Origin of the sequence: Dyella sp. (assembly GCF_036384435.1) — a bacterium.
Classification (GTDB): Bacteria; Pseudomonadota; Gammaproteobacteria; order Xanthomonadales; family Rhodanobacteraceae; genus GSA-30.
Map to the genome: position 1 here is coordinate 57,672 of NZ_DASVMI010000094.1, position 46,129 is coordinate 103,800.

The 46,129-nt window shown below is 62.8% G+C and carries 35 protein-coding genes (1 of these 35 running past the window's edge); 13 read left to right on the top strand and 22 right to left on the bottom strand.

What is annotated here, in order from left to right:
* The 5 genes from VF436_RS09370 to VF436_RS09390 all read right to left on the bottom strand — a co-directional run.
* A protein-coding gene (locus tag VF436_RS09370; protein WP_330903746.1) for a M13 family metallopeptidase crosses the window boundary here: on the bottom strand, positions 1-1,937 show its 5' portion. Its footprint begins 142 nt before the window's first position; 1,937 of the gene's 2,079 nt are visible here — the first part of the coding sequence; the start codon lies at positions 1,935-1,937; its stop codon lies off the left edge, out of view.
* Positions 1,938-2,119: 182 nt separating this feature from the next.
* Positions 2,120-5,884: a translocation/assembly module TamB domain-containing protein gene (locus VF436_RS09375; RefSeq protein ID WP_330903747.1), complete on the bottom strand. Its 3,765-nt coding sequence runs from the start codon at positions 5,882-5,884 to the stop codon at positions 2,120-2,122.
* 159 nt (positions 5,885-6,043) lie between these two features.
* A complete protein-coding gene (locus tag VF436_RS09380; RefSeq protein ID WP_330903748.1) occupies positions 6,044-7,810 on the bottom strand; it encodes an autotransporter assembly complex family protein in 1,767 nt (588 codons plus the stop codon).
* A 156-nt stretch (positions 7,811-7,966) separates the two neighbouring features.
* On the bottom strand, positions 7,967-10,600 hold the full coding sequence (locus VF436_RS09385; protein ID WP_330903749.1) for a glycosyltransferase: 2,634 nt from the start codon (positions 10,598-10,600) through the stop codon (positions 7,967-7,969).
* Between the two features lie 271 nt (positions 10,601-10,871).
* A complete protein-coding gene (locus VF436_RS09390) occupies positions 10,872-11,339 on the bottom strand; it encodes a Dps family protein (RefSeq protein ID WP_330903750.1) in 468 nt (155 codons plus the stop codon).
* A gap of 112 nt (positions 11,340-11,451) precedes the next feature.
* Between VF436_RS09390 and hrpA the strand changes: the two genes are divergently transcribed.
* The 9 genes from hrpA to tsaB all read left to right on the top strand — a co-directional run bounded on the left by hrpA (position 11,452) and on the right by tsaB (position 27,887).
* Positions 11,452-15,519 carry an ATP-dependent RNA helicase HrpA gene (gene hrpA, locus VF436_RS09395; protein ID WP_330903751.1) on the top strand — a complete coding sequence of 1,356 codons (4,068 nt, stop codon included), beginning with the start codon at positions 11,452-11,454 and terminating at the stop codon, positions 15,517-15,519.
* 138 nt (positions 15,520-15,657) lie between these two features.
* The gene (locus VF436_RS09400) at positions 15,658-17,793 is read left to right on the top strand and encodes a bifunctional (p)ppGpp synthetase/guanosine-3',5'-bis(diphosphate) 3'-pyrophosphohydrolase (RefSeq protein WP_330903752.1); all 2,136 of its coding nucleotides are present in this window, start codon (positions 15,658-15,660) and stop codon (positions 17,791-17,793) included.
* Between the two features lie 232 nt (positions 17,794-18,025).
* Positions 18,026-19,753 carry a hypothetical protein gene (locus tag VF436_RS09405; protein ID WP_330903753.1) on the top strand — a complete coding sequence of 576 codons (1,728 nt, stop codon included), beginning with the start codon at positions 18,026-18,028 and terminating at the stop codon, positions 19,751-19,753.
* A 6-nt stretch (positions 19,754-19,759) separates the two neighbouring features.
* Positions 19,760-20,608: an NAD-dependent epimerase/dehydratase family protein gene (locus tag VF436_RS09410; RefSeq protein ID WP_330903754.1), complete on the top strand. Its 849-nt coding sequence runs from the start codon at positions 19,760-19,762 to the stop codon at positions 20,606-20,608.
* Positions 20,609-20,733: 125 nt separating this feature from the next.
* Complete coding sequence (gene mrcB, locus VF436_RS09415; protein WP_330903782.1) at positions 20,734-23,061, top strand: penicillin-binding protein 1B; 2,328 nt, start codon at positions 20,734-20,736, stop codon at positions 23,059-23,061.
* A 5-nt stretch (positions 23,062-23,066) separates the two neighbouring features.
* Complete coding sequence (locus VF436_RS09420; RefSeq protein ID WP_330903755.1) at positions 23,067-23,591, top strand: tetratricopeptide repeat protein; 525 nt, start codon at positions 23,067-23,069, stop codon at positions 23,589-23,591.
* 207 nt (positions 23,592-23,798) lie between these two features.
* Entirely contained in the window at positions 23,799-25,748 is a 1,950-nt protein-coding gene (locus tag VF436_RS09425) for an ATP-dependent DNA helicase (RefSeq protein ID WP_330903756.1), read from the top strand.
* 100 nt (positions 25,749-25,848) lie between these two features.
* Positions 25,849-27,201: a cell envelope integrity protein CreD gene (gene creD / locus VF436_RS09430; RefSeq protein ID WP_330903757.1), complete on the top strand. Its 1,353-nt coding sequence runs from the start codon at positions 25,849-25,851 to the stop codon at positions 27,199-27,201.
* Positions 27,198-27,887, top strand: coding sequence for a tRNA (adenosine(37)-N6)-threonylcarbamoyltransferase complex dimerization subunit type 1 TsaB (tsaB, locus tag VF436_RS09435; protein ID WP_330903758.1), 690 nt, complete (start codon positions 27,198-27,200; stop codon positions 27,885-27,887). Before creD ends, tsaB begins: the two co-directional genes overlap by 4 nt.
* A 59-nt stretch (positions 27,888-27,946) precedes the next feature.
* On the opposite strand, the gene VF436_RS09440 is transcribed toward tsaB, so the two are convergent.
* Complete coding sequence (locus tag VF436_RS09440) at positions 27,947-28,969, bottom strand: YeiH family protein (RefSeq protein ID WP_330903759.1); 1,023 nt, start codon at positions 28,967-28,969, stop codon at positions 27,947-27,949.
* A gap of 88 nt (positions 28,970-29,057) precedes the next feature.
* Between VF436_RS09440 and VF436_RS09445 the strand changes: the two genes are divergently transcribed.
* Entirely contained in the window at positions 29,058-29,960 is a 903-nt protein-coding gene (locus tag VF436_RS09445; protein WP_330903760.1) for a LysR family transcriptional regulator, read from the top strand.
* 93 nt (positions 29,961-30,053) lie between these two features.
* On the opposite strand, the gene VF436_RS09450 is transcribed toward VF436_RS09445, so the two are convergent.
* Complete coding sequence (locus VF436_RS09450) at positions 30,054-30,521, bottom strand: nuclear transport factor 2 family protein (protein WP_330903761.1); 468 nt, start codon at positions 30,519-30,521, stop codon at positions 30,054-30,056.
* A gap of 80 nt (positions 30,522-30,601) precedes the next feature.
* Between VF436_RS09450 and VF436_RS09455 the strand changes: the two genes are divergently transcribed.
* Positions 30,602-31,165 (top strand): TetR/AcrR family transcriptional regulator, encoded by a 564-nt coding sequence (locus VF436_RS09455; RefSeq protein ID WP_330903762.1) that lies wholly within the window; start codon positions 30,602-30,604, stop codon positions 31,163-31,165.
* A 110-nt stretch (positions 31,166-31,275) separates the two neighbouring features.
* Here VF436_RS09455 and ptsP read toward each other — a convergent pair whose 3' ends face one another.
* The 12 genes from ptsP to VF436_RS09515 form a co-directional block, all read right to left on the bottom strand.
* Positions 31,276-33,051, bottom strand: coding sequence for a phosphoenolpyruvate--protein phosphotransferase (gene ptsP / locus VF436_RS09460; protein ID WP_330903763.1), 1,776 nt, complete (start codon positions 33,049-33,051; stop codon positions 31,276-31,278).
* Positions 33,052-33,172: 121 nt separating this feature from the next.
* Positions 33,173-33,442, bottom strand: a complete 270-nt coding sequence (locus tag VF436_RS09465; RefSeq protein ID WP_330903764.1) for an HPr family phosphocarrier protein — start codon at positions 33,440-33,442, stop codon at positions 33,173-33,175.
* Positions 33,435-33,827, bottom strand: a complete 393-nt coding sequence (locus VF436_RS09470) for a PTS fructose IIA subunit family protein (RefSeq protein ID WP_330903765.1) — start codon at positions 33,825-33,827, stop codon at positions 33,435-33,437. The genes VF436_RS09465 and VF436_RS09470 overlap by 8 nt, the downstream gene beginning before the upstream one ends.
* A gap of 46 nt (positions 33,828-33,873) precedes the next feature.
* Positions 33,874-34,776 (bottom strand): RNase adapter RapZ, encoded by a 903-nt coding sequence (gene rapZ / locus VF436_RS09475; RefSeq protein WP_330903766.1) that lies wholly within the window; start codon positions 34,774-34,776, stop codon positions 33,874-33,876.
* Positions 34,777-34,793: 17 nt separating this feature from the next.
* Positions 34,794-35,744, bottom strand: a complete 951-nt coding sequence (hprK, locus tag VF436_RS09480; RefSeq protein ID WP_330903767.1) for an HPr(Ser) kinase/phosphatase — start codon at positions 35,742-35,744, stop codon at positions 34,794-34,796.
* A gap of 439 nt (positions 35,745-36,183) precedes the next feature.
* The gene (gene hpf, locus VF436_RS09485; protein ID WP_330903768.1) at positions 36,184-36,507 is read right to left on the bottom strand and encodes a ribosome hibernation-promoting factor, HPF/YfiA family; all 324 of its coding nucleotides are present in this window, start codon (positions 36,505-36,507) and stop codon (positions 36,184-36,186) included.
* A gap of 133 nt (positions 36,508-36,640) precedes the next feature.
* A complete protein-coding gene (locus VF436_RS09490) occupies positions 36,641-38,122 on the bottom strand; it encodes an RNA polymerase factor sigma-54 (RefSeq protein ID WP_330903769.1) in 1,482 nt (493 codons plus the stop codon).
* A gap of 159 nt (positions 38,123-38,281) precedes the next feature.
* Positions 38,282-39,001, bottom strand: a complete 720-nt coding sequence (lptB, locus tag VF436_RS09495; RefSeq protein WP_330903770.1) for an LPS export ABC transporter ATP-binding protein — start codon at positions 38,999-39,001, stop codon at positions 38,282-38,284.
* A 3-nt stretch (positions 39,002-39,004) separates the two neighbouring features.
* Positions 39,005-39,634 (bottom strand): lipopolysaccharide transport periplasmic protein LptA, encoded by a 630-nt coding sequence (gene lptA / locus VF436_RS09500; RefSeq protein WP_330903771.1) that lies wholly within the window; start codon positions 39,632-39,634, stop codon positions 39,005-39,007.
* Positions 39,531-40,193 (bottom strand): LPS export ABC transporter periplasmic protein LptC, encoded by a 663-nt coding sequence (gene lptC, locus VF436_RS09505; protein WP_330903772.1) that lies wholly within the window; start codon positions 40,191-40,193, stop codon positions 39,531-39,533. Before lptC ends, lptA begins: the two co-directional genes overlap by 104 nt.
* On the bottom strand, positions 40,190-40,738 hold the full coding sequence (locus VF436_RS09510) for an HAD-IIIA family hydrolase (protein WP_330903773.1): 549 nt from the start codon (positions 40,736-40,738) through the stop codon (positions 40,190-40,192). Before VF436_RS09510 ends, lptC begins: the two co-directional genes overlap by 4 nt.
* Before the next feature lie 114 nt (positions 40,739-40,852).
* On the bottom strand, positions 40,853-41,872 hold the full coding sequence (locus VF436_RS09515) for a KpsF/GutQ family sugar-phosphate isomerase (RefSeq protein WP_330903774.1): 1,020 nt from the start codon (positions 41,870-41,872) through the stop codon (positions 40,853-40,855).
* A 236-nt stretch (positions 41,873-42,108) separates the two neighbouring features.
* Here VF436_RS09515 and VF436_RS09520 point away from each other — a divergent pair, with 236 nt between their 5' ends.
* Both VF436_RS09520 and murA read left to right on the top strand, forming a co-directional pair.
* Complete coding sequence (locus VF436_RS09520) at positions 42,109-42,348, top strand: BolA family protein (RefSeq protein ID WP_330903775.1); 240 nt, start codon at positions 42,109-42,111, stop codon at positions 42,346-42,348.
* A gap of 37 nt (positions 42,349-42,385) precedes the next feature.
* Entirely contained in the window at positions 42,386-43,645 is a 1,260-nt protein-coding gene (murA, locus tag VF436_RS09525; RefSeq protein WP_330903776.1) for a UDP-N-acetylglucosamine 1-carboxyvinyltransferase, read from the top strand.
* Positions 43,646-43,812: 167 nt separating this feature from the next.
* Here the strand turns inward: murA and VF436_RS09530 are convergent, their stop codons facing one another.
* The 3 genes from VF436_RS09530 to purM all read right to left on the bottom strand — a co-directional run.
* Complete coding sequence (locus VF436_RS09530; protein ID WP_330903777.1) at positions 43,813-44,520, bottom strand: DUF3108 domain-containing protein; 708 nt, start codon at positions 44,518-44,520, stop codon at positions 43,813-43,815.
* 137 nt (positions 44,521-44,657) lie between these two features.
* A complete protein-coding gene (gene purN / locus VF436_RS09535; protein ID WP_330903778.1) occupies positions 44,658-45,338 on the bottom strand; it encodes a phosphoribosylglycinamide formyltransferase in 681 nt (226 codons plus the stop codon).
* Between the two features lie 47 nt (positions 45,339-45,385).
* A partial coding sequence (gene purM / locus VF436_RS09540; RefSeq protein ID WP_330903779.1) for a phosphoribosylformylglycinamidine cyclo-ligase occupies positions 45,386-46,129 on the bottom strand: 744 nt, incomplete at its 5' end.

Consider the following 46,129-nt stretch of genomic DNA (forward strand, 5'->3'; position numbering starts at 1 on the left):
TGGCGCAACGCTGCGTCACGGGTCTTTTCGCGCCAGGACTGGGCGAAGGCGAGGAAGAAACGCTGGTCGCCGGTCAAGCCGTCGATCACCGGTGCCGGTTTGCCGCCGAGCGATTTGTGGTAGGCGGCGAAGGCAATGGCCAACCCCGAGACGTCGGCGATGTTTTCGCCCAGGGTCTGCTGGCCGTTGATATGTACGCCAGGCAGCGGCTCGTATGCGTTGTATTGCTCGACCAGCTTCTGGCCGGCGGCCTTGAAATGAGCCTGGTCCTCGGGCGTCCACCAGTTGGCCAGGCGCCCCTGCTCGTCGAATTCGGCGCCCGTGTTGTCGAAACTGTGGCTGATTTCATGGCCGATGACCGCACCGATCGAGCCATAGTTGGCGGCCGGGTCGGCCTTGGGATCGAAGAAGGGCGCCTCAAGGATGGCCGCGGGAAAATTCAACGCGTTTTGCAGCGGTAGATTCACCGCGTTGACCGTTTGTGGAGTCATCCACCATTCGCCCCGATCCACCGGCTGGCCAAGCTTGGCCAGTTGATGCTGGTACTCGTACTCTTCCGCGCGCAGGTGATTGCCCAGCGCATCGTCGGCACGGATCTCCAGCGAGCTATAGTTGCGCCAGGTTTCCGGGTAGCCGACGCCGACACGCAAGGTCTCGATCTTTGCTTTGGCTTTGCGCTTGGTGGCTGCTGTCATCCAATCCAAAGTGTCAACGTGGTCGTTGAAGGCGGCAAGGATGTTGGTGACCATTTCCTGCACCTGCTTCTTCGACGATGCCGGGAAATAGCGCTTGACGTATTCCTGACCGACCGCATCACCGAGTGCGCCATTCGTGGCGCTAATGGCCCGCTTCCAGCGATCACGCTGCTTGGGCGTGCCTTGCAGCGTATGTCCGTAGAATTCGAACGAGAGCTGGTCGAAGGCCGCCGGCAGTACGCCTGCGCTGTGGTTGATCGCATGGAACGTGAGGTAATCCTTCCAGGTCTGCAAAGGCTCACTTGCGACCAAAGAAGACAGCTTGGTGATGGCGTCGGGTTGCCAGGCATCAATGAGCTTCTGCTGTGACAGGCCGGCTGCGTCGAAATACGCTTTCCAGTCGATGCCCGGTGCACGCTTGGCATAGTCACCCGGAGCCCACGGATTGTTCGCCTTGTGCACGTCCTCGCTGGTCACCAGGTCGGTCTGGCCCTGCGCGATCTTCGTTTCCAGCGCGAAGATGCGTTTGGCTTTGTCGTCGGCATCGGCCACGCCGGCCCGCTTGAGCACCGCAGCGATGTAGGTCTGGTACTTGCCGCGCGCAGCAACCATGTCCTTGTCGTTGCCCAGATAGTAATCGCGGCTAGGCATGCCCAGGCCGCCCTGGAGCAAATACGCGACGTTGTGCGAGGAATCTTCCAGGCCCTGGGTCACGAACAGGCCGAAGAGGTTTTCGGTTTCGAAGTTGGTGGCATTGATCGGATCGACGTCGGCGCGCAGGCCTTTACCGAGCACGCGCGATAGATCCGTGATGTTGCTGATGGCATCGATCTGTTCAAAGCTGGACTTGAGCGGTGTGATCCCGGCTTTCTCGATCCTGGCCGTATCCATGAAGGCGGCATAGTAGTCGGCGATCTTGCGCGCATTGCTTCCGGCGGATGGCTGGCTGCGGGCCATATCCTTGATCAGGTCGGCGTTGCGTTTCTCCGCCTTTTCGAAAACTTGCAGGAAGATACCGGTGCTGGAGCGGTCCGCTGGAATCTGTGCCGTCTTGCGCCAGTTCTGGTTGGCGTAGCCATCGAAGTCGTCTCCCGGCTTGATGGCGTGGTCGATACCCGCCAGATCTACCCCGGAGGGGCTCGTCTTGACGGCTTTGGCGGGAGCATCGGCGGCATTGACGCCACAGAAGGCGGCGGTGCCACTTACGACAGCGGCGGCGAAGATCCAGCGAAGCTTTTGCACGGCGGGTGACCTCAGGCGACGGGGACCGTCACCATAAGCCCGTCGCGGGAGGTTTGGGGCATGACTTATGGGCTATGAAGGCCGGAGTCAGGGGACAGAAGCGAGTAGTGAGAGTGTGGCCGGCAACAACGTCGCGCGCTTTGTCTTACTCCTCGCTTCTCTAAACTCGCATCCGGATCTCACTATTTCTCAATCCGATAATTCAAGCTCGCGCGACTGAAGTCAGTCGCGTTCTGGGCTTCGAAGTTCCAGCGATGGCTGAGTTTGTAACGCAGGGTGATGACCTGGCCGGGCTCGAACAGGCCGACGCCGTAGCTCAGGTACAGGCGTGGGGAGAGGAATTTGCCGACGGTGAACGCCGAGGTGCCACCGAGTGCCTCGTTGCTGGATACGCCGATGTCGTCGACGCCGATCTTGCTGCCGATGCTCTTGGCCAGCAGGTCGCCCGCGGCCGATCCCAGCGCCTGTGCGGCGGCGCCGACCATGCTGCCTTCGCCGCCTTTGACCTGCGACAGCGGCTTGCCGGTGATGAGGTAGGAAAGTGCGTCGGACTGCTCCATCACCGGATTGGAGAACACGGTCAGTACGGGCCGCTGCGCGGTGCCGGAGACATAGAGGCCGACTTTCTGGCCTTCATCGATGGTGGCGTTGGGGTTGAGTTTGCGGGCGGCGCGGATGTCCAGGCCAGGGTTGTCGATGGGCGTGCTGGCAAACAGCAGTCGACCCTGCTCGATCTGCAGGTTCTGGCCATAGGCCTTGTAGATACCGTCCACGGTGATCTGGCCCTGGCCGGTAGTGGCGCGCCCTGGACGCTCGCTGACATTGAGCACGCCACTGAGTCGGCCATCCAGACCCATGCCGACTAAATGTGTCTTGCGGCCGAGATCAACCTTGATCTGCGCGGTGATCGGCAGCTTGGTGGCTTCTTCCTGCTGCTTTTTGTCGTCAACCACGACGACATCCGGTGATGCCTGGGTAGCACCCGCGCCGGGTAGCTTGGAGACATCGATATCGGCGCTGTCGAGCGTCAGGCCTCCGCCGAGGTCGATGCCCTTGGCATCCTGCTTGAGCACCAGATCGGGCGAGATGATCACCTTGGCGGCAGGGATGTCAGCGGCAGTGAACTGGCTGCCCTTGAGCGTGATGGCCGTTTGCGCGTTCTGGCCGATGTCGGCATAGCCGTCGATCGTCATCGAGCCCTTGCCCGATTGCACGCCACCCTGGATATCAAAGCGTCGTGCATCGTCGGTGCTGACGGTGACGTGACCCTGGGTAAGCTTCAGGCCGGCGACGGGGATTTCCGCAGCGAAGTCGGCGATATCGGCGCGGCCAGTGACCGCGGGCCGCCTGACCGTTCCGGCCAGATGGAACTGGCCCTGCACTTGGCCCTTCACGCTAGCCACTTCATGGGTGAAGAGCTCGATCAGGCCTAGGTCGTTGAAACGCAGATTGATCTGCCCCGACAGGTTCTGCTGAGCGCCGTCGATGCCGAGCTGACCGTCCAGGCGTCCACCGTCGTTGAGATTCATGCTCAGCGTGCCGTGCTGGCTGGTCGGACTGAGCTGCGCGTTGATGGCCAGGTCGGTGTAGCTGAGCACGGGGCGATCGGCGTGCTCGACGTAGGTGATGCTTCCGTGCGGCGATTGAATATTGGCGTTGCCACTGAGCGCACCGGCTGCGTTGCGGCGAATGGCACCGTTGCCGTCAAGCGCACCGTCGGCGCGCATGGGCATGTCAGGCGTGCCGGCAATACTGGTGAGCAAGGCCAGCGGCAACTCGCGCAGGCGATAGCTTGCATCGAGGTTGCCTGCCTTGTCCTGTTTGGCGGCAACACAAAGTTGTGGTGTGCCGGCCGTCAGGCATAGTTCGGACAGATTCACCGCGCCGCCGTTGTACGACAGGCTGGTCGGCTGTGCCAGACGCCAGCGCGGGATGCCCTGCGGCTCCAGGTCCAGGCGCGACAGCATGCCGCTCCAGTTGCCGCCCTTGAGCGCCCCGCCCACGGTGACGCCCGCACTCAGTTGTGTGCCTCGCGCGTCCAGCGTCAGGCTGTGCTGGGCAGCGGTGCCGCTGCCGCGTAGGTCGATTTCGTGGAAGGCGATACCCCCGGCGGTGACATTGTGCGTGGTCAACGCCAGCTTGCCTCCGGGGTTGCTGATGTCTGGAATATCCGCGCTCAGTTGCAGCTTTTCGATCTGCTGTCCGTCGTAGGCAACACCGCTGCCATCGAGCTCGCCGTTGACGGCAAGCTTGGGCAGTTTGCCGCGCACGGTGAACTTGCCATTGAGCTTACCGGCCGCATCGGGCAACCAGTCGGCAAGCGAGGCGATGCCCAGGTCCAGCTCGACGTCATTGGCCGTGCCCGGCCGCGCGACGATGGCCACGGTACTGCCGCCGGAGGCGAGATCGAGCTTGCCGTCGATCACCTGCGCCGGTGCGACGTGCAGCTTGCCACTGCCCTTGATCGCACGGTCGCGCAGCTTGCCTTCGAGCTTGCGGATATCCACGACGGCATCGGGCTGATTCTTCGGCAGCGTACCCTGGGTGACGATGTCCATATCGAGCGAACCATTCCAGCCCGCGAGCAACTGGCCGGGATCGAGATGATCTGACGTCAACTCCATCTGCCAGCCCAACACGGGCTGTAGGTCCACGCTGCCCTTGGCGAGCAGATGACCGCGTGGCTGCTTCAGTTCGAGCGTGTGCAGTTCAAGGCGTTTCTGCGTGCCATCGACGTTCAACGCCAGCTTGGCCAGGTTGCCGGGCGGACCGACGTCGACGTCGCCCTCGGCATGGAATTGCTCGGCACCGCCCTTGAAGCGCAGCTCGCCGCGGCTGGCCAGATCCTGGCCGACAAGATTGGCCGGTAGCAGCACATCTTTCCAGTGCAACACCAGATCGGCGGTGAGCGGTTGTGTGCCGAGCTGCACGGTGCCGCTGGCACCGACTTCACCCTTCACCTGTGGCGAGCCCAGGTTCAATTCGTCCAGGGTCAGCCGCTTGAAGTCGTCGCTGAAGTGCGCACGCAGCGGTTTGAGCTGCATCTGGTAATCGTTGATGCCGAGGTTGCCGCTGATCTGGCCGCCATGCCGGTTGCCACTGCCCTGGATGTCCACGGCGAGTGTCTTGAGTGCGCTGTCGCCGAGCAGGGGCTTGGGATCGAAGGCGGGCAGGGCCACCTTGGCGGTCCACGAGTAATCGTCGTTTTGCGAGAGATCCAGATCGACCTGGGCCGCCATCGGCTGGGTCAGCTTGAGCGTCGCCTTGGCCTGCTTGCCATCGCTGTGCCCCTCGATGGCTCCGGCATAGTCGACGCCGGCGACTTTCCAGGCAAATCCGAGCGCACCGTCGCCTTGTTGATCGACGCTGATCGCCAAGTCGCCGTGGAGTTCGGCATGGCCGTCCGGCGCATCGAGCTGAAGCGTATGCAACTGCACGCCCTTGTCGGTCCACTGACCGGCCAGGTCCAGCCGATCGGAAGCGAATACAGGCTGCGGCTTGCCATCCTGTGGCTGCGTCACTAGCACCTTGCCCACGTGCACGCGATCGAGCACCAGGGCGATCGGCGGCTTGAGCGAGAAGCTACCCTGGCTCGGCGGCTCGTCCGGCTTGGACGGTGACAGTGCGACCTCGACGCCGTCGACGTCAAGATCCAGCACATGAGCACGCTTGCGCAGCAGCGGCCAAAGTCGCAGGTCCACATGCACGCGAGCCACCTTGGCATCCAGCCCGCTGCCATCGGCGTATCGCACGCCCGAGAGCGTCATGGGCCCGGCCAGCCGTCCATCGGCCTGCTGCACGCTCAGCGCACCATCGGTCAGGCGCTGTGCCTGGGACAGCGCAAAACGCAGGCCGCTGCTGCTACCGAGCAGCCACCATGTCGCCGCCGCCATGACCAGCAGCCATGCGCCGAGCACCCATGCGATGCGTTTGAGCCATTTCCTCATGCTTGTTCTTCTCTACTGCTGAAGTGAAGCCGGCCACACGTGGCCTGTAAAGCCTCTCGCTGGCGTTCGCTGTAAATGGTCAACGGAGAGGGCAGGGTTTCCAGCATCGTGCTCTTCCTGATGATCATTCACTGTCTACACGCCGTATGGCGGCCGGCTTTACAAGTCCGGTCCAATCACCAGGTGCAGTTCCACGCCGTGGCGCTGAGCATCGTTGATAGGGGTGCCCAGGTCCACGCGGATCATGCCTACCGGCGAGAGCCAGCGTACGCCCAGGCCTGCGCCGATGCGCGGGTTATAATCGGTGCCATTGAAGGCATTACCGGCATCCACGAACGCGGCCATGCCCCAATTGCGCGTAAAGTAGTGTTCCACTTCGGTGCTGGCGACCAACAGATTCTTGCCGCCGATGACACGGTCGTAGTCGTTCTTGGGGCCGATGGTCTGGTAACCGTAACCTCGGACCGAGCGATCGCCGCCCGCGAAGAAGCGAAGCTGTGGCGGCAAGGCATTGAAGTCGCCGGTGACCGTATAGCCAACCGCGCCACGCAGGATCAAGCGGTCGCGACGCGTGAAGGCACGTATCCACTTGGCATCGGCGGCGATCTGGCTGAAGCGCGTATCGGATGCCAGCGTGCCGACGGTGCTGCGCGCGTAGATGTTCACGCCCCAGCCCTTGCGCACGAAGGTGGGATTGTCCGCTTGCTTGCGCGACAGCGAGACTTCCGGATACAGCAGGGTACTGCGCCCGTGCTCGATACCGGCCTCGTTTTCGTTCTCGTTGGCCTGCTGGCCGACGGTGAAGGTGCCCGACAACGCATGCAGGCCAACGGTACGCGTCCAACCGTGCCACAGGCGCGTCTCGTTGGCGACCAGTTCGAGCGTGCGTGACTTGGATGTATCGGTGTTGGCGTCACGGAAATTCGCGCCGTAGTTGAAGCTGCGCTGGTCCTGTCCCGGCATCGGCACGGTATAGAGCGTGGACAGCGTCTTGAGGCGCTGCGCCACCACCAGTTCATTCTTCCACTTGTGCCCACGGTCGTTGACCCAGCGCCGTTCCATGCCGCCACGCAGGCCTACGCCGGTGTCGGTGCCAATGAATGGTCCGCCGGTATAGATGGTGCGCTTGGCGGGCGCCAGTTCCACTTTGACATCGACGCGGCCATTGGCTTTTTCGTCGACCTCCGGTAGCACGTTGACCACGGAAAAATAATCGGCACCGTTCAAAGCCTGCTGCAATTGAAGCAGTTGGTCCTGGTCGAAATAGTCGCCGGACTTGAAGGGTACATAGCGGTCGAGAAAACCTTCGCGGAACTGCGAGCCTTCGAAATGCACTGTGCCATAGCGGTAGCGCTGTCCGGCGGTCCAGGCCAGCTTGATCGATGCGCTGTGTTCGCTACGATTGACCTCGACGCGATGCGTGACCAGTCGCGCATCAAGGAACCCATTGGCGGTGAGCGCGCCGCTCACCGCGTCACGGGCGCCATCGTAGGCGCCATCATTGAGTATCTGGCCCTTGAGGCGTTCGACGGCACGCTGTGCCCGGCGGATGACTGGGATGCTGGCGGCTGTCTTGTCCAGTTTCACATCCACCGAGGTCACCTTGACCGGTTCGCCCGGGGTGACGTGCAGCGTTACCTGCCAGTTCTTGCCTTGTTGCTTGATGTCGCCGTCGACGCTGGGCTCGTAGTAGCCGTATGGCTGTAACGCCAGCTTCACTTGGTCGCCCGCGCGCTGATAAAGGCGACGCGCCTGCGCCTCGGTCACGTCGCGATTGGCGTACTGCGCCAGTTCGACGGTGGAGACGATCGCACCCTTGAGGTTGTCGTCCACACCATCGACCACCAATTGCACGCCGGCATGGGCCAGTGGCGTGCACAGCAGCAGTGATAGCAGGAAGTTGCCTTGGCGGCGGTTCCAACGCATGCGTAGGTTCCATCTACGGGCCGGTGACGGCTCCCCTATGGAACGCGTCGCAAAGCAAAGCTTACCTGCCCGAAAATTGACCGCGAATGTACCGCGTCGCGGAAATAGCTAGAACTGCTAAGAAAAATAACAGATTGCGATGACAGGAAGCGGGCCTCAGCCCGCCTTGTCACCTGATTTATGTGCGATCCATGCGCCACAGACGGCCGAAACATAAGGAATGGACTGCGCAGCCAGGATGATCATCCATAGTTTGCCCTCGATGTAACCCGAACCGAAGCTCATGCCCATGCCAATCACGCATAGCATCAGCACGAAGGCCATCATCAGTTCTTCACGTACGGGTGTGAACGCCGCGAAGCTTGATTCGCCCAGGCGTCGGCTCTTGGCGGTCACAATGAAGGCGGTCTTCTTGCGCGTCAATCCATGCAGGATGCCGCGTGCGATGGCATGCGACAGGCCCATGCTGGCCAGGGAGGCCATCAGGGTGTCGTACCAGCTACAGGGCACGCGGGCACGGTAAAGCACGATGCCGAAGATTGCCTTGGCGAAGAAGAAGCCGATCACTGGAATCAGGAACAACTGCATCGGCAGATTGAAGACCGTCGGCAGGCCAATCATGCCCGCGGTCCAGAAGATCGCCATCAGCGTAAAGATCAGGTGCAGCGCATCGGCGAACCAGCTGAACCAGCCGGTGAGGAAGTGGAAGCGCTGGCCGGCACTCAAGGGACCCTTGCGAGTCATCCAGTCCCAGCGGCCCTTGAGAATCTGCATGGCGCCGAAGGCCCAGCGGTAGCGCTGGCTCTTGTACGCCTTGAAGTCGGCAGGGGTCAGGCCCTTGCCCATCAGCTCGTCGACGTACACCAACTCATAGCCCGCGTGCATCAGGCGCAGGCCGAGCTCGGCATCCTCGCAGATGGTCCACTCGGACCAGCCGCCGGTGCCTTCCAGGGCCGAACGGCGCACCATGGTCATGGTGCCATGTTGGATGATGGCATTGCGCTCGTTGCGATGGTGCATGCCGATGCGGAAGAACCCGTCATATTCCCAGGCGGTCATGCGGCGGAACGTGTTGTTCTCGAACTCGCGATGCGCCTGAGGGCATTGCACCACGGCCACCTTCGGGTCGTGGAAGTAGCCGGTCAGCGTGGACAGCCAATCCGAACGTACCTCGTAGTCGGCGTCGATCACGGCCACCACGTCGGCGCGCGGGTCGGTCTCCTTCAGGCCGAAATTCAACGCGCCTGCCTTGAAGCCGGGCCATGGCTCAAGATGGAAGAAGCGGAAGCGCGCGCCAAGCTTCTCGCAATACTCCTGCACGGGCTTCCAGACGTTCGGGTCCTTGGTGTTGTTGTCGATCACCAGGACTTCATAGTTCTCGTATTCGAGCCGGGTCAGCGAGTCGAGCGTGACGATCACCATTTCCGGCGGCTCGTTGTAGCAGGCCAGGTGAATCGACACGAACGGTTGACGTGCGGGCGGGTCGGGCGTGAGCATCGTCGCGTGGCGCACCCAGCGGCGGCGCCACAGCACCTCGGTGAACTCGAAGCCGTTGATCAGCAGGATCGCCAGGATCGCGATCTGCGCCGGGAACAGCAGAACCAGCATGGTCCAGTCCACCCAGCTCAGGTAGAAATTGAATGGCAGGGTGGCCGACCACACAATCAGGCCGCAGGCCAGTTGGATCAGCGCGCAGAAGAAAAACCGCCCCATCAGTCTGAAGCGGCTGTAATGGCGCGAGAACCAGATCATCGGCAGCAGGGCCAGCAGGCTGGCGGCTATTGCCTTCCACGGCCACATCACATCCTCGGTCACCGGACCGACAAATGGGAATTTCAGCTGGCGATCGGCATTGAACATGCCCCAGTACGCTTCGGTGCGGCCGGAGAGCTGCTCCTTCCATGGCTGGTCGAACGCTTCCATGACGTAGTAGTCGATCTTCTCGCGCTTGGCCAGGTTGAACCAGGTGCGCAGGAAGATCGCCTCGTTGGAGACGGAAGGGGATGAGTACAGGAAACGATTGCCGTTGGACGGCCAGCCGATCTCACCGATCACGATCGGTTTGTTCGGGAATGTCCTTCGGAGATTTTCATAGCTGCCGTAGGCGGCATTGACCGCGGGATACTCAGAAATCTCGCCGTTCTTGCGTGGCGTACGCGCCATGGTCACACCGTTCCAATAGGGGAACAGGTGCACCGTGATGAAGTCCTCGTGGTCGGCAAGCTCCGGATATCGCAGCCAGATGTACTCCGGTTCGGCAATCGACACCGGCTGGCGTACCGCCGCGCGCACGCGGTCGGCATAGGCCATCAGCTGTTCCGGCGGCATGTTGTTGCGGAAAAGCACTTCGTTGCCAACGATCACCCGGTTGATCGTATCCGGATACCGCCTGGCCTGGGCGACCAGGGCGGCGATTTCCTTTTCATTGTTGTCCAGGCGATTGTCCAGCCAGGCGCCGGCCATCACACGCAACCCTTCTTTTTCCGCCAGGCGATAGACCTGGGGATTTTCGAGCATCGAGTAAGTGCGGATGCGCGGTGTGTACTGGCGCAGCAGCTTGAGGTCGCCATCGACCTCCTCGTCGCTGGGGAAATCCTGCTTGAGCGGATTCTGGTAGCGCTGGAACGCTGACAGCGCAAAGCCGCCGATCGGGCCGTGCCACTCTTCCGGTCCGTGCGGCAGATTGCTCCACCACCACAGGCCAATGTTCATCGCAGCCACCACGAGGGCAAGCAGGATCGCGGCGATGAAAGGGTGACGGCTGTCCTGATTAGCTGGTGTCGAGCTCAAAACGGTCCCCGGGGGATGCCTCGCACGAGGCCCAAAAACCTGGGGAGCTTACTAATGCGAGGCGAAAGGCTCAATAAAGGGGGCCGATAGTGGGTCAGTTTGAGGTCAGGGGAGAGAGACCAAGGCGATCGTCGAGAGCAGCGGAGGGTGAGAGAAAAGCCCACCAGCCAAGCCGTTTACCGCCCAGTGAGGTCGATGAGGCAGCGACGGGAGGAGTCACGGGGTACCGAGTCTCCTCCTGCTTGTCACTCCTGATGCATTCGCTTCTCGGTCACTTGAGCAAGGAACGCAGCATCCAGGCCGTCTTCTCATGCTCTTTCAGGCGACCTGTGACCAGGTCCGCAGTGCCTTCGTCACCCGATTGGTCGGCGACCTTGATGACCTGCCGGGCGGTATGGGCGGCGATCTCATGGCCTTCGACCAGCTGGCCGACCATGTCCTTCCACTCCGGCACGCCCGATTCCTCCTTGATGGAGGTGAGCTTGCCGAACTGGCTGTAGGAGCCAGGTGCGAACACATCCAGGGTGCGGATGCGTTCGGCAACCTCGTCAGCGGCCAGCCACAGCTCGTTGTACTGGGTCTCGAACATCGTATGCAGGCTGTTGAACTGCGGGCCGGTGATGTTCCAGTGGAAGCTATGGGTCTTCAGATAAAGCGAGTAGGTATCGGCCAGAAGCTTCGATAGCTGCTGGGCGATGGATTCGCGGTCCTTTTTGTCGATGCCAATGGAAATGGCCATGGTTTGGCTCCTTGTTCGAAGATTATGGGTTCAAGCTTAGCGGGGGCACTTGTTAGGAAGAAATGAAAGTTGCCGATCTGCGCCATAGCCTGCGGCTATCATGTGCGGTCCCATGACCCAGATACCTGTCCCCCCCTCTTCCCTCGACGACCGCCTGCGTCAGTTGCGCAAAGCGCTCAACGGCGTGAGTACGCGCGATTTCGGCCGCCTGCTCGGTCGCTGGCGTGGTCAACAGCGCCAGCCCGATGGTGCCCGGCTCGATGCGCTCGCGGCCGATATCGAGGCATCTGCGGCCAAACGCCGCGCCCGCGCCGATGCCAAGCCGGTGATCACGCTCGACGAGTCGCTGCCGATCACGGCGCGCGCGGCGGAGATTGCCCGGCTGATCGAGCGCCACCAGGTGGTAGTGATCGCCGGCGAAACCGGCTCGGGCAAGACAACCCAGTTACCCAAGCTATGTCTGACCGCTGGGCGAGGCGAGGCCGGCCTGATCGGTTGCACCCAGCCTCGTCGTCTGGCCGCCCGCTCGGTGGCGCGACGCGTGGCCGAGGAACTGGGCACGCAGATCGGCGGCAAGGTCGGCTTCCAGGTGCGCTTCACCGACCAGGTGTCGGACCAGACCCTGGTCAAGTTCATGACCGACGGTATCCTGCTGGCCGAAACCCAGGGCGATCCCTGGTTGTCCGCCTACGACACGATCATCATCGACGAGGCGCACGAGCGCAGCCTCAACATCGACTTCCTGCTCGGATACCTCAAGCGGCTGGCGCAGCGGCGCCCGGACCTGAAGATCATCGTGACGTCGGCCACGATTGACACCGCACGCTTTGCCGAACACTTCGACGGCGCACCGATCGTCTCGGTGGAAGGCCGTACATATCCGGTGGAAGTTCGTTGGCGCGGCGTGGACGAAGTCAATGTGCGACGCGGCCAGAAGTCCGGTGACCTGCAACAGGGCAGCGCCGAGCATGTGGCGGCAGTGCTGGACGAGATTACCCATGACGATCCGCTTGGCGACGTGCTGGTGTTCCTGCCGGGCGAGCGCGAGATCCGTGACACGCACCTGATGCTTTCACGCCGTCAATATCGCCAGACCGAGATCCTGCCGCTGTATGCGCGCCTGTCCACTACCGACCAGGATCGCGTGTTCAAGCCAGGCCCCGCGCGCCGAGTCGTGTTGACCACCAACGTGGCCGAAACCTCGTTGACGGTGCCGCGCATCCGCTATGTCATAGACAGTGGACAAGCACGCGTCAAGCGCTACAGCCAGCGCACCCAGATAGAGCGCCTAAATATCGAATCGATCTCGCAGGCGGCAGCCAACCAGCGCAAGGGGCGCTGCGGTCGCGTCGGCCCAGGTATCTGCTATCGCTTGTATAGCGAGGCTGATTTCGAGAGCCGCGCGGCATACACCGATCCGGAGCTGCTGCGCTCTTCACTGGCCAACGTCATCCTGCGCATGCTCTCGCTGCAACTGGGGGATGTGGACGAGTTTCCGTTCCTGGAAGCACCCGATCCTCGCGTGGTGGCGGACGGCTATCGTCGCCTGACCGAAATATCGGCTATCGACGAGCGTCGCCAGCTGACCGTGATCGGTCGCACGCTGACGCGTTTGCCAATCGATGTACAACTGGCTCGCATGTTGGTCGAGGCGCAGCAGCGCAACAGCTTGCGCGAGTTGATCATCATTGCCGCCTTCATGAGCAACCAGGATCCGCGAGAGCGTCCGGCCGAAGCGCGCAACCAGGCCAACGCCGCCCATGCGGTGTTTGCCGATCCCAAATCCGATTTCCTGTGGGTGCTCAATCTCTGGCGCGACTACAGCAATGCCCACGAGGAGATGACCCAGTCGCAATTGCGTCAATGGTGCGCTCGCAACTACCTGCATTTCCTGCGCATGCGCGAATGGCGCGAGTTGCATCGCCAGTTGTTGCTGGTGACCCAGGAGATCTGGCCCAGTGGACAAAGTAAAGCGACTGAGGTGGCGGCTGGCGACCCCGGAAGCGGCAAATCGGCTGGGCCGCAGTCGCGGCAACTGGCGCGTAAAGCGCAACCGGTACGCGGCAAGGGCACCCGGTCGCCTGTTGCGCTCGATGCTGCCCCTGCGCAGGTCCCGACGCAGGATAATTACGAGGCCATTCATCGCAGCCTGCTCGCCGGCATGCCGACCCAGATCGGTCACAAGGACGAAAAGGGCGTCTATCGCGGTACGCGCGAGCGGCGGTTCTCGCTGTTTCGTAGTTCTTCGGTGGCCAAGGCGCCTCCAGCCTGGGTCATGGCCGCGCAGATCGTGGACATCGGCGGACGCGTGTGGGGCATGATGTGTGCCCGTGTGGAACCGGCTTGGATCGAGCAGCAGGCCGCGCATCTGGTGCGTAGCACCTGCCGCGACATGCACTGGTCGCGCAAGCGAGGAACCGTGGTGGCTCATGAGCAGGTTACCTTGCTCGGCGTGGCCTTGGTCGAACGTCGTCCAGTGACCTTCCATAAGCAGGACCCGTCGCTGGCCCACCAGATTTTCCTGCGTGAAGCGCTGGCTCGATGCGATATCGACACCCGTGCCGATTTCGTGCGCGCCAATCAACGCGTGCTGGAGGATGCTCGCGGCATGGAAGCCAAGCAGCGTCGCGAAGGACTGATCCGCGACGAGGACGAACTGGTCGGCTTCTTCGATGGCAAGTTGCCTGGTGACATCTCCAGCAGTCGTGCGCTGGACGCCTGGTTCAGGCAGGCGCGCCCGACTGAACAGGCCGCATTGCGCTGGTCGCTCGATGATGTGCTGGTGGGGGGCTCGGGTCTGGACCCCAAGGCATTCCCCGCGGTGATGGACATACCCCCTCAACGTTATCGCCTGGAATATCGCTTCGTGCCCGGTGATGAGGCTGATGGCGTGACACTGCACCTGCCGCTGGCGATGCTCAACGCCTTGCCGACGGACCGGTGTCAATGGCTGGTGCCAGGATTACTGGCCGAAAAAGTCGCCGAACTGATTCGTGGCCTGCCCAAGGCCCTGCGCCGCAACTTCGTGCCGGCGCCGGATTTTGCGCGCGCCTTTGTCGAAGCCGAGGCGCCTCGTGATGAACCATTGGCGCGGGCGTTACCTGCCTTCCTGCGGCGCACGACGGGCGTGGAAGTGGATGCCCAGGCGTTTGAAGGGATCGAACTGCCCGCGCATTTCTCCATGCGTTACCGTCTGTACGATGGCGACGAGCAGGGGAGGGGGCACACGTTGGCCGCCAGTCGTGACTTGGCCGGGCTGCGTGCGCAATGGGAAGGACGCGCACGTGAAGCCTTTTCGCGCAAGACGGACATCGAATTGACGCGCGAAGATGTCACAGGATGGGATTTCGAGCAGATTCCCGCGCAGGTGCGCTCGGACGGCGGGCTCATGGCGTTTCCCGCCCTGGTTGACCTGGGCGATGCCGTGGCCCTGCGTGTTTTCGAGCGTTCCGACGAAGCGCGCCAGGCCCATCGCCAGGGCGTGATCCGGCTGTTGCGCAACGCCATCGCCACCGACATGAAGCAGGCGCGCCGCCGTTTGCCCGTGAGTAATGCGCTGGCCCTCAAATATGCTCCGCTTGGTGGCGTCGATGGCTTGCGCGAAGACCTCGTGGAAGGCGGCTTTGCCGATCTGCTCGAACGGCATGACCTGGACGTGCGCACGGCCGCCGCCTTCGAGTCGCTGCATACGCAGTTCTCGCGAGAACTGTTTGCCGCGGGTATCGAGCGCCTCAAGCTGGCCGAGCCTATTATCGAGGCTCAGGCCGAACTCAAACCCTGGCTGGAACCACCCTTGATGGGTTTTGCACGCGCCAGTTACGACGACATGCGCGAACAGTTGGATGCGCTGCTCGTGCCGGGCTTCCTGCGCGAATTGTCGACCGCTCGCCTGGCTCACCTGCCACGCTACCTGCGAGCGATGCGCTTGCGTGGCGAGCGTCTGCGGCAGGATCCGACTCGCGACCAGCAGCGCATGCTCCAGGTCCTGGCGTATTGGCGCCATTACCTGGATTTCCGCGCCGAAGGCGTTGGCCCGCTGGATGAACTGCGCTGGCTGATCGAGGAATGGCGAGTCTCGCTGTTCGCGCAGGAACTGAAGACCGCCGAGCCGGTATCAATCAAGCGCCTGGGTAAGGCGGTAGAAACCTTGCGCAAGGTGGCCGGCGACCAGCGCTACTGATCCGGCAGGCCCTTGCTCTCCATGTTTGCCGGCAGCGCGGACCGGGTGTAATGAGGCGAGGGGGACGAATTTGCCGTCGTTTCCCGAAACGACGTGTCGATTCAGCGATTTTCCTCGCCGCGCGCTTTAAAATGAGCCATGGCCCGTACCGCTGACTCTCCTGCCATCGACCGTTTCGCCGCGTGGCGTGCGCGTGAGCTGCCGCGCGTGCTTGCCGACGCGCTCGCCGCCGTAGAATATCCCTCGCTTCCCTTGGGCGAGTGCATGGACGTACTCGATCTGCTGGGGATGCTCGGTTGCGATGCGCAGACCCAGGCCGCGGCACTGTGGTTCGAGATCAGTCGTGTCGCACCGGAAAGCTGGGCCGCGCAGAAAGGCACGTTGCCCGTCGATATCCAGCGCCTGGTCGATGGCCAGGCCGCGGCCGAGCAGGTCTGGGCCTTGCACGCCCAACGCACTGCGGGCAGCGGCAGCGAAGGGCTACGGCGGCTGTTGCTGGCGATCATCCGTGACTTGCGCGTGGTCTTCATCCTGTTGGCACGGCAACTGGCGCGGCTGCGCGCGGCGGGCGCGCTGCCCGAGGCGCAACGACATGCCCTGGCGCAACTGACCCAGGACATCCATGGGCCGCTGGCCAATCGCCTTGGTATCTGGCAGCTCAAGTGGGAACTGGAAGATCTCTCATTTCGTTATCTCAAGCCCGATACTTACAAACGTATCGCCAAGTTGCTGGATGAGCGTCGCGCCGACCGCGAGAGTTTCATCGCCCAATCGCTATCGGCCTTGCGTCAGGCGCTGGAGGCTGCCGGTGTCCGTGCAGACTTGGCCGGTCGTCCCAAGCACATCTACTCGATCTGGAAGAAGATGCAGCGCAAGTCGCTGGATTTCTCAGATCTCTATGACATTCGCGCTGTGCGCGTGCTGGTAGACAGCGTGGCCGATTGTTATGCCGCGTTGGGCGTCGTGCACACGTTGTGGCCGCATCTGCCCGGCGAATTCGACGATTACATCGCCCGACCCAAGGGCAATGACTACCGTTCGCTGCATACGGCGGTGGTCGGGCCCCATGGCAAGACGCTGGAAGTGCAGATCCGTACGCACGATATGCATCGGATCAATGAACTGGGCGTCGCCGCGCACTGGCGCTACAAGGAGGGCGGCAGCGGCGACAGCGAATTCGAGGCCAAGATCGCCTGGATGCGCAAGCTGCTCGAACCTCGCGGCGAAAGCGATAGCGAAGTCGCCGCCGGCCTGCAGACGGAATTGCTCGAAGATCGCGTCTATGTGCTGACGCCACGCGGCGAGGTGGTGGACCTGCCACGTGGATCGACCGTGCTCGATTTCGCCTATCACGTACATACCGAAGTCGGGCATCGCTGCCGTGGCGCCAAGGTCAACGGCCGCATCGTGCCGCTGACCTTTCAGCCCCAGAGCGGCGATCGCATCGAGATCCTCACCGGCAAGCTCGCCGAGCCCAGCCGCGACTGGCTGTCCACGCATCACGGATACCTGCATACGTCGCGGGCGAAAGAAAAGGTCCGCGTGTGGTTTCGACGTGTGGCGCAGGAGGCCAACCTGGCCGCAGGCCGCGCCATGCTCGACCGCGAACTGCGGCGACTGGCCATGACCCATGCCGACCTGTCCAGGTTGCCGGCGCATTTTCACTGGAAGACGCTGGACGAGGTGCTCGTCGCGCTGGCGCTGGGCGAGATCAACCCGGGACAGATCTCTCGGTTCCTGCAAGAAGCCGCCGCGCCGCCAGCGCAGGAAGTGACTCAGTCCTCGCTACCGGTCGCCTCGCGTCATCAGGTCAAGGACCACACGGCGCTCAGCATCGAAGGTGTCGGCAACCTGCTGACCTCGCTGGCACGTTGTTGCCAGCCTTTGCCCGGCGATCCGGTGAGCGGCTTCATCACGCGCGGGCGCGGTGTTTCGGTACATCGCGCCGATTGCGTCAGTCTCGCGCGCCTTGCGCGCCGTGACCCTGACCGTGTCATCGACGTGGAGTGGGGCAAGGTCGCCGCGCAGGCCTACGAGGTGGACATCGAATTGCAGGGCTACGATCGCAAGGGGCTGCAAAAGGACGTCACCGCGCTGATCAGCAACTTCGGCACCCACATCATCGCTTCGTCCAGCCGCGTACACACCCGTACCGGCGAAGTAGATATGCGCTTCACCCTGCGCGTACGCGATTTCGAGCAGCTTTCCACGCTGCTGGGTCGATTGACCGCCCTCCCCAACGTCGTCGATGCCCGCCGGGTGGGCGGTGCGTAAGATCGGGGCGAGAGACGATCAGCGAGGGTGCATCATGGATGGGCGCAAGATGCTTCCACGCATGGCGTCCAGTTCTTCTGGTGAATGTGAAGTCCTGGTCCGGCCATTCCAAGCGGTGCATTCGCGCATCGTCCCTCGTCCCTGATACACCCCCTGAACGCCCACCACGCCTCGCCCAAGCTGGGATGCGCGCGGATGCTAAGCTCATGCGGTTGCAAACAGGCCTGCATATATGAGCGGACGCAGAGATCAGCATGACCAGGGCGGTCGAACCGAGCCTCGCCTGGGCAATCTGGATGGCTGGGATAAACCCCAGGGACCGGCACCCGCGGCGCCGCGTGACGAGTTGCCACATTTTGGCGCGGCCGATCCGGACCGGCGTCGGTCGTCGCCGCGTGCCCCGCAGCCGCCCAGGCCGAGCCGGCGTGGCTGGCTGTGGCCGTTGTTGCTGTTGCTGGTGGTCGGTTTGGTCGCTTTTGCCTGGGTGGAACAAGACCGCTTGCGCGGGCTCGTGCCGAGCACGGAGCTCAACGATGTGCTCAGTCGCGCCGATCAGGCTTTGCACGACGGTCGTCTGGACGGTACGGATGGCAAGAGCGCGCGCGAGCTCTACGAGGCAGCCCGGGCGCTGGAGCCGGACAATGATCGCGCCCGCGACGGCCTGCGCCAAGTCGGGCAGGCCGAGGTGTCGCGTGCCGATGCCGCATTGCACGCCGGCAAGCTGGACGAAGCCTCGCAAGCGCTGAATGCAGCCCGTGAACTATTGGGCGGCGGTAGCGACGTCGAGCGCCTGGACCAGGAGATCGCCAAGGCGCACAGCGCTAACGTGCAGCCCGACGGCCTGATCGAGCGCGCGCAACAGGCGCTCGATGCCGGTCGCCTGGATGGCGATGATGGTGCGGCCAATCTTTATCGTCAGGTGTTGGCGATCGATCGTAACAACGCGATTGCGCTGCACGGCATGGACAAGGTCGCCGAGGCCATGGCCGCACAGGCGCGCAAGGCCATCGACGATGGCGACCGCAACGGGGCCTCTGCGATTGTCGATCGCCTTTCCAACCTGATGCCCAATTACGGCGAGTTGCCATCGCTGCGCGCTGCCCTGGTGCAAGCGCAGAAGCAGGACAACGGCGAACTGGCGCAAGACATCAAGCAAGGGCAGGATGCCCTGCGTGCCGGCCGTATCGATGGCGATGGGCAGGACACGGCGCTGGCGTACTTCAAGGCAGCGCTGCAGATCGATCCGGACAACGCCGAAGCCAAGGCAGGCCTGGGGCAGGTAGCGACCGCGCTCATCGTGCAGGCCAATGCCGCCATCGATGCTGACGATGCCGCGCATGCCGGGCAATTGCTCGAACGCGCGGCCATGTTCGCGCCCAAGTCGGCCGATCTCGCCGCCGCGCATGCGCGTCTGGACGACCTGACTCGTCGAAAAAATGCCAGCGACGGCAATCTGCCGGCGATGCAGGCCGGCCAGGACGGTGACCTGGGGACGGCCGCACCCACGACGCTTTCGCCGCAACAGAGTGCACAAGTGGCGCGCATGGTGCACAAAGCCGATGCCGCGGCGCGCCATGGCGACATCATGCTGCCGCCTGGCGACAGTGCATATGATCTCTATCGAGGTGCCCTGGCCATCGACAGCAACAACGAGGCCGCGCGGCGTGGCTTGCAGGAGCTTCCCAATCTGGTGGCGCGCCAGTTCAATCAGGCGATGTCCAATGGCAATCTGGTGCAGGCCGAGGGGTTCCTCGGCGATCTTTCCGATCTTGCCCCTGGCGACGCCGGCCAGGATCAGTTGCGCCAGCGCCTGGGCAGTGCCTGGATGGACCAGGCCGAGCAGCAACTGGGACGTGGCGATCGAGCGGGTGCTGCGCAGTCGCTGAACCATGCTGGCAAGCTGTCGTCATCCAATCCGCGCCTGCAACAGTTGAGCGCGCGTTTGCAGTCGGGATACTGAAAGCGCATGGCGGTACTGGTTATTGGAGCCAGCGGCCAGATCGGCCGCTTTCTGCTGCCCCGCCTGGCGACGCGCGGCGAACGGGTTATCGCATTCAGCCGCCAGGAGCAGGCGCCCATCGAAGGCGTGCAATGGGTACGTGCCCAGGTGCCCGACTCGCCGTTGCCGGAGGGGCGCATCACCGCCATCATCAGCATGGGACCACTGGTCGGGTTCGATGAATGGCTTTCGCGAATCGACTTGCACCAGCGGCCTCGCGTGATCGCCACCAGTTCGATGAGCGCGCAATCCAAGCTCGATTCGGAGTTACGCTCCGAACGCGAGCTGGCTCAGAGCATGCGCGACAGCGAGGCCCGGATGGCACGCCTGTGCGATCGCCACGGCTGCCCATGGATCGTGCTGCGACCCACCATGATCTATGGCATCGGCATGGACAAGACACTTTCGCCCATCGCACGGCGCGCCATGCAGACCGGGGTGTTTCCCTTGTTGCAGGGTGAAGGCCTGCGCCAACCGGTGCATGCCGACGATATCGCCCAGGCCATCGTGGCCGCGCTGGACCGGCGCGAGGCGTCGGGTTACATCCTGCCCATCGGAGGCGGCGAACGGCTGAGCGTGCGCGACATGTTCGTGCGAGTACGCCGCAGCCTGCCGCGCTGGACGCTACCCATGCCGGTGCCATTGCGAGCGTTACGCATGTTGCGTTATTTCATGCAGAACGTACGCGGCACGCTGTCGCGCTTCCAGACCGACCTGGTCGCCGACAACACGGAATTGGAGCGTCGCCTGGGGGTGCGGCCGCGACCTTTCAGGCCCGATCCCTCCTGCTGGGAACCTTCCGGGCGTGTGCGTTGAACGGCAAAGGCCGGCTTTTGCCACGAATGGTCCGCAAATAGTCACGAATCCGGGGCCGGCGTTCAGACGCCCGCCGGCAAGCAGGCCCTATGATCGGCCCACTCCGTGTCAGGGATTTCGCTGCGTTGTCCTTTCTGAGCCGACTTTCAGCCATCGCCCGCGCCATCTGGCCCTGGGTCCGCATTCCGTTCTGGGTCTTCATGGGGCTGCTGTTCGGTTTCGTGTTGCCCTATACGGTGATCCTCAACAAGCGGGTGCAGGATCGCTTCAACGATCTTGTATTCGCGGTGCCCACGCGCGTGTATGCGCGCCCGTTGCCGCTGGCCGCCGACGAGGCCATGTCGCCGTCGATGCTGGAGCTTGAACTGACGTTTGCCGGCTATACCCGCGATGAGCGCGGCGAAGTGGCGGGCAGTTGGACCAAGAACGGCAGCACCTATTTCATCGCCTCGCGTGGGTACGCCGGTCCCGATGGCGGCGAGCTGCCGCGTCGCATCCGCGTCGTGCTGGGCAAAGGTCAGGTGTTGTCCATCAAGGACATCGCCAGCGGCAAGCCTATCGATACCACCCACCTTGATCCGGCGCGTATCGCCACGTTGTATGGTTCGGCCCAGGAAGAGCGTCGAATCGTACGTCTTGCCGACGTCCCCCCTCTGCTGCTCAGTGGTTTGCAGGCGGTCGAGGATCGCGACTTCAAGCACCACTTCGGCATCGATATCGGCGCGATCCTGCGCGCGACCTTTGCCAACCTGCGCGCCGGCCATACGGTGCAGGGCGGCTCCACGCTGACCCAGCAATTGGTGCGCAACCTGTTTCTGGATCGTGACCAGAACTACACACGCAAATTCAACGAAGCGTTGATGTCGGTGTTGATCGAGGCACATTATGACAAGGGCCGCATCCTGGAGGCCTACGTCAACGAAGTCTTCCTCGGTCAACAGGGCAGCCAGGCGGTGCACGGTTTCGCTGCGGCGTCGGAGTTCTATTTTGGTCGTCGCATGGAGGACCTGCGTCCGCAGGAAATCGCCTTGCTGGTCGGCATGGTGAAGGGACCCAGTTATTACGACCCGCGCCGTTATCCCGATCGTGCGTTGTCACGGCGTAACTTGGTGTTGCAGCAGTTCGTCGATACGGGCTTGCTGACAGCCGAGCAGGGCAAGGCAGCGCAGGCCACGCAGCTGGGCCTGGCTGGCGCGGGTCAGCTACCGCACAACCGGTTCCCTGCTTTCATGCAACTGGTGCGCGCGCAGATCACCAGTGACTTCGATGACGAGACGCTCAGCGCAGGTAACCTGAGCATCTTCACCACGCTTGATCCGGCCGCGCAGCTATATACCGAGCAAGCCGTAGCCGATACCGCCAAGGCGCTGGGCAAGCGTGGCGATGCGGCGCAGGCCGCGGGCGTGGTCACCGATGCGCACACGGGCAGCGTGCTGGCCATCGTTGGTTCGAAGGACCCGGGGGATCAGGGTTACAACCGCGCGATCGACGCGCGGCGTTCGATCGGTTCGCTCATGAAGCCGTTCGTCTATCTGGTCGCCCTGACCGACCCCTCGCGCTGGAATCTTTCCACGCTGATCGACGATTCGCCGGTGGCCATGCGCCAGCCCGATGGCACCATGTGGACGCCGCAGAACGACGAACACGACGTGCACGGCATGGTACCGATGGTCGATGGCCTGATTCATTCGTGGAATCTGGCGACCATTCATATGGGCCTGGAAGTGGGCGTGCCGCGCATCAAGGCGTTCCTCGAATCGTTCGGCTTGCAGGACGTCAATCCCGGTCCGTCGTTGTTGCTTGGTGCGCAGGGTATGTCCCCTTTGCAGGTAGCCCAGCTCTACCAATACATCTCGGCTGACGGTCACGCCTTGCCATTGCTCGCGGTCAATGGTGTCGTCAATGCCGACGGCCGCACCATCAAGCGCTACGAGGTCAAGGGTGGTGACGGCGAGTACCAGGATGCCGTGCGCCTGACCACCTGGGCGATGCAGCAGGTCGTGCGCTCAGGGACTGCCGCGGCGATCGGCAATTCCAACCTTGGCATACTCAACGCCGCTGGCAAGACCGGCACCAGCAACGACCAACGCGACAGCTGGTTCGCCGGTTTCACGGGCGAACACCTGGCGGTGTTCTGGATGGGCCGCGACGACAACAAGCCCAGCGGGCTCTACGGCGCAACGGGCAGCCTGCGCATCTGGCAGAACTTGTTCCGCAAGCTGCCCACGCGGCCCTTGTCCACGGCGCTGGGTCCGAATCTGGAAATGGCCTGGATCAATCCACAGGATGGCAAGCGTACCGATCCATCGTGTCAGGGCGCACGTCAGTTCCCTGTCGTTGTCGGTACTCTGGCGTCCGAATCGGAAGGCTGCTTCTGGCAGCATGTCGAAAATATCTTCGGTAGCGGCAAGGACGAACCCGCACCGGCCTCAACCGCATCCGTACGAGATTGAAGATCATGCTTGCCAAATGCTCTCCGTTGCTTCCTTCGTTGCTTGCCATGGTTGTGCTGGCTGGCTGTACGACGGTGCCACCACCGGCGCCTCCCGCCCCGCAAGCCAAGGCTGACAGCCTGATCCTCGCCTCGATCAAGGCGGCTGGCGACAAGGAAAAGTCGGCCATCGACGTCAACCCCTTGCGCAATCCCGGGGTAGCCTCGCTCCAGGACGCCGCGCAGGCTGACGTGCGCGCCGGGCGCTATCCTGATGCCGCGGCTAAGCTGGACCAGGCGCTGAAGCTCAGTCCGGATTCGCCGGATCTATTGCAGGATCGCGCGGAATTGGCCATTCGCCTGCACGATTACGCGTCGGCGGAAAAGTTGGCGCATCGCTCGTGGGAACTTGGCCCGCGTCTAGGACCGCTGTGCGCACGCAACTGGCAAACGATCGTGGAATTGCGCGATCGCGCAGGCGACCAGGCTGCTGCGGCCCAGGCGCGCAACGCCGTAGGGCAGTGCCATGTCGAAGGCGTGCAGCGATACTGATGCCTCCCACCCCCGTGGGAGCGACTTTGTGGTGGCGATGCAAGTCGCGACTCAGGTCGCGGCTTGGAGGTTTTAAAACCTCCAATCTGCGACTGAATCGCAGATTACATCGCCACTGAGGTCGCTCCTGCGCGGGAAATGGACCGCGGAAATCCCCACCGGCGTCGCGCTCGAGCATCCCTGCCAACCATCAGCCATACTAGGCCGATGACCGATCCGGATATTGCCGACCTGCTTGGTGCAGATGGCCCTTTTGCCCGTGACTTGCCCAACTTCCTGCCGCGCGAGGCGCAACAGGAGATGGCCAGGGCTGTGCAGCATGCGATTGCCGAACGCGACACCTTGGTCGCCGAGGCTGGCACGGGAACCGGCAAGACTTACGCTTACCTGGTGCCAGCATTGTTGTCGGGCGAACGCGTGATCGTGTCCACCGGCACCAAGGCGCTACAGGACCAACTCTATTTCCGCGATCTGCCGCGCGTGCGCTCGGTGCTCGGCGCGAACGTCAAGACGGCCTTGCTCAAGGGGCGGGCCAATTATCTTTGCCTGTATCGCCTCGACCAGACTGTCCGCGAAGGAGCCAGCTTTGATCGCGAACATGCTGGGCAATTGGCAGCAATCCGCGCTTGGTCGGCGCGCACGCGACGCGGCGATCGCATGGAACTGGCCGAGGTGCCGGAAGAGTCTGCGATGTGGCTGCGCGTTACCTCGACACCGGATAATTGCCTGGGCGTGGAGTGTCCTTTCTACGATGACTGCCATGTCATCAAGGCACGCCGGGAAGCGCAGGAGGCCGAGATCGTCGTCGTCAATCATCATCTGCTGTTCGCCGATCTGGCTCTCAAGCAGGAAGGTTTCGGCGAAATCCTACCCGGCGCTCAGGCATTCATTCTTGACGAAGCGCACCAGATTCCCGAACTGGCCGGGCAGTTCTTTTCGCAGAGCATAAGTGCGCGCCAATTGACCGAACTGGCACAGGACAGCCTGAGCGAATGCACCGGCATTACAGGTGCGCTCGGTGCGGTACTGGAGCCCGTCGAAGCCTTGCAGGAGGCCGTGCGAAAGCTTCGCCTGTCCATGGATGCCATGCCGCAGCGCGGTCCCTTTCACCAACTCGATGGTAGCGCATCGGTGCGCACAGCCTTGCATGATTTGCGTGAGCTGATGGCGGCGCTGGCCGATGTACTGGCCTCACAGGCGGAACGTTCGCGTGGCATGGCCAACGTATTCGAACGTGCCTCGATGTTGAGCGAGCGACTCGATCGCATTGCCGATGGCGGTGGCGAACAGGACGTGCGCTGGTATGAACAATTCCCCCGTGGGTTTGCCTTGCATGCCACGCCGCTGGACCTGGCTGCGCCATTGCGCGGCTTGCGCGAGCGCACACAGGCAGCATGGATTCACACATCGGCTACGTTGTCGGTGGCCGGTGATTTCGGCCATTTTGCCCGCCAACTTGGCCTGGAAGATCCACAGACGCTTAGCCTGCAAAGTCCATTCGATTACGCTCGCCAGGCATTGTGTTACCTGCCGCAGGGTCTGCCTGATCCGGCCGCGCGTGACTATATCGACCGAGTGATCGACGTAGTGTTGCCGGTGCTGCGTGCCTCCAACGGCCGCGCTTTTCTATTGTTCACCTCGCACCGGGCGTTACGGCGCGCAGCCGAGCTTCTGCATCAGCGCGTGCCCTGGCCATTGTTCGTGCAGGGCGCTGCACCACGGCATCGATTGTTGGAGGAGTTTCGCGCAAGCGGTCACGGTGTCTTGCTTGGCGCGGCCAGTTTCTGGGAAGGCGTGGATGTGCAAGGCGATGCACTATCGGTCGTCGTGATCGACAAGCTGCCATTCGCAGCGCCGGATGATCCTGTCCTGCAAGCCAGGCTCGATGCCTTGGAGCAATCGGGCATCAACCCGTTCATGGGTTGGCAGGTGCCCAGCGCCGTGATTGCGCTCAAGCAGGGCGTGGGGCGTCTCATACGCGACGTGCGCGATCGTGGCGTGCTGGTGCTGTGCGATCCCAGGCTGACCGGCAAAGGCTACGGCAAGCTGTTTCTTGCCAGTTTGCCGGCCATGCCACGCACGCGCGATATCGATGATGTCCAGGCCTTTTTTACTCAAAATGGCTCTGTATCGATGGGGGAAGACGCCCTGCCATGACTTTGCCCTCATCGTGCCCGTAAAGTGCCAGGAAACACCAAGTGCAGACGTAGGCTGCCGTGATCTCCTGAGCATCACTCAACCTAAGGATTAGGCTGCCATGAAAACGCAATGGATACACAGTGTGACCGCCAAGGTGCTAGGCGTGGGCTTGCTGGCACTTCTGATGCTTATTCCGTTGGGCCAGGTAAGAAATCTGATTGGCGAGCGTCAGGACCTGCGTCAGCAGGCCGTGGCACAAATCGCGCAAGGATGGGGTGCCGAACAGACATTGGGCGGCCCTGTACTGGCGGTGCCAGGTCGTCGTTCTGTATTGATGGCCGACAGCACGTCTGCGCGAGAGGTAGCGACGACGAATATCGTACTGCCCGACCAGCTCAAGGCCGACGTTTCCATGCAGGTTGACCGGCGCAGCTTTGGTATCTATGCAGCGCCGATATATCTATCGACTATTCATCTCACAGCGCGCTTCCTGCCCGAGGATGTCCAGAAAGCCGCGCGAGCCAGTGCGTCGCAATGGGAGCCAGGCAAGGCGGAGATCCGCTTGCTACTGAGTGACTTGCATGGCCTGCGCAAGGCTACGTTGCGCGTCGATGGCAAGGTGCAGCCGCTGGAATCCTCAGCAGGGCGCATGGCGGGTTTGTCCAGCGTGGTGCTACCCATTTCCCTGGATATGACTTCGGCCAAACCGATCGAACTGGACGCAGAACTGGAAGTAGCCGGCACCGAATCCATGCAGGTGCTTCCCCTGGGGCGCAGCACCGATGTGTCGATGCAGGCACCCTGGGGTGACCCAAGCTTTACCGGTGCCTCTTTGCCAATCGATCGGCAAATCCAGCCGAAACATTTCTCGGCGCATTGGCATGCCTCGGACCTCAACCGCAGTTATGGTCAATATTGGGAAGACGGCGACGAAGCCACCGGACAGGCGGTGATCTCATCGGGTTTCGGCGTGCAGCTCTACCAGCCGGTAGATGTCTACCAACGCAATGATCGGTCGGTGAAGTACGGCCTGTTGTTCATTGGCATGACGTTCGTGGTGTTCTTCCTGTTCGAGGTGCTCAAACGCTTGCGCGTGCATCCGGTGCAATACCTGCTGGTCGGCGCTGCCCTGGCTACGTTCTATGTGTTACTGCTGGCGCTATCGGAGCAGATCGGGTTCGCCTTGGCATATGTCATTGCCGCGGCGGCGGCCGTACTGATTGTCGGCGGCTATGCATGTGCTGTGTTGCGCGCTCGCCAAGCCGGTGTATTACTCGGTAGCGCCCTGGCGATGGTTTATGCCCTGCTGTACGGCCTGGTCGCCGCCGATCAGTATGCCTTGCTGATTGGTGCGGTGGCCTTGCTGGTTGTGGTGGCGCTTCTGATGTATCTCACGCGACGTATCGACTGGTATGCCTATGCGCCAGATTCCGTGTCGCGCCATGATCCGGCTACCATGGACAAACCATGAACCTGCTCGCCATCGAAACTGCTACCGAAGCCTGCTCCGTCGCCCTGTTGCACGGTGATGAAATTATCGCGCGCAGCGAGATCGCGCCGCGCCGTCACGCCGAGCTGGTACTGCCGATGGCCGATGCCTTGCTTGCCGAGGCCGGCCTTGGCCGCCATGCGCTCGATGCCATTGCCGTCGGGCGTGGCCCGGGAGCATTTACCGGTGTCCGCTTGGGCGTTTCGCTGGCGCAAGGCATGGCGCTGGCGTTGGATCGCCCGGTGGTCACGGTATCTTCGCTGGCTGCGCTGGCGCTGGAGGCCGAGGATGAAGACGCCGCCATCCTTGCCGTGATCGATGCCCGCATGGGCGAAATCTACGCTGCCAGCTATCGTCGTGATGGCCGGGGGGGCCTGGTGGCGCTGGACCAGGAAAGAGTCTGTACGGCCGATGCTCTGGTGTTGCCGCAAGCGCAGGCATGGCAGATTGTGGGGACTGGCTGGAGCACATACGAGACGGTGCTGCGCGAACGGCTCTCGGTGGCACCGGTACGTGCGGAAGGTGCGCGTTATCCGCAAGCCCGGCATGTGGCCGAGCTGGCGGCTGGCGAATTCCGTGCAGGTCGCGCCCATGCGCCCGAGCAGGCCCTGCCGATCTATCTGCGCGACAAGGTCGCATTGACGCTGGTCGAGCAGGGACGCGCATAAAAAAACGACGGCGCCATGGCGCCGTCGGTTCTCCGGGTAGCGACCGGGGCGATGAAGACTCAGAGCTGGCCGATGGTCATCTGTACGATGAGGCTGCTGATCGACACGGCTGCCCACACCCCCAATCCCAGGGCGATCGGCCGCCAACCTGTCGATGCCATCTTGCGCAGGTTGGCCGAGAGGCCAATGGCCGTCAGTGCCACGATGATCAGGAATTCGGCCAGCATATGAATCGCCGGCTGGATCTGTCCGGGAATCAGTCCGGCGGTACGGATGGCCGAGGCCACCAGGAACCACAGGATGAACCAGGGAAAGATGCGGGCCAGGCTGAAGTTGCTGCTGCCTTTCTTTTTTTCATGCCAGGCGGTGGCGAGGGCCAGCACCAGGCAGACGGGAATGATCAGCGTTGCGCGGGTCAGCTTGACGATGGTGGCGTAGTCACCCGCCGCTTTGCTGAAGCTATAGCCGGCGGCGACGACAGACGAGGTGTCGTTGATGGCTGTCCCGGCCCACAGGCCGAAGCCCAGGTCGGACAGGTGCAACAGGTGCCCGAGCAGCGGAAACAGCAGCACGGCGACGAGGTTGAACAGGAAAATCGTGGAAATGGCGAATGCGGTGTCGTGTTCGTCGGGCTTGATGATCGGCGTGATCGCGGCAATGGCCGAGCCGCCACAGATGGCAGTGCCCACACCAATGAGGATCTTGAGCTTGTCGTGCACCTTCAGTAGGCGGCCCAGGCCCCATGCCGCGAGAAACGCCATGGTCATGGTCACCAGGGTTACCGATAGGGATTCGAGGCCGGTCTTGGCCACCTGGCTCAGACTCAGTCCGAAGCCCAGTGCGATGATCGACCATTGCAGGATCTGCTTGCCAGCGAACTGGATGCCAGGGGTGAAGCTGGCGCCAGGCGACAGGAAATTTCGTACCACGATGCCTAACACGATGCCGAATACAGGACCGCCGATCAGGGGGGCCAGATGCCCCAGCCCGAGGGCGACCAAGGCGATGACGATGGCCAGGGCCAGGCCGGGAAGGCGCTGGCCAAGGGATGGAGCGGGGAGGGATGCAGCCTGGGCGGACATGGTATTTCCTTGATGCGTGTGGCTATTGTCGGTCGCGGCATGCATCAGGAAAACTTGGAATTTCTGATTGAAGATATAAAATAATTTGATGCTTCATATCAGCCCCCGCCAGCTTGAAGTGTTTGTCCAGACGGCATTACTGGGCAGTTTGCGTGCCGCCTCCGATGCGCTGCACCTTACGCAACCGGCCACGAGCATGGCCCTGGCCGAATTCGAGCGTCTGCTAGGCAGCCCGGTGTTCGCCCGTGAACGAGGACGGCTGCATTTGAATGCGCGCGGCCGCGAATTGCTGCCGCTGGCGCAGGAACTGCTGGAGCGCCATGCGGAATTCGGCCGCCAAGGCATCGCGGATCGGACGGTGCTGGGGGGAGAGCTTCGCGTGGGGGCCAGCAACACGGTGGGGAATTACCGGGTTGGTGAATTGCTGGGCGATTTCATCCGAGCCCATCCTCAGGTATCGGTACGCTTGCGCGTGGCCAATACCGACGCTATCGCTCATGCCCTGCTCGAACATGCACTGGACGTGGGATGTGTCGAGGGCCCGGTCGCGCACCCTTCGCTAGCGCTGCATCCCTGGCGCGACGATGACCTGGTCGTATGTGCGCCGCCGGATCACCCGCTGGCACGCAAACGGCGCCTGCAACCGGGCGATTTCACCGGCGCGCGATGGGTCCTGCGCGAGCCGGGGTCAGCGACGCGCGTGACCAGCGAGCGTGCGCTGGCGATGCTGCCTCCTGGCGAAACTGTGCTGGAGCTGGACCAGACCGAAGCCATCAAGCAAGCCGTCGTGGCAGGCCTGGGCATCGCCTGCCTGCCCCAGGTAGCCGTGATCGATGCCGAGGCAGCCGGTCGCCTGCGCGTATTGCGTACCCCCTTCCTGGACCTGCGGCGCAAGCTTTCCCTGTTACTGCACAAGGGAAAGTATCGCGGCGCCCTGTTGGAGGCATTCTTGTCGAGCGTGGATGCCCAGGTAGGGGGATGGCGCGCATGAGCCACGTCGCCGCGAGCCCCGCGTGTCGTTTTTCGCGCTTCACAGCGCCGCAGGCGCGGCCTCACAGCTTGCGCAGCAAGCGACTTCACCCACTCAGAGCCCAAACGCACTCAACCCCGGATGATCGTCCGGCCTGCGTCCTGCCGGCCAATGGTATTTGCGTTCGTCCGCGCGGATCGGCTGGTCATTGATGCTCGCGTGGCGATAGCGCATCAGGCCGTTTTCGTCGAACTCCCAGTTCTCGTTGCCGTGGCTGCGGTACCACTGCCCGGAGTCGTCGTGCCATTCATAGGCGAAGCGCACGGCAATGCGATTATCCCTGAAGGCCCAGAGCTCCTTGATCAATCGGTAATCGAGCTCGCGGTCCCATTTGCGTGCCAGGAACACACGCACGGCGTCGCGGCCATCCAGGAACTCGGCGCGATTGCGCCAGTGCGTGTCCACCGTATAGACCAGCGATACCCGTTCCGGATCGCGGGAATTCCAGGCGTCCTCGGCAAGACGGACTTTCTGCGTGGCGGTTTCTTCGGTGAAGGGCGGAACTGGCGGCTTGGTGGTCATGGGAGCCTTCGTGTGTAAGGTAGACAGGGTTGTCTACATGCAGGCTAGCTAATGCAGACAGACTTGTCTACCATGTTCGCATGAATAACCAGGCAAGCCTTCTTCCGGCCCGCGAACGCATTCTTCTAACCGCCCACGACCTGTTCTACCGGGATGGCGTTCGCGCCACCGGCATCGACAAGGTCATTGCCGATGCCGGCGTGACCAAGGTGACTTTCTATCGGCATTTCCCCAGCAAGAATGATCTGGTCTGTGCATTCCTGGATTATCGCCATGAGCGATGGATGGCCTGGTTCGTCGATGCGCTGACCCGGCACGGTGCCAATGAAGGCCGCCTCACGGAGGCCGTCGTCCGCGCCATGCGTGAATGGTTTGAATCGGAAGCCTTCAGGGGGTGTGCATTCATCAACAGCGTGATTGAGCTGGGCGGTAGCCTGCAGGATGTGATCGACATATCCAGGCAACACAAGCAATCGATGACGGACGTCCTGGCCGCGCACCTGCCGCAAGAACAGCAAACGGCGGGACTGGCTTGCGCGATGGCGGTGGCGATTGATGGCGCCATCATTCGTGCACAATATGATCAAACGCCCGATGCGGCGTTGGCTGCCCTGGCGTTGTTGTTGAAAAGCCTTGCCTGGTAGGAGCGATTTCATTGGCGAAGCAATCTGCAACACGGTTACAGATTGGTGCTCTTAAAACCCCAAGCCGCGCCCTAAGTCGCGACTTGCATCGCGGCTGAATTCGATACAGCTCAAGCTGGCGTTTGCGCGTCAGCTTCCGTGCAGACGGGAATTCTAGGCGACGTAATGTCAGCCAGCATGGCCTCCACTTCCTCGTGCGAGCGGGCGCGTATGAGCTTGGGCGCGTGCTGGCGCAGGGCCTTGGCGTCAAGCGATGCGAGGCGATCGCGTACTTGCAGCAATTGGCCGGGATGCATGCTGAATTCGTACAGCCCCAGCGCCAGCAGCATCGCCGTGAAGTTCACGTCGCCGCCGATCTCGCCGCACAGGCTTACCGGCTTGCGTGCGCGCCGGCCAGCGCTGATCACATGCGAGATCAAGCGCAACAGGGCAGGCTGCAAGGGATTGTAGATATTTTCCAGCGCGTCGTTGCCGCGATCGGCAGCGAGCACGTATTGCGCCAGATCATTGGTGCCGATGGCCAGGAAGTCCGCGTGCTCGAGGATTTCGCGCACATTGATCGCGGCGGCTGGCACCTCGATCATTGCGCCCAACGAGAGCTTCTCCGGCAGGTCGATGTTTTCGCGCTTGAGCTCGGCGCGTGCCAGCTTGAACAGTGTGCGTACGGCGATCAGTTCATCCGGCTGCGTGACCATGGGAACGAGTACGCGTACCGGGCCGTAGCACGCTGCGCGCAGGATGGCGCGAATCTGCGTGGTGAAAACCGCCGGATAGCGTAGTGACAGACGTACGCCGCGCACCCCAAGCGCGGGATTCTCCTCGCCGCGCATGGCCAGGCCGGCGGCATCGGCCTTGTCTGCGCCCAGGTCCAGCGTGCGAATGGTGACCGGCAAGCCACCCATGCCCAGAACCAGGTCGCGGTAGGCAATGAACTGCTCGTCCTCGGAGGGCAGCCCCTTGTGTCGTAGGAACAGGAATTCGGTGCGATACAGGCCAACGCCATCGGCGCCCTTGGCACGCGCCGAGGCGATGTCAGGCGACATTTCGGCATTGGCGTAAAGCTTGATGTCCACGCCATCGCGAGTGCGTGTGGGGGCATTGGCCAGCGTAGCCAGCCGTCGCCCTTCCTGGGCCGCTTCGCGCTGCCAGGCACGATAGCGAGTGAGATCTTGCGCCGTGGGATGCACGACCGCTTCGCCACGTTCGCTGTCGAGCAGGATCAGGTCGTCGTCGTGGATGGTAGACAATGCATCGCGTACGCCCACCAGCATGGGCAGGTCAAGGCTGCGCGCGAGGATGGCACTATGGGAATAGGGGCTGCCCGAGCTGGCGACCACGCCAAGCAGGCCATTGCCGGCCAGGTGCGCCATGTCGGCCGGTGCGATGGAATCGGCAATGAGGATCTCGCCCACGCGTGCGGCGATCTTGCGTTCCTCGGCGCTGGTCTGGCGTTGCAGGGCCGAGATGACGCGGTTGATGACCTGGTCGATATCTTCCTTGCGACTGCGCAGGTAAGGATCGTCCATGGCCTCGAACACCGCGGCGAGACGGTCGCGCTGTTTCTTTAGCGCCGCGCCCGGGCGGTAGTGTCCGATGCGGACCAGATCGTCCAGGCCGCGCAACAGCTCGGGATCATCCAGGAGCAGGCTGTGCGCGTCGATGAATTCGTTGACTTCGCGGGCCAGGGCGCCATGCAGCTTGCCGCGCAATTCGCGCAATTCCTGTCGTGCGGTGTCGAGCGCGCGGTGCAGCCGTTCAAGTTCGGAATCGACCTCGTCCTCGGCCAGCGGGCGTGTGTCGACCAGGTAACGGCTCGGCTGGACCAGTCGCGCGCGACCGAGGGCCATGCCTCGCGAAGCGGTGGTGCCGGGCAACAGATGCCTCATGCAGACGATCTCGATGTGGGGGGAGTGGACGCCGGGGAGCGCGCCTTCAGACAACAAACATCGCGCGACAGTTGCACGTGTTCTGCCTTGATGAGGCGATCTGCGGTCCCCGATTCCATCCTCAAGCCCCTTCGTCGAACTTTCTGTCGAAAAGTGCGACCACGGCATCGAGCGCGTTCTGCTCGTCCGGGCCGTCGGCGCGGATGGTCAGCGGCGTGCCGAGGCCTGCGGCGAGCATCATCACACCCATGATGCTTTGAGCATTGACCTCACGTCCCCGGCTGACCAGCCAGACGGTGGACTTGAAGCTTTGTACCAATTGCACGAGCTTGGCCGAAGCGCGTGCATGCAATCCGAGTTTGTTGGAAATGACGATGTCTTTCTCAAGCATGATCGATGAAGATTCCTCCGCGGCCGCCGCTGGCGGCAATTTCCGCCAGTTCGTCCAGGGGTTTTTCCGAGTAGTTGAGCACACGCAGCAGCATCGGCAGATTCAGCCCCGACACGCAGCGCAGCCGTACCCCCAGCGAACTCAGTGATAGGCCTATATTGCATGGCGTGGCGCCATACAGATCGGCCAGCACCAGCACGCCGTCTCCCTGGTCGAGGTCACGGGCGTGGCGCTCGGTGAGCGTACGCATGACGTCCGGGTCGGATTGGCCTGGTACTTCCACGGCCTCGACCTGCAACGGCAACTTTGGCAGCACGTGGTGTGCGGCCGAGATCAACGCCTGGCCAACGGCCTCGTGCGTCATCAACATCACTCCGACGCTCATGGCCGCAGTGTCCCCTGGTGGTGTTCAAAAGCGCGCATGACAGCTGTTACTCAAGCTCGCGGTGGAAGATCAGCACGTTCTCTCGCTGCGTGCGGTAGTGCGCGGCGAGCTTCTCGGCCAAGTAGACCGACCGGTGCCGCCCGCCGGTGCACCCGATGGATATGGTCACATAACTGCGATCATCTTGCTCGAATCGTGGCAGCCATCGATCCAGCCAGTGGCTGGTGTCCTGGAAATACTCACCTACGAGTGCCTGCTGGTCCAGGAATTCACGGACCGGGGCGTCCTTGCCTGAATACGGGCGCAGCTTGGCATCCCAGTGGGGATTGGGCAGGCAGCGGGCGTCGAAGACGAAATCGGCATCCGGGGGCAGGCCGCGCCGGTAAGCAAATGATTCGAACATCAGCGTAAGGCCCTTGGTGGCCTCCGCGTAGCCCGTGGCGATCAGGCGGCGGAGCTGATGTACGTTCAGGTCGCTGGAATCGATCACCTTCTCGGCCAAGCCCGATAGCGGGCGCAGGATCCGGCGTTCTTCGGCGATGGCGTCGGCCAGCGACAGCCCGCGTGCCGAGAGCGGATGCTTGCGTCGTGTCTCCGAGTAACGCTTGATCAGGATGTCGTCGCGGCAATCGATGAAGATCAGGTGGACAGCCACCTCGGCGGCGGCCAGCGTCGACATGACAGCGGGTACCTGCTGGAAGTCGTCGCTGCGATTGCGCACGTCCACGCCTACCGCGATATGACGGCGCTGGCCGCTCTTGTCGTTGCGGATCACGGTGCGGACCAGATCCTGCAGGAGGCTGGTGGGCAGGTTGTCCACGCAGTAGAAGCCCAGGTCTTCCAGGGCGCGCAGGGCCACCGTCTTGCCGCCGCCGGACATGCCGGTGAGTACAAGCAAGTGGGTTTCTTCCGATTGGATGCTGGCGACTAGCTGGCTTGAATCATTCATGGCAATGGGGTCTTGAGTTACCAGGGCGGCAACCGGCGCATCTGGTGCGCTTGGCGATCAATGAAGGTCTGAGCCGGGTCGATGCCCTTACTCTTCAGTACATGGCTGCGCACGGCAGCTTCTACAAGCACTGCCAGGTTGCGGCCAGGTGCCACAGGGATGGTGATCAGCGGGACCTGCACCTCGAGGATCTCACGGTGCCCGACATCGCCCGTCAGGCGCGTCATGGCATCGGTATCCTCGCCGTCTCGCAAAGGCTTGAGATGCACCACCAGGCGAAGATACTTCGAGGGCTTGACCGCGGTATGGCCGAACATCTCGCGCACGTTGAGCACGCCCAGGCCACGCACTTCAAGCAGGTCCTGGAGCAGTTCCGGGCAGGTGCCATCGATGACGTCCGGAGCGATCAAGGTGAATTCGGTGGCATCGTCGGCCACGAGGCGATGGCCGCGGCTGATCAGCTCCAGCGCCAGTTCGCTCTTGCCCGAGCCCGATTCGCCGGTGATCAGCACGCCAATCGAGAACACTTCCAGGAATACCCCGTGCAAGGTAATCCTCGGTGCCAGCATGCGCGCCAGGTAGTACTGCATCCAGGTCAGCAATTCGTGGCCACGCTTGGAGCTGATCCACAACGGGGTGTTGGTTTCTTCGGCCACCTCCCGCAAGTCGGAAGGTATGGCTTGATCCTTGGTTACGATCATGGCCACTGGCTGATAAGCGGCGATCTTGTTGATGGCCTCCCAGCGCTGGCGCGAATCGAGTCCATCGAGGTAGTTCAGCTCCTCGCTGCCGATAATCTGGATCTTGTTGGGGTAGATGACATTGAGATAACCGATCAGTGAAGGGCGTCGGCTCATCGTCACCGCCTGCTCGAGTACCCGCGATTCCCCGCGCATACCTGACACCCAGCGCAAGGCCATGCGCTCGTGAACCCCATCGTACAGTTGTCGAGCGGTGATGCGATCCAAGGCGCGATCCTTTGCCGGGCAGGCGGCGACTGACGTGTATTGTGCCAGTTTGGCCGAAAGCTGGCTTTGGGTTGCCTGGCGCGCCCGAGCAATTTCATTCGTTAAGCGGGCCGCCACCCTGCCGAAGGTTGGGGCTTCGGCCTGGGGGCGCGACCGGACTATGGCGTAACTAGCCTCTACGAAGCGAAACCATCTGCGATCCAGTCGCAGGTGGGGCTTTTGGAACGTCCAAGCCGTGACCTCGTCGCGGCTTGCTTGGCGACTGAAGTCGCTCTTAAGAGGGGACGTCCGGTGAACTGACGTCGCCCTCGTCATTAGCGTGGCGTCCCGCCTTCAGGATGCGTCTGTGGTAAGACCACTCATGTCGATACCACTCTCCCTGTGACGTCAGGGAGAGTGGACAGGTTTGGCTCAAAAATACGCAGATGATCGAAGGTGATCAACCGTACTGTCGTTCTTCGCGCACTTCGCGCTGATGCTTGTCGCAGATCTTGTCGCGATGTTTGCGTAGTTGTGCAGTGAGTTTGTCAAAGAGGATGTCAATGGAGGCGTACATGTCCGACTCGATCGCCTCAGCGTGCAACAGGGTTCCATTGACGAGCAAGTTGCCTTCAGCCTTCTGTTGAAGCTTGTTCACTGATAGGACAACGCTGAGGCTTATGAGTTTTTCGTCGAGGCGGGTCAGGCGGTCCAGCTTGGCGTTGGCGTGCTGCCGCAGGGCCTGGGTGACTTCGATCTGCTGACCGCTGAGTTGGAATTGCATATTACGCCTCCTCATGATGCTGGCCGCATTGCGCGGCCGGGTTGGATGCATCCCCGGTGATGCGAGAGGACACACCGTCAGTCATAAGCTGGGAACGTTTATGGCGCGATCAAGTTCCCGCAATCGCCAACATTCATCCGGCGCGCTGGCGTTCGCTGGAGCTGGGTATGCGCATCGCCTCCCTGTATTTGGCTACGGTACGACGAGCCACCTGGATGCCCTTTCGGCGCAGTTCCTCGGCGATCGCCTGATCGGATAACGGCTTGCGTGTGTCTTCACCATCGACGAGCTTGCGCAACATGGCCTGGATGGCCGTGGCCGATGCGCTGCCGCCGTCTTCGGTGGACACGCCACTGGAAAAGAAATGCTTGAGTTCGAATGTGCCACGCGGTGTATGGATGTACTTTCGCGTCGTGACTCGCGAGATGGTCGATTCATGCATGCCCACCTCTTCGGCCACTTCGCGCAGCACGAGCGGGTGCATGGCCTCGGGGCCGTAATCGAGAAAGGCGCTCTGTCGCCGAACGATCGCCTCGGCCACCTTCATTAAGGTCTCGGCACGCGATTCGAGGCTCTTGATCAGCCAGCGCGCCTCTTGTAGTTGTCCGCGCATCCAACTGGCGTCGTCCCCGCGCGCACGCGCGATAAGATTGCAGTAATGCTGATTGAGGCCTAGTCGTGGCTGGCAGTCGGGATTGAGGCTTACGCGCCAGCGCCCGCCTTCCTTACGAGCATAGACGTCGGGCGCGACATATTCGACGGGGGTAGGGTCCATCGCCGCACCCGGACGTGGATCGAGGCTGCGAATGAGCACAGCGGCACTGGCCACATCATCTGCCTCGGCACGCAAGCGCCGCGCGAGTTTGACGATATCGTTGCGCGCCAGCAATTCCAGCTCGCTATCGACGATGCGCAGCGCCAGATCGAGATGCGGCGTGCCGCTACTGAACTGTTCGAGCTGGGCGCGCAGGCAGTCGCGCAGGTCCAGGCTGGCGACGCCTGTGGGGTCGAAACGCTGCACCATGCGGCGCACGTTTTCGATTTCCTCGAGTGTCGCCTTCAGATCGGCGGGCAGGGCGGTTGCCACCGACTCCAGGCCCTCGCCCAGATAGCCATCGGCATTGACCGCATCGATCAGGACCGCGGCGATGGTGCGCTGGCGCGGTGTCATGTGCGCCAGGTTCAGCTGCCACATCAGGTGTTCGCGCAGGGTTTCCGGTGCGGCGTTCTGAGGCTCGAATCCGTCGTCTTCACTGCCGTTGCCGCGACCGGCACCGCTGCTGGAGAAGTCGATGGGCTCGTCGGCCGGGGCATCACCCCAGTCCGGCGCCTCGGCATCGTCGGACGATCCGCTGTCGTCACTGCTGCTCGAGGAGCTAGGCGCGTTGGAGGAGGGCCCCGGTGTCTGGGCGGCTTCGAAGCTGTCCTCTTCGCCGTTGCCGCCCTCGTTCTCAGCCGAATCTTCGGAAAACTCGAGCAGCGGATTGCTCTCGGCGATCTGGCGCAGCTCCGCCTCCAGCTCCAACTGCGACAGTTGCAGCAGGCGAATCGCCTGCTGAAGCTGCGGCGTGAGCGTGAGTTGCTGATTGAGACGAAACTGCAGTCCGGTTTTCATGCCAGCCGGGGTAGATGAACGCTGAGGGTCATCCTAACCCCTGAAACCCGGGTCGACCATAGTTTCTGTCGACCGGAGTGCCCACGCCGTACAGCTGAATGTGATTCAGATCAGGATTGCGTCAATGCCAGCGGGCCAGGAACGCGACTTTCACGCTTCCTACAGGCGGAATTCGCGGCCCAAATAGACCTCGCGAACCTTTTCGTCGGCCAGGATGTGGGCCGGCGTGCCACGCGAAAGCACTTCGCCATCATTGAGGATGTAAGCGCGGTCGCAGATGCCCAGCGTTTCACGGACGTTGTGGTCGGTGATCAGTACGCCGATGCCACGTTCCTTGAGGTGGCGAACGATACGCTGGATCTCACCCACGGAAATCGGGTCCACGCCGGCGAACGGTTCGTCCAGCAGCATGTAGCGTGGCTGGGCGGCCAGCGCACGGGCAATTTCCACGCGCCGGCGTTCGCCACCGGACAGGCTGATGCCTTTCTGCTGCGCGATGTGGGAGATCTTCAGTTCATCGAGCAGGCTTTCCAGTTCCGCGTTGCGTTGGCGCTGGTCGAGCCCGTCACGCAGCTCCAGCACGGCCATGATGTTGTCCGCCACTGTCAGCCGGCGGAAGACCGAGGCCTCCTGGGGAAGGTAGCCGATGCCCAGCTTGGCCCGGGCGTGCATGGGCAGGCCGGTGATGTCGCGCTTGTCCAGCTTGATCAGGCCGGCATCGGCCTCGATCAGCCCCACGATCATATAGAAGCAGGTGGTCTTGCCAGCGCCATTGGGGCCGAGCAATCCCACGACCTCGCCTTCACGGATGGAGAACGCGAAATCGCGCACGACCTGGCGCGTGCGGAAACTTTTTTGCAGGCCTTCAGCGGAGAGCATCGGTTACGGCTGTCCCTGTGGCTTGGCCGGCGCGGTGTGCGCTGGAGCTGGAGCGGTCGGCGCCGCAGCGCTCCCCGGTTTGGCTGGCGCCGCGCCGCCCTTGGCGGTGCGCGGCTTGGGCAGGAAGGTCATGGCTACCCTGCCGTCGCTGCCGCTCTCGCCGGTCATCTGGCTGGTGTTGGTGTTGTAGGTGAGCTTGTCGCCGTGGGCTTCGCCGCGGCCCTGCTGCTTGACTACGGCATGGTCGGTCAGCACGGCGATCCCATTGATGTTGTCGTAATCGAGCTGCGCGGCATCGCCGGTCATCAGGTTGCCGGAGTCGTCGATCTGCTGGATATGCGCGGGCTTGCCGGTCATCACGACGCGGCTGACGTTCTGGTCGCCGTCGAAATAGATCTTTGCCAGGTCGCCGGTCACCTTCATGGTGCCCTGGGTGATCACCACGTTGCCCTTGAGGGTGGACACGCTGTTGGGCGCGTTCACGCCGTCGAACGAGTTGGCGCGCTCGACATTCATCGGCTGGTCGCGGTCATCCTTTCTTGCCTGCGCTGGCTGCAGGGCCGCCAGCGCCAGCACCAGCAGGCTGTACCTGGCGATTCCGCGAGCGCGGGACGAAGGTGCCGTGGACGTCATTGAGAAGCTCCAGATGGTTGTCGTTGAGGTTGGCGCGCATGCCAACACCGGTCATTCTACTTTCGCCCTGGGTCAACTGCGCCGATTCGGCCGTTTCCATGCGGTTCTCCTTCGGCCAGGCGGTGACTTCGGAGGTCTTGAGGTCGGCCGCGGGGGCATCGTCGAAGGCCGGGCGGTGCATGTTGACGGCGCCTTGCAGCTTCAGCAGGGTGCCTTCCTTGTTGACCACGGCGTAGTTCGAATCTCCTTGCCAGTCCGGTACGCCGGCCTGGTTCGAGGGCAGGTCGTACTTGGGCGAGATAATGTACAGCGACTCGTCACCCTCGCGGCGATCCAGGCGAGGTGCCGTCATCGTGAAGCCGGGCGCGCCGGTATCGTCATAGGACCAGACACGGAAGTTGTGCAGTGTATAGCCCGAGCGGGGTGGTCCAATGAAGTCGCTGACCTTGGGCGCGGGCGCCAGCCACCAGTAGACGCCCTGGACGCTGGCAATACCCACTGCGAGTAACACGATCAATACTGGCGTGCCGCGATCGCGCAGAACTCCAGGCAATCTCATCGCCAGCGCTCCAGTTCGGCGGTGACGCGGCCCTTGGCGGTGAGGATCAGGTCGGCCACCTCGCGCGCCGCACCCATGCCGCCACCACGGCGGGTCTGCCAATGGGCGCGTTCGGCTATCCACGGATGAGCATTGGCCACCGCGACGGCCAATCCGACCATCGTCATGGCCGGCAGGTCCGGCAGGTCGTCGCCGATAAAGGCTACTTCGTCCGGTTGCAACTTGAGCGCGTCGATGAGCTCGCGCAGACAGGCACGCTTGTCATTCTGGCCCTGATAGACGTGGGCTATGTCCAGCTCCTCGGCGCGCAGCGCTACCGGATGGCTGATGCGCGCAGACAGGATCGCCACCTGCACGCCGTGCTGCTGCAGCAGCTTCAGTCCCAGGCCGTCGTGGACATGGAAGATCTTTGCCTCGTGGCCGTCTTCGCCATACCAGAGCCTGCCATCGGTCAGGGTGCCATCCACATCGAAGACCGCCAGCCGAATCTTTGCAGCACGGGCGAGGACGTCGGCGGAGATGTCGGCAAGATAGGCAGTGGACACGGTAAGGTCTTCGGGCAGGGATAAAGGCAGGGCGGGGGCGTTTAACGCACGCCGGCCTGAACGGTTGTCGCAAGGCTCTTCGCGGTAACGCCCAAGAACCTTGTCAGTCCGCCATCACACCACGCGGGCGCGGAGCAGATCATGAATGTTGAGCGCGCCGACCACGTGCTGCTCGTGGTCAACCACCAGCAAGGCATGGATCTGGTGTCGCTCCATCAACTGGGCGGCTTCGATGGCGAGCTTGTCGGACGAAATGGTCTTGGGACCGCGGGTCATCAGTTCGGCCACGCTCGCCCCGCGCAGGTCCACGCCATCGTCATCCAGGGCGCGGCGCAGGTCGCCATCGGTGAACACTCCCAGCAGCCGGCGTTCGGCATCGACCACGGCGGTCATGCCCAGGTGCTTGCGGGTCATTTCCATCAGCGCCTGGGTCAGGCTGGCATCGGGCGCCACCATCGGCACGCCCTCGCCGGTATGCATGATGTCGTTGATGTGCAGCAGCAGGCGGCGCCCCAGGCTGCCAGCCGGATGCGAACGGGCGAAATCCTCCGAGGTAAAGCCGCGCGCATCGAGCAGGGCCACGGCCAACGCATCGCCCATGACCAGGGCAGCCGTGGTGCTGGATGTCGGGGCCAGGCCCAGCGGACAGGCCTCCAGCGCGACGCTGGTGTCCAGGTGCAGGTCCGCCTGCTTGGCCAGTGAGGACTGGTCGTTGCCGGTCATGGCGATCAGCGGAATACCCTGGCGCTTGATGACCGGCAGGATGAACAGGATTTCGTCCGTCTCGCCGGAATTGGACAGCGCCAGCACGATGTCCTGAGGTTGGATCATGCCCAGGTCGCCGTGGCTGGCCTCGCCCGGGTGCACGAAGAAGGCCGGTGTACCGGTCGAGGCAAAGGTGGCGGCCATCTTGCGGCCGATGTGCCCGGATTTGCCCATGCCGATGACCACCACCCGGCCGGAGCAGGCCAGGATCAGCCGGCAGGCTTCGACGAAATCGGCGCCGATACGCGGCTCCAGAGCCCGGATAGCATCGGCCTCGGTGGCGATCACGGTTCGGGCGCTACGGATGATGGCGTCGGCGTCAATCAAGGCGATAGGGCTGCTGGCGGGGCTGGCGATATGGGCGTTCATGCGTCCTCGGGGGCTTGGACCGGGTGTCCGTTGGCTGCAACCGGGCGAGGTCGGCGCGCCGGGCGGGGTTCCTTAAGGCTGCCCTGGAATACGGTTTGGCGCCGCTGTCGTTTCTGCGACAGAAGATTTCCATTACCATGGCATATTCGCATTTTACCGTTATATGACGGCGCGCAGCAGGGAGTATGGCACTTCCCGCGTGATTTCCGCCGTCATCAGCTCCAGGCAGGAACCCCATGGACGCAGCCACCATTCAGGCAATGATCGAAACCGGCCTGCCCGGCGCGCGCGCGGACGTCAGTGGCGACGACGGCGTGCATTTCGAGGCCGAGGTCATCGCCAGCCAGTTTGCCGGCAAGCTGCCCCTGGCGCGCCACCGCCTGGTCTACGCGACCCTGGGCGATCTCATGGGTGGTGCCATCCATGCCCTGGCGCTCAAAACCTATACGCCCGAAGAAGTGGCTGCGCGCCGTTGAGGCCGCCCGCTCCCGGCAAAATTTTCCAAGGATTACGATGGCCAAGATTCTGATCAGCGGCGGCGAGCCGCTCCAAGGCGAAGTGGGTATTTCCGGCGCCAAGAACGCCGTGCTGCCGATTCTCGCGTCCTGCCTGCTGGCCGATGAGCCGGTAGCCATCAGCAACGTCCCGCACCTGCACGACGTCACCACGTTCATCGAGCTGCTTGGCCAGATGGGTACCCAGCTGACCCTGGACGATCGCATGAAGATGCAGATCGATCCGCGGCCCACCGACCGCTACTTCGCTCCCTATGATCTGGTACGCACCATGCGTGCCTCGATCCTGGTGCTGGGCCCCCTGGTGGCACGCTTTGGTCAGGCCGAAGTGTCCCTGCCGGGTGGTTGCGCGATCGGTTCGCGGCCAGTCGACCAACACATCCGTGGCCTGGAGGCTCTCGGCGCCCAGGTCACGGTGGAAAATGGCTACATCAAGGCCAAGGCCAGCCGCCTGAAGGGCGCGCGCATCGCCATGGACATGGTGACCGTGACCGGCACCGAAAACATCATGATGGCCGCGGCCCTGGCCGAGGGCACCACCATCATCGAGAACGCCGCGCAGGAGCCTGAAGTCGTCGATCTGGCCAACTGCCTGATCGCCATGGGAGCGCAGATCGAAGGGGCGGGCACGTCCACCATGGTAATTCATGGCGTGGAGCGCCTGCATGGTGCTGAATACGAGGTGCTCCCCGACCGTATCGAGACGGGCACCTTCCTGGTCGGTGCTGCTATGACCGGAGGCAAGATTCGTGCGCGCAACGCCCGCGCCAGCACGCTAGAAGCGGTGCTGAGCAAGCTCGAGGACGCCGGCGCACATATTTCCACCGGCCCGGACTGGATCGAGCTGGACATGCAGGGGCGCCGTCCAAAGGCAGTCAACATCACCACGGCGCCGTACCCGGCCTTTCCTACCGACATGCAGGCACAGTTCACCGCCCTCAACTGCATCGCCGAGGGCGTGGGCGTGATCACCGAGACCGTTTTTGAAAATCGTTTCATGCACGCGCATGAATTGCAGCGGCTGGGCGCCGATATCCGCCTGGAAGGCAATACGGCCATCATCCAGGGCGTGGAAAAGATGAGCGGTGCGCCGATCATGGCCACCGATCTACGCGCTTCGGCCTGTCTGGTGCTGGCCGGCCTGGTTGCACAGGGCGATACCACGGTTGATCGCGTGTATCACATCGACCGCGGTTACGAGAACATCGAAGAGAAGCTGGGCGTACTTGGCGCGAAGATCCGCCGCTTGCCCTCCTGAGCGCCAGGATCGAGCGGAGAGGGGCGAGCAGCAGGAAAAACAAAAAGCACGCTATCGGCGATAGCGTGCTCCGGAAACACCCAAGGAAATCGACGGAGTGAAAAGCCAGGGGTGGCTATCGCTTAAGAGCAATCTCCTACTCCTCACTCCTTTCTCCCGTTCCCCGACTACTTGCCGCCCTGAAAGCTGATCAACTGCAACGTCAGGTCGCCGCCGTCGCTCTGCGCAAGCTTTACCGGGACCGGATATTTCTGCGGGACGTACCAGGCGCTGAAAGCCTTGTTGTTGTCGGTGCGCTCGACACGCTCGGCCTGGAAGCTGCCCGCGGGTACTTGCACATTGTCCTTGCCGGCAACCTTGAACTGCTGGTTTTCGACATTGCGTTTGACCGCAACAGGCAGGCTGATGGACTGCTTGCCGTCGCGCAAGGCCCAGCCAATGGCCAGGGGTGTGAGATTGCGATCGACCATGCCTGCAACGCCGGCATAGGTGGACGGGCCCTTGCCTTCATCGACCGTCACCTGATGATTGGCATCGACGGTGACGTGGCGGGTCTTGGTCTTGAAGGCGTTGACGCGTGAATCATAGGCCTGGGTTTCGGGCGCGCCATTGGCGATGCGGAACTTGCTTGTTTCCGTCGAACTGGCGCCGAGCGCGGCGGCGAGCCCGCCAGTGCTTTGCACGTCATTGGTGTAGACCCAGTTACCACCTTCCGGCTTGAGTGTCAGCGTAGCCTGGCCAATGGCCTGGCCTCCTTGCAGCACTTGGTATTTGGCCGTGAATGCCGAAGGCGATGCGGCCAGCGCAGCCGTGGAAGACAGTGCCAGCACCAGGCCAGCGGCGAGAACGCGAAGCGGAGTTTTATGAGTAGCCATGAGCTCCGCAGTCTACGCGCTTAGCCTGAACAGGCGATGTGGCAGTGCGCAAGATTGAGAGGTGGCCGAGCAGTGGAGTCGGTCAAATCATGTCGCGGCACGACGACTTGCCGCGAGCGTGCGGACTTGCGCCCTCGCTACTCATCCCTCGCCCCTCGCTCCAAAAGGCCATCTTCCAGCCGCAAGGGTGCCTGCAACGGTGTGCCGTCCCACATCACCGTGTCCGCACCGGCCAGGGCCAGCCGTTGTTCGGCAAGGGCGCTCACCACGGCAGGTAAGAGACGATGCTCCTGGATCAGCAGGCGTTGCGCGAGGGTGTGTTCGTTGTCGTCGGGCAGCACGGCGATGCGGGCTTGCGCGATGACCGGGCCGCCGTCGAGTTCAGCGGTAACGTAGTGAACGCTCGCGCCATGCTCGGCATCACCCGCTTCCAGGGCGCGGCGGTGCGTGTGCAGGCCGCGGTACTTGGGCAGCAGCGAAGGGTGGATATTGATCATCCGCCCAACCCAGGGGCGTAGCGCGTCACCATCGAGGATGCGCATGAAACCGGCCAGCACGATCAATTGCGCGCCGCTGTCACCGATGCGCGTGAACAGGTCGATATCGAAGTCGCGCCGATTGTCGTAGCGGCGTGGATTCAGATGCAGGGAGGGAATACCGGCCGCCTCGGCCAACTGCAAGGCGCCGGCATGCGCCTTGTCGCTGGCTACCAGTACGGGCTCGATCGCCAGCGCGTGGTGATCGCGCGCAGCCAGCAACGCGGCAAGGTTGCTGCCGCGGCCGGACGCGAGAACGGCAATGCGCAAGGGCTTGGGCATAAGGGCTAGAAGATGTTCCGCCCGGCCTGGGCCGGGCAGTGGGCGGGTCAGCCGATATGAACGCGTTCGTCGCCGCTGGCGGTAACGACTTCGCCGATCACGGAGCAAGCCAGGTCGTGCTTACCGAGCAGGCGCGCGGCATCGCCAACGAGGTGGGCCGGCAGAATCACGGTGAAACCCACGCCGCAGTTGAACGTGCGCCACATTTCCTCGCGCGCCACGTTGCCCTCGCGCATCAGCCAGTCGAATACCGGCGGCAGCGAAATGGCTGTGGCATCGAGCTTCAGGCCGAGGCCTTCAGGTACCACGCGGATGATGTTTTCCTTCAGGCCGCCGCCGGTGATGTGCGCCATGCCATGGACCGCAGCGCTCTGAAGCAGCTCCAGCATCGGCTTGACGTAGATGGTGGTCGGCGCCATCAGGGCATCGGCCAAGCGGGTGCCGCCTAGGTCCAGGTCGAGCGGGTTGCCCGCGCGTTCGAGGATCTTTCGGATCAGCGAGTAACCATTCGAATGCGGACCGCTGGATGCCACGCCAAGGATCACGTCGCCGGCTACGATGTCATCGCCGCTCAGCAGCCTGGATTTTTCCACGGCGCCGACCGTGAAGCCGGCCAGGTCGTATTCGCCCGGCGGATACATGTCAGGCATCTCGGCGGTTTCGCCACCGATCAGCGCGCACCCAGCCAGTTCGCAGCCCTTGGCGATACCGCCGACCACGGCCACGGTGGTGTCGACATCCAGCTTGCCGGTGGCAAAGTAATCGAGAAAGAACAGCGGCTCGGCGCCCTG

What these genes read in the sequence shown, in the direction of transcription:
- VF436_RS09375 (WP_330903747.1), bottom strand. Translation starts at nt 5,884, where the DNA reads ATGAGGAAATGGCTCAAACGCATCGCATGGGTGCTCGGCGCATGGCTG.
- VF436_RS09380 (WP_330903748.1), bottom strand. Translation starts at nt 7,810, where the DNA reads ATGCGTTGGAACCGCCGCCAAGGCAACTTCCTGCTATCACTGCTGCTG.
- VF436_RS09390 (WP_330903750.1), bottom strand. Translation starts at nt 11,339, where the DNA reads ATGGCCATTTCCATTGGCATCGACAAAAAGGACCGCGAATCCATCGCC.
- hrpA (WP_330903751.1), top strand. Translation starts at nt 11,452, where the DNA reads ATGACCCAGATACCTGTCCCCCCCTCTTCCCTCGACGACCGCCTGCGT.
- VF436_RS09400 (WP_330903752.1), top strand. Translation starts at nt 15,658, where the DNA reads ATGGCCCGTACCGCTGACTCTCCTGCCATCGACCGTTTCGCCGCGTGG.
- VF436_RS09405 (WP_330903753.1), top strand. Translation starts at nt 18,026, where the DNA reads ATGAGCGGACGCAGAGATCAGCATGACCAGGGCGGTCGAACCGAGCCT.
- VF436_RS09410 (WP_330903754.1), top strand. Translation starts at nt 19,760, where the DNA reads ATGGCGGTACTGGTTATTGGAGCCAGCGGCCAGATCGGCCGCTTTCTG.
- VF436_RS09420 (WP_330903755.1), top strand. Translation starts at nt 23,067, where the DNA reads ATGCTTGCCAAATGCTCTCCGTTGCTTCCTTCGTTGCTTGCCATGGTT.
- VF436_RS09425 (WP_330903756.1), top strand. Translation starts at nt 23,799, where the DNA reads ATGACCGATCCGGATATTGCCGACCTGCTTGGTGCAGATGGCCCTTTT.
- creD (WP_330903757.1), top strand. Translation starts at nt 25,849, where the DNA reads ATGAAAACGCAATGGATACACAGTGTGACCGCCAAGGTGCTAGGCGTG.
- tsaB (WP_330903758.1), top strand. Translation starts at nt 27,198, where the DNA reads ATGAACCTGCTCGCCATCGAAACTGCTACCGAAGCCTGCTCCGTCGCC.
- VF436_RS09440 (WP_330903759.1), bottom strand. Translation starts at nt 28,969, where the DNA reads ATGTCCGCCCAGGCTGCATCCCTCCCCGCTCCATCCCTTGGCCAGCGC.
- VF436_RS09445 (WP_330903760.1), top strand. Translation starts at nt 29,058, where the DNA reads ATGCTTCATATCAGCCCCCGCCAGCTTGAAGTGTTTGTCCAGACGGCA.
- VF436_RS09450 (WP_330903761.1), bottom strand. Translation starts at nt 30,521, where the DNA reads ATGACCACCAAGCCGCCAGTTCCGCCCTTCACCGAAGAAACCGCCACG.
- VF436_RS09455 (WP_330903762.1), top strand. Translation starts at nt 30,602, where the DNA reads ATGAATAACCAGGCAAGCCTTCTTCCGGCCCGCGAACGCATTCTTCTA.
- ptsP (WP_330903763.1), bottom strand. Translation starts at nt 33,051, where the DNA reads ATGAGGCATCTGTTGCCCGGCACCACCGCTTCGCGAGGCATGGCCCTC.
- VF436_RS09465 (WP_330903764.1), bottom strand. Translation starts at nt 33,442, where the DNA reads ATGCTTGAGAAAGACATCGTCATTTCCAACAAACTCGGATTGCATGCA.
- VF436_RS09470 (WP_330903765.1), bottom strand. Translation starts at nt 33,827, where the DNA reads ATGAGCGTCGGAGTGATGTTGATGACGCACGAGGCCGTTGGCCAGGCG.
- rapZ (WP_330903766.1), bottom strand. Translation starts at nt 34,776, where the DNA reads ATGAATGATTCAAGCCAGCTAGTCGCCAGCATCCAATCGGAAGAAACC.
- hpf (WP_330903768.1), bottom strand. Translation starts at nt 36,507, where the DNA reads ATGCAATTCCAACTCAGCGGTCAGCAGATCGAAGTCACCCAGGCCCTG.
- VF436_RS09490 (WP_330903769.1), bottom strand. Translation starts at nt 38,122, where the DNA reads ATGAAAACCGGACTGCAGTTTCGTCTCAATCAGCAACTCACGCTCACG.
- lptB (WP_330903770.1), bottom strand. Translation starts at nt 39,001, where the DNA reads ATGCTCTCCGCTGAAGGCCTGCAAAAAAGTTTCCGCACGCGCCAGGTC.
- lptA (WP_330903771.1), bottom strand. Translation starts at nt 39,634, where the DNA reads ATGACGTCCACGGCACCTTCGTCCCGCGCTCGCGGAATCGCCAGGTAC.
- lptC (WP_330903772.1), bottom strand. Translation starts at nt 40,193, where the DNA reads ATGAGATTGCCTGGAGTTCTGCGCGATCGCGGCACGCCAGTATTGATC.
- VF436_RS09515 (WP_330903774.1), bottom strand. Translation starts at nt 41,872, where the DNA reads ATGAACGCCCATATCGCCAGCCCCGCCAGCAGCCCTATCGCCTTGATT.
- VF436_RS09520 (WP_330903775.1), top strand. Translation starts at nt 42,109, where the DNA reads ATGGACGCAGCCACCATTCAGGCAATGATCGAAACCGGCCTGCCCGGC.
- murA (WP_330903776.1), top strand. Translation starts at nt 42,386, where the DNA reads ATGGCCAAGATTCTGATCAGCGGCGGCGAGCCGCTCCAAGGCGAAGTG.
- VF436_RS09530 (WP_330903777.1), bottom strand. Translation starts at nt 44,520, where the DNA reads ATGGCTACTCATAAAACTCCGCTTCGCGTTCTCGCCGCTGGCCTGGTG.
- purN (WP_330903778.1), bottom strand. Translation starts at nt 45,338, where the DNA reads ATGCCCAAGCCCTTGCGCATTGCCGTTCTCGCGTCCGGCCGCGGCAGC.